Origin of the sequence: Actinoallomurus iriomotensis, from assembly GCF_030269445.1 — a bacterium.
Classification (GTDB): Bacteria; Actinomycetota; Actinomycetes; order Streptosporangiales; family Streptosporangiaceae; genus Actinoallomurus; species Actinoallomurus iriomotensis.
Genome location: NZ_BSTJ01000002.1, coordinates 1 through 57,671, shown reverse-complemented (window position 1 = coordinate 57,671; position 57,671 = coordinate 1). Strand labels below are relative to the sequence as shown.

Genomic DNA, 57,671 nt, shown 5'->3' with positions numbered 1-57,671 from the left:
GGCGGTGGGCCGGTGGGGCTGTCGACACTGGCGGTCGCGGTGGGGGAGGAGCCGGAGACGGTGGAGGTGGTCGCCGAGCCGTTCCTGGTGCGTAAGGGACTCATCGCCCGCACGCCCCGTGGCCGGATCGCGACTCCTTCGGCCTGGCGGCACCTGGGTATCACCCCGCCGCCCACGGTTGAAGGTACCCTTTTCGAAGTGACGGAGGAGTGACGAGGAACTTCCCGCCGTGCCCAGTCGTCAGCTCGTTGCCGGGGTTTCGTCAAGTCCTTTACACTCCGGAGCTTGTCGCCGTCGTCAGGCGACACGCCTTTCGCACGCGAATCGTCGGCGGCGGGCTGAACCCCATATCGGAAGGATGCCCCGGTGCAGGGCAACACTGAACTCATAGCGCTCACGCAACTCGCTGCCCAGAAGAGCAACCCTCTGGTCACGCTTCTGCCGATCATCCTCATCGGCGTCGTGTTCTATTTCCTGCTCTTCCGCCCGCAGCGCAAGCGACAGCAACAGCAACTGCAGATGCAGCGTCAAATAGAGCCGGGCCAGCGCGTCATGACGACCGCGGGCATGCTCGCCGACGTCGTCGCCATCGAGGACGACCACGTCGTGCTGGAGATCGCCCCCGGGGTCGAGGTCCGCTACGTCAAGCAGGCCATCGCCCAGGTCGTGCCCGACGAAGACCCCGAGGAGATCGAGGACGAGGCCGAGGACGAGGACGACGCCGAGGAGACCGGCGAGTCAACCCAGGCCGAAGAGTCCGAAGAGGAAGAGGCGCCCAAAGCCGGCGAGACGCTGCAGGACGAGGTCGAGGTCGAGGCCAAGACCGAGACTCTTCCCGGCGCGACCGGGAAGAAGACCGGAGACGCGCCGCTGAACGACGGCGAGGACAAGTCCGGCAAGAGGCCCTCGGCCTGACCAGAGCCTGACCGCAGACAAAGGACGAAAGACGACCGTGGCTCCGCCAAGCAGAAACGTTTCGAGACCAGGGCGCGTGCTCCTCGCGCTGTTCGTGATCGCCGCCGCCCTGGTGGGCCTGATGTTCTGGCAGGGCCAAAAGACGCCCAAGCTGGCCCTCGACCTGGCCGGCGGCACCACCGTGACGCTCACGGCGGAGCCCTCGCGGCCAGGCGCGAAGATCGGCGACTCCGAGATGACCCAGGCGATCAACATCATGCGCGAGCGCGTGAACGGCCTGGGCGTCTCTGAGGCCGAGGTGACCAAGCAGGGCAACAACGTCATCGTCGTCCAGGTCCCCGGTCAGGGACAGGAGCGGGTCGTCAAGCTCATCGGCACCACCGCCAAGCTGGAGTTCCGGCAGGTGATGGTGGCCGAGCCGGTCGGCGCCGCTCAGCAGCCGGCCCCCACGCCCACCCCGACCCCGTCGGGCAAGGCCTCCAAGTCGCCCAAGCCGTCGGGCAGCCCGTCGGCGAGCGGCAAGCCGTCCACGAGCTCCTCGCCCAAGGGGCGTGCGCTCGCCCAGGCCCTGACCACCACGCCGAAGCCGTCGGACAAGGCGTCCGCCAAGGCCACGCCGAAGCCGAGTGCCTCACAGTCGCTCACCCCCGAGCAGCTCCAGCAGTTGCAGCAGCTCCAGCAACAGCAGCAGGCGGGCGCCGAGGACTTCACCGGCGTCGATCCGGCGGTCAAGGCGCAGTTCAGCAAGCTCACCTGCACGGGCAACGACATCGGCCAGGGCCAGACGCTGAACCCGGCCAAGCAGGCCGCGATCTGCGCCCGGCCCGACCCGAAGACGCACAAGAGCGACTACAAGTTCATCCTGGCGCCGGCGCAGATCTCCGGTGAGCAGGTCACCAAGGCGCAGGCGCTGCCGCCGGACCCGCAGAACGGCCGGGTCCAGTGGACGGTCAGCCTCGACCTCAACGGTGCCGCCACCAAGACGTTCGCGGACTTCACGTCCAAGGCCGCGGCGCTGGGCGAGAACAACACGCGCAACCACTTCGCGATCGTGCTCGACGGCACCGTCTACTCCTGGCCGAGCGTCAAGGAGGCCATCACCTCCGGCAACGCCCAGATCGAGGGCCAGTTCAGCCAGGAGGACGCCACCGACCTGGCCAACGTGCTCAAGTACGGCGCGCTGCCGCTGAAGTTCGTGCCGAGCTCGATCGAGTCGGTGTCGGCCACGCTGGGCAAGGACCAGCTGAGCGCCGGCCTGATCGCGGGCGCGATCGGCCTGGGCCTGGTCGTGCTCTACTGCCTGCTCTACTACCGGGGCCTGGGCTTCGTGGCGATCTCCAGTTTGATCGTCGCGGGCGTCCTGACGTACGAGTCGGTGGTGCTGCTCGGCAAGTTCATCGACTTCCGGATGTCGCTCGCCGGCATCGCGGGCGCGATCGTCGCGATCGGCATCACGGCGGACTCGTTCGTGGTCTTCTTCGAACGATTGCGCGACGAGGTCCGCGAGGGGCGCAGCCTGCGCACGGCCGTCGAGCGCGGATGGCACCGCGCCCGGCGTACGATCATCGTGGCGGACGCGGTCTCGTTCATCGCCGCGCTGCTGCTGTACTGGTTCGCCATCGGCGGGGTCAAGGGCTTCGCGTTCACGCTGGGCCTGACCACCCTCATCGACGTGGCGGTGGTGTTCTTCTTCACCAAGCCGCTCGTCACGATGCTGGCCCGCACGAAGTTCTTCGGGCGTGGCCACCGGTGGTCCGGACTCGATCCGTCCACACTGGGTGTCACCAAGCGGCCCACGGTCCGCCCGGCCAGCACCAAGGAGGCCTGATGTCACGCCTGGGCACCATCGGCGGCCGGCTTCACCGAGGGGAGATCTCCCTCAACTTCGTGGGGCGGCAGAAGCTCTGGTACTCCATCTCCGGCCTCATCCTGGTCATCAGCGTCGTCTCGCTGCTGACCCTCGGGTTGAACTTCGGCGTCGAGTTCAAGGGCGGCACCGTCTTCCAGTTCCCGACCAAGCCGGGCACCACCACGTCGGACGCGCGTGCGGCGGTCGCGGACTCCGGGGTCGTCAAGGAGGACCCCATCGTCCAGAAGACCGGGGCCGGCTGGCGTGTCCAGACCGAGAGCCTCACCTCCGCTCAGGTGACGAAGGTGCAGGAGACGGTCCAGCACAGGTTCGGACTGCCCAAGCCCGACGACGTCAGCCCGCAGTCGGTCGGCGCGAGCTGGGGTAAGGACATCTCCCAGAAGGCGCTCCAGGGCCTGGTCATCTTCCTGGTCGCGATCATCATCTACCTGTCCATCGCCTTCGAGTGGCGCATGGCGGTCGCGGCGTTGATCGCGCTCGCGCACGACATTCTGATCACGATCGGCGTCTACTCGCTCGTGCAGTTCGAGGTGACGCCCTCCTCGGTGGTCGGCCTGCTGACCATCCTCGGTTACTCGCTGTACGACACGGTCGTGGTCTTCGACAAGGTGCGGGAGAACACCCGCCCGCTGCTCACGACGAAGTCCATGACGTACAGCCAGGCGGCCAACCTCGGCCTGAACCAGACCCTGGTCCGGTCGATCAACACCTCGGTGATCGCCCTGCTGCCCGTGGCCGGCCTGCTGTTCATCGGCGCCGGGGTCATGGGCGCGGGCACGCTCAAGGACCTGGCGCTCGTGCTGTTCGTCGGCATGCTGGCCGGTGCGTACTCCTCGATCTGCATCGCGACGCCGATCCTGGCGGACCTGCAGGAACGCCAGGCCAAGTACCGGGACCTCGCCAAGAGGGTGAAGAGCAAGGCCGGCAGCGCCAAGCGGCAGTCGCGTGCGGCGAACGCCGAGGCCACGGCCAAGCCCGCCGCCGACGGACCGGAGAGCGAGCCCCAGGACACGGTCCCGGGCGAGGAGGAGACCGACGCCGCCACCTCGGTCGGCGCGGGCATCCGGCTGGTCCAGCAGGGTCCGCGGCAGCAGCCGCGCCGCACCGGCTCCAAGGGACACCCGAGCGGCAAGAAGAAGCGCTGACCCGGCCGTAGCGACTCAGGCATTCGGCGGGCGGTATCTCCCGATAAGGGAGGTACCGCCCGCCGAAGCGTGTACGGTGTCCGATGCGTCCATGAGGAACTCCGCGCGCCGGGTTCGGCGAAGCGCGGCCAGAGGAGGCCAGAGAACGATCGTGACCAGGCGACCCGTCGACCTGACGCAGATGATCAACGATCGCATCAGGGACGTCCCCGACTATCCCAAGCCCGGCGTGATGTTCAAGGACATCACCCCGCTGCTCGCCGACCACACCGCCTTCGCCGCCGTCGTCGACGCCATCGTCGCCTACTACGGCCGGGGCACGATCGACAAGGTGGCCGGCATCGAGGCGCGCGGCTTCATCCTCGCCGCGCCCGTGGCGTACCACTTCGGCGCCGGGTTCGTGCCGATCCGTAAGCAGGGCAAGCTGCCGGCCGCCACGTACGCGGAGAATTACGACCTGGAGTACGGCAGCGAGACGATCGAGGTGCACAAGGACGCCTTCGCGCCGGGAGAGCAGGTGCTGATCGTCGACGACGTCCTGGCCACGGGCGGCACCGCCAAGGCCACCGCCGCGCTCATCGGCCGTACCGGCGCGGAGGTCGCCGGGATCTCGGTGCTGATGGAGCTGGGCTTCCTGGGCGGCCGCGACCGGCTCTCGGACCTCGACGTGCACGCCCTGGTGACCGTCTGAGAGCCCTCAGAGGGTTTCCGGTCGTCGAGCGGGAGCCGTCTGACTCGGACGACCCAGGGCGAAGGCAGGGTACGGATGGGGGTAAAGGTGCTCGTGAGAGGCGGAGTGTCGGTGGCGCGGGATCACCGTCGGAGGTGATCCGGACATCCACCGGTCACCGGTGTTCGGTCCGGAATGGTGGATCGGCACCGACTGGAATTCAGCTGCCGCTAAACTGGTGTTCCGACGCAGGCATGGGGAGGCTGGGTGCGCGGTGAGGTGGTGTCTACCGACGCGGCGTCCGATGCCGCGCTGACACCACGCATCAACCCCCACACGTTGCCGGCACCCGACAGCGAGCCCGCTTCCGCGCCCGACGAGGGCGACCGGACTCCCCCGAGGACCCCCTCAAGCCCGGCCGCGCCGTCGGCCGCCCGGGTCCGCCGGCGGCTCGCCCGGCTCGGCGCCCAGCGTGGACCCACCATGAATCCTGTACTCGAACCTCTGATCAAGACGCTCCGGAACACACATCCCAAGGCGGACGTGCGTCTCGTCGAGCGCGCCTACGACGTCGCGGCGCACCATCACCGCGACCAGAAACGCAAGAGCGGCGATCCGTACATCACGCACCCGCTCGCCGTGGCCACGATCCTGGCCGAGCTCGGCATGAACACCGAGACGCTGTGCGCCGCCCTCCTGCACGACACGGTCGAGGACACGACCTACACCCTCGACCAGCTCCGCACCGACTTCGGCGACGTGATCGCCGCCCTGGTCGACGGGGTGACCAAGCTCGACAAGGTCAAGTACGGCGAGGCGGCCGAGGCCGAGACGGTCCGCAAGATGGTCGTCGCGATGTCGCGTGACATCCGGGTCCTCGTGATCAAGCTGGCCGACCGCCTGCACAACATGCGCACCCTGCGCTACCTGCCGCGGCACAAGCAGGAGCGCAAGGCCCGCGAGACGCTGGAGATCTTCGCGCCGCTCGCGCACCGGCTCGGCATGAACACCCTCAAGTGGGAGCTGGAGGACCTCGCCTTCCAGACGCTCTACCCCAAGCGGTTCGACGAGATCGCCCGCCTGGTGTCCGAGCGGGCCCCGCGCCGCGACGTCTACCTCCAGGACGTCATCCAGCACGTCTCCCGCGACCTGCGCGAGGCCAAGCTCAAGGCGACCGTCAAGGGCCGCCCGAAGCACTACTACTCGATCTACCAGAAGATGATCGCCCGCGAGCTGAGCTTCGAGGACATCTACGACCTCGTCGGCATCCGGGTGCTCGTCGACACGGTCCGCGACTGCTACGCCGCCCTCGGCACGATCCACGCGCGATGGAACCCGGTCCCCGGCCGGTTCAAGGACTACATCGCGATGCCGAAGTTCAACATGTACCAGTCGCTGCACACCACGGTGATCGGCCCGGAGGGCAAGCCGGTCGAGCTGCAGATCCGCACGCGGGCCATGCACAACCGCGCCGAGTACGGCATCGCGGCGCACTGGAAGTACAAGGAGGAGACCGTCGGCGACGGCGGCGCCTCCACCGGCAAGGCCGGCGACATGGCCTGGCTGCGCCAGCTCCTCGACTGGCAGAAGGAGACCACCGACCCGGCCGAGTTCCTCGAGTCGCTGCGCTTCGACCTGTCGGTCTCGGAGGTCTTCGTCTTCACGCCGAAGGGGCAGGTCCTCGCGCTGCCGCAGGGCGCGACGCCGGTCGACTTCGCGTACGCCATCCACACCGAGGTCGGCCACCGTACGATCGGCGCCCGCGTCAACGGCCGCCTCGTCCCGCTGGAGTCGACCCTCGACAACGGCGACACGGTGGAGATCTTCACCTCCAAGTCGCCGGACGCCGGGCCGAGCCGCGACTGGCTCAACTTCGTCAAGAGCGCCCGCGCCCGCAACAAGATCAAGCACTGGTTCTCCAAGGAGCGCCGCGAGAGCGCCATCGAGCAGGGCAAGGAGTCCCTGGCCCGCGCGATGCGCAAGCAGAACCTCCCACTCCAGCGCATGCTGTCCGGTGAGGCGCTGCTGACGCTGGCGCACGACATGCACTACGCCGACGTGTCCGCGCTGTACGCGGCGATCGGGGAGAGCCACGTCTCGGCGCAGAACATCGTCCGCAAGCTCGTCGACGTCCTCGGCGGCGACACCGCGGAGGACCTGGCCGAGACCGCGATTCCGACCCGCAAGCGCCGCTCGCGCCCGGCCGGCGACCCGGGCGTGGTCGTGGCCGGCGACCCGGACGTGTGGGTGCGCCTGTCCCGGTGCTGCACGCCGGTGCCGGGCGATGAGATCGTCGGCTTCGTCACGCGGGGCAACGGCGTCTCGGTGCACCGCGTCGACTGCGTCAACGTGGCGAACCTCCAGACCCAGCCCGACCGCATGGTCGACGTGAAATGGTCACCGGGGGAGGACTCGGTCTTCCTGGTGGCCATCCAGGTCGAGGCGCTCGACCGGCCGCGGCTGCTGTCCGACATCACCCGCGTGCTGTCGGACCAGCACGTCAACATCCTGTCCGCCTCGGTGGCGACCAACCGCGACCGGGTGGCGGTGAGCCGGTTCAGCTTCGAGATGGGCGATCCGAAGCATCTCGGGCACGTCCTGAAGGCGGTCCGTTCGGTGGACGGCGTCTACGACGTCTACCGCGTCACGAGCTGACCACGCGTCTCTCGAGCCGCGTCCGGAAAGCGTGAGGCGGACCCCGCCCGCAGGCCCGGGTCCGCCTCGTACGAGATCAGGAGAGTTCGGACAGCGTGTGCTCTGCCTCGGCCAGCCAGGCGCGGCGAGCGGTCAGGGCCTCCTCGGCGTCCTTGACGTCCTTGTCGCGGCCGGCGTTGCGTGCCTTCTCCAGGCGCTTCTCCAGCTGCTCGATGGACGAACGCAGCTGCGCGACCGTCGCCTCGGCGCGGGCCCGCGCCTCCGGGTTGGTGCGCCGCCACTCCGACTCCTCGGCGGTGCGGACCGCTTCCTCGATCTTGCGGAGCCGTCCTTCGAGCCGCTCGCGTGAGTCGCGGGGGACCATGCCGATGCCCTCCCAGCGCTCCTGGATCGAGCGCAGGGCCTGCCGTGCGGAGCGTACGTCGCGGACGGGCAGCAGCCGCTCCGCCTCGGTGAGCAGCTTCTCCTTCGCCTCGGCGTGCTCGCGGAACTCCGCGTCACGCTCGGCGAACACCGCGGACCGGGCGGAGAAGAAGGTGTCCTGGGCGCCCTTGAACCGCGCCCACAGCTCCTCTTCGGCGTCGCGGGAGGCGCGGCCGGCCATCTTCCACTGGCGCATCAGCTCGCGGTACGCCGCGGCGGTCGGCCCCCAGTCGGTGGAGTCGACCATGGCCTCGGCGTCGAGGACCAGCCGCTCCTTCTCCGCGCGTGCGTGCTCGCGCTCCACCTCGAGGTTGGAGAAGTAGGCCTTGCGGCGCTTGGTGAACGCGTTGCGCGCTGAGGACAGCCGCTTCCACAGCGCCGTCTCCGTGGGACGGTCGACGCGCTCGGCGGCCTTCCACTCCTCCACGAGCTGGCGCAGGCGCTCGCCGCCGTTCTTCCAGTGCGTCTCCTCGACCGCGATCCGCTCCGCCTCGGCGACGATGCGTTCCTTGATCTCGCGGGCATGCACACGCGCCTGGTCACGGGCGACCTTGATCTGCTCACGACGCTCGCCGACCAGCTCCGACAGCCCGTCGAGCCGCCGGCCCAGGCCGTCGAGATCGCCGACGGCGTGGGCCTCGGTCACGGCCTCGCGGAGCCGGGCGATGCTGTGCTCGGCCTGAGCGGCCGCCAGGTCGGTGGTCTTGATCCGCTGCTCGAGCAGGTCGACCTCGGTGACGAGGGCGTCGTACTTGCGACGGAAGTAGGCCAGGGCCTCCTCGGGCGCACCGGCCTGCCACGAACCGACGGTGCGCTCCCCGGCCGCCGTGCGGACATAGACGGTGCCGTTCTCGTCGACCCGGCCCCACGGGTCAGTGGTCATCGCGGGCCTCCCCGGTGAGAGGCGTGGCCGTCGCGGACCGCCCGGTGGCCGGTACGACGTCCCCGCGCGTACGGCGAGGGATACCCAAGGATTCGGTGGCGCTGCACACCGCTGCCTCCTGTGTCAGAGCCCGGGGCGTCCCCTCACGCACCGGGCCCACCATGATGACGTCCGTGGGAGAAGCGCTCCCGCTGGCCACCCTAGCCAATCGCATTGCTACATCTTCGAGACGGTGAGGTCTTTTATTTCGATTTTCTTCTTTGGGGCGGTGTTCCCGCTCTGGTCGGCCGGCTCGGCACCCGCCTTCGCGACGGAGTCGACGACGCCCATTCCCTTGGTGATCTCGCCGAACACGGTGTAGTCGGCGGGCAGCGGAGAATCGCCGTAGACGATGAAGAACTGGCTCCCGTTGCTGTTCGGGGCGCTACTGTGCGCCATCGCGATGACGCCGCGCTTGTAGGTCGCCTGCCCGGACTTGCCGGCCTTCGGGACGTTCTCATTGCCGAAGCCGTACGCGGGACCGCCCGTTCCCGTGCCGGTCGGGTCGCCGCATTGCAACACCTTGATACCCTCGGTGACAAGGCGATGACATTTAGTGTTGTTGAAGAATTTCTTGCTCGCCAGATACGTGAACGAGTTCACCGTGCACGCGGCCTTGGCGCCGTCGAGCTTGGCGGTGATCGTGCCGAGGCTGGTGTGGATCGTCATGTCGTACGTGCCCTTGACCGGCTTCGCGGGTGGCTTGCCGACGTCCTTGGCGCTCCCGGCCGCTTCCGCGGACAGGGGCTGGTAGGCGCACTCCCCGGGCTTGACCGAGACGCTCGGCGCGGCGGTGGGCGTGGAGGCGGCGGAGGTCTTGTCCTTCTTCGCCGGGCCGTTCATGGCGAACGCGATCGCCCCGCTGCCACCCGCGACCACCACGACGGCGACCACAGTGCCGATGATCTTCATCCGCCGGGCCCTGGCCTGCCGGATCGCCCGGCGCTGCTGCTGGCGCTCGTAACGCAGCCGGGCCAGCTCCCTCTTGCGGTCTTTACCCGCCACCGGTGTCGCACCTCATCGAATCGCGTCGTGAACTGGGAAACGTGTTGCGCATCGTAGCGGTCCCGGACGGTATTTTCGGCCCCGCACCGCAGAGGCGCCCAAACCGGCCGAACGTCGGACGCGGTTCGCCCTTCCCACGCTAGAGCCTCGGTCTGCCGCTTCGACCATGCGTGTCGGGTGTTCAAGCTGCGGGTTCTGGGCGGCCGCCGTGCTGGCGGGTTCTGTCGTAGGTGCGTGCTGTAATCAGTGTGTACTGAACGTGGTGATGGTCGACCGGTGATGCCGCTGGGCCGGAGGCGGCGCCGTTATTGGGGCCCGCTTGTATTGGTGATGGGTTTTCGGTGGCGAAAGCGCCTTGTGATGCCGATGCGTTACTTACCGAGGCGCCGTGGAGGGTGGCGGCCACCGAGGACGCGCCTCGCGGTCGCGCTGCCGGACACGATGCTCGCGTCACCGCCGCGCCCTGTCCGGCCACCGCCGCGCCCCGGTCATGTCGCCGGAGGGCCTGTCAGGCCGCCACAGTGGAGGGCGACGCGGCCGCCCGCGTGCTCGCGGCACGTAAGGGCCTGCCGCACACCGTCGTGGACCCGGGCGCCGTGATCGGGCACTCCGTCACCGGCGAGACAACTACCGGTCACCGTCGGCCACCGACCCCTACCCCTGCGGACAGGAGACCGGCCGACCGCTCCGGCCCGCACGACGCACTCCCGCGCAGACCGGGATCCGCGGCGCCGGGCCGGCCAAGCGCGGCGGGAGGCCGGTCATCAGATCGTCGCGCGTGGGCGGAGACGCCGGCGGCCGGGAACCCGCGGCATCCTGGCCCTCAACGCCGGGCGGTGGCGCGACCGGCCCGGGTGCGTGCCCGGCGGATCGGGTCACGGCACCGCACACGGGCCCATCGGTCGGCCATGGCCCGTATTGGGGTTCGTCGGCCGGTCGCGACCTCTACCGGGGTTCGTCGGGCTGGCCGTGACCCGTACTGGGGTCCATCGGCGGGTCGTGACCCGTACCGGGGTTCGTCGGTCGGCCACGGCCCGTATTGGGGTTCGTCGGCCGGTCGCGACCTCTACCGAGGTTCGTCGGGTCGGCCGTGACCCCTACCGGCGTCCATCGGTCGGCCGCAGGCCGTACAGGGGCCAACGGCCGGCCGGGGCCCGCCCCACGTGGGGAGTCGCCCGGCCCGGCCCGTGAGGAACAGCCGGCCCTCGCGTCCCCGGCGAGGCGGCACGTTGACTGACACGGCACTATGTCGTTCGCGATCGCGCGCGTACCGCCGGTACGCTCGATCTCGCCGGCAGCAGTCAGAGAGGACGACCGTGCTCATCGCCAGCTTCCCCGCGGGTTCCTTCGCGACGAACTGCTACGTCGTGGCGCCCGGCGCCGGGGAGGAGTGCGTGATCATCGATCCCGGGCAGGACGCCGAGCCGATGGTCTATGACGTGCTGCGCGAGCACCGGCTCAAGCCGGTCGCCGTGGCGCTCACGCACGGCCACATCGACCACGTGTGGTCCGTAGCCCCGGTCTGCGGCGCCCGTGACGTGCCCGCCTACATCCATCCGGACGACCGTGACATGCTGTCCGACCCGGCGAAGGGCTTCCCGCCGCAGGTCGCCGGTCAGCTGCTCGGCGGCCTGACGTTCAGCGAGCCGGACGACGTGCGCGAGATCGGTGACGGTGACACCCTGACGCTCGCGGGCCTGGACTTCGTCGTCGACCACGCTCCCGGGCATACACCGGGGTCGGTGATCTTCCGGTTGGCCGCCGAGTCGGTGATGTTCTCCGGCGACCTGCTGTTCGCCGGCTCCATCGGACGTACGGACCTGCCGGGCGGCGACTACGCCGCGATCATGGACAGTCTGGCGCGGGTATGCCTGCCGCTGCCGGACGAGACCGCCGTGCTGCCCGGACACGGCGCTCAGACCACCATCGGCCGCGAGCGGGCCACCAACCCGTTTCTCAAGGAGATCGCTCCGCTCGACGGCCCGCACAGGGGACTCTAAGCAGACAGATGAGCTCGAACTTCCAGGCCCCCAAGGGGGTCAACGAGTACGTTCCGCCACGCTCGGCGATCTATCTCGCCGCGCGCGACGCGTTCGCCGCGGTGGCCACGCGCGCCGGCTACTCCTACCTGGAGCTGCCGGTGTTCGAGGACACGGCGCTGTTCTCCCGCGGCGTCGGCGAGTCGACCGACGTCGTCTCCAAGGAGATGTACACCTTCGAGGACCGCGGTGGGCGCTCGCTCACCCTGCGGCCGGAGTTCACCGTGGGGGTGCTGCGGTCGGTGCTCCAGCACAACCTGCACCGGGGAGAGCTGCCGGTGAAGGTCTGGGCGACCGGGCCGGCGTTCCGGGCCGAGCAGCCGCAGCACGGGCGCTACCGCCAGTTCTACCAGGTCGATCTGGAGGCGATCGGCTCGGAGGACCCGGCCGTCGACGTCGAGACGATCGCGCTGGCCTGGGACTGGTACCGCGAGCTCGGCCTCACCCGGCACAGCCTGCACCTCAACTCCCTCGGCTGCCGCGAGTGCCGTCCGGTGTACCGCGCGGCGCTGCAGGAGTTCCTGCGCGGGCTGGACCTCGACGAGGCCACCCGCGCCCGGATCGAGCTGAACCCGCTCCGCGTGCTGGACGACAAGCGCCCCGCGGTGCGGGCCCAGGTCGAGACCGCCCCGGTGGTCACCGACTACCTGTGCGGCGCGTGCAAGACCCACCACGACAAGGTCCGCGAGCTGCTCGCCGACCTGGAGATCTCCTGGGTCGACGATCCGCGCCTCGTCCGCGGCCTCGACTACTACACGCGCACGACGTACGAGTTCGACCACCCGCTGCTCGGTGCGCAGTCCGGCATCGGCGGTGGCGGGCGCTACGACGGGCTGTCGGAGGACATCGGCGGTCCGCCGCTGCCGGGCATCGGGTTCGGCCTGGGCCTCGACCGTACGGTGCTGGCGATGGAGGCCGAAGAGGCCGCGGCGGCGACCGTCGCGGGTGTGACCGTGTACGGCGTGCCGCTCGGCGAGGAGGCGCAGCGCAGGATCTTCGGCCTCGTCGCCGCCCTGCGCCGTGCCGGGATCGCCGCCGACATGTCCTATGACGGAAAGAAGCTGAAGGGCGCCATGCGGGGCGCCGACCGGTCCGGAGCGGCGTACGCCGTGATCCTCGGCGAGCGAGATATCGCCGCCGGGTCCGCTCAGGTGAAGGACCTGGCCAGCGGCGACCAGGTCGCCGTGCCGCTCGACGAGATCGTCACGACGTTGAAAGAGAGGCTTTCCCAACCATGATTCGCTCGCACGAGGCGGGGTCGCTCCGCCGTGAGCACGAGGGGCAGCAGGTGGTGCTCGCCGGCTGGGTCGCGCGCCGCCGCGACCACGGAGGCGTCACCTTCATCGACCTGCGTGACGCCTCCGGCATCGCGCAGGTCGTCTTCCGCGAGGAGGACACCGCCCACGACCTGCGCTCGGAGTTCTGCGTCAAGATCACCGGTGAGGTCCGCGTACGGCCCGCCGGCAACGAGAACCCCGAGCTGCCGACCGGCGAGATCGAGGTCGTCGCGTCCGACATCGAGGTGCTGAGCGAGTCGGCGCCGCTGCCGTTCCCGATCGAGGCGGACGTCAACGTCAACGAAGAGGTGCGGCTGAAGTACCGCTACCTCGACATCCGCCGCGACGCTCAGGCCCGCGCCCTGCGCGTCCGCTCCACCGCGTCGTACCTCGTCCACGACGTGCTGCGCGGCCACGGGTTCGTCAACGTCGAGACGCCGACGCTGACCCGGTCCACCCCCGAGGGCGCGCGCGACTTCCTGGTCCCCGTGCGCCTCAAGCCCGGTCACTGGTACGCCCTGCCGCAGTCGCCGCAGCTGTTCAAACAGCTGCTCATGGTCTCCGGGCTGGAGCGCTACTACCAGATCGCCCGCTGCTACCGCGACGAGGACTCCCGCGCCGACCGGCAGCCGGAGTTCACCCAGATCGACATTGAGATGTCCTTCGTGGAGCAGGAGGACGTCCTCCAGGTCGCCGAGGACCTCGTCGGGCGGCTCTGGGGCGAGATCGCCGGGTACGAGATCCCGCGTCCGATCCCGCGCATGACGTACGCGGACGCCATGAACCGGTACGGCTCGGACAAGCCGGACCTGCGGTTCGGCAACGAGCTGGTCGAGATGACGGCCTACTTCAAGGACACGCCGTTCCGGGTGTTCCAGGCCCCCTACGTCGGCGCGGTCGTGATGCCCGGCGGAGCGTCCCAGACCCGCAAGGAGCTGGACGGCTGGCAGGAGTGGGCCAAGGCGCGCGGCGCGAAGGGCCTCGCCTACGTCCTCGTGCAGGAGGACGGCACGCTCGGCGGCCCGGTCGCCAAGAACCTCTCCGAGACCGAGCGTGCGGGCCTGGCCGCCGAGGCCGGGGCGAAGCCGGGAGACGCGGTCTTCTTCGGCGCGGGCAAGCAGCACGCCACGCAGGAGCTGCTCGGCGCGGCGCGCCTGGAGATCGGCCGGCGCTGCGAGCTGATCGACGAGTCGCAGTGGGCGTTCGTGTGGGTCGTGGACGCGCCGATGTTCGAGGAGACCGACGAGGGCGGCTGGACGGCCGTGCACCACCCGTTCACCTCGCCGCGTCCGGAGTGGGCCGACTCGTTCCAGGACAAGCCGGGCGAGGCGCTGGCCAACGCGTACGACATCGTGTGCAACGGCAACGAGATCGGCGGCGGTTCGATCCGTATCCACCGCGCCGAGATGCAGCAGCGGGTCTTCGACACGCTGGGCCTGGCGCGCGAGGAGGCCGACGAGAAGTTCGGCTTCCTGCTGGAGGCCTTCAAGTACGGCCCGCCGCCGCACGGCGGCATCGCCTTCGGCTGGGACCGCATCGTGATGCTGCTCGCGGGCCGTGACACGATCCGCGACGTGATCGCCTTCCCGAAGGCGGCCTCGGGCTTCGACCCGCTGACGGCGGCCCCGACGCCGATCACGCCCGAACAGCGCAAGGAGGCCGGCGTCGACGCCCGCCCGGAAGCGCCGGCGAACCCGCCGAACGAGCCCGGCCACATCGTGCGCCCCTCCGAGGAGCGCTACTGAGCGACGACCCGGGTCCCCTGCCCCGTGAGGGGCAAGGGACCCGGGGCAGGACGGTCTGGACCCCTCGCCACCCCGGCGAGGGGTCCAGACCGTCCTGACGCTCGAAGCCGGTCCAAAGGACGAACCCCGGCGCGAGGGGCGGGATACCTGCCTCTGCCGGTCCCGGCTTCGCCGGTCGGTCGGCTGCGGCCGGGGATCGGGGATCGGCTCTGGTCCGGGGGCTGGGTGTCCGTGGTCGCGGGTTCCGGGCTTCGCCGGGCGGTTGGTGGTGGCCGGAGTCGGTTCTGGTTCCGGGGATTGGGCGCCTGTCATTGGCGGTTCCGGCCTCGCCGACCGTTCCTTGGCGGTCGGCGAGCGAGGGGATCGGCCCTGGTTCAGGGACGGGGCGCGTCTTACTGCCTGTCCTACCGGTTTTCGACCGGCCTGCGGCGGCCCGTACTGAGGGATCGGTCGCGGTCGGCTCGTCGGCCGCCCCGCCCGCGACGACCGTACGGGGCTCGGGGCCGCTGGTGGGGACGGCTGCCGGACGGAGAGGTGCTCGCCGTGCCCTCCCCGAGCGAGCGGTCTTAAGGCCCGTCTCGAAGGCGTCTGTCCCTGCTACGCGGCGGACAGGCCCTGGACCTTCACCGCTCGCGGGCACCCGCGGGTGAAAGAACTCAGAGTCATGCCCCCATGCCACCTGAGCGCCGAAAGCGGCGCAGAGGGGCTGGGTCTGCGCCGAGTCAGCCTCAGCTACCTGCGACGACGCCGCGCTTCTGGGTGCGGCCGAGGAAGGTTCGTATCAGCCCGCGCGCTTGACGAGGCCCGTGGTCAGCGCCCGGTCCACGGTGAAGCCCAGGCGGTCGTACATTCGCAGGCCGACCGCGTTGTCGGCGTAGACGCCCAGCGTCACCACGTCCCGTGCTTCGGCGAAGAAACGGCGCATCGCCCAGGCCGTGATCGACGGGCCCAGCCCCCGGCCGCGCGCCTCGGTGTGGACGGCGATCGCCGAGACGTGGCCGACGCCGTCGGCGGCGCTGGTGTCGGCCAGGCACGCCAGCAGCCGCCCGTTTCGCCGGATGCCGGCCCAGCGGCGCACCTTCGGGTCGCCCGGCCATGCCGACGTGCCGGGGCTGACCAGCGTCAGCAGATCCCTGACCGCGTCCTCGTCGTCGCACCAGGCGACCGCCGCCTCGGCCGGCTGCGGCGGCGGAGCGCCGAAGGCGGCGCGGAAGTTCCAGTCGCTCGGCTGGGTCAGCTCCAGCGGTGTGCCGCGCGGCACGATCACCCGGACGTCCTCGGGCAGTTCGCCGTGCACCGCGCTGACCAGCTCCGCCGTCTCGTCCCGTGGGCCGAGCCCGACCAGGGAACGGACGCGACCCTCCGCGTCATAGCCCGTGAAGGCGACGGCCCGGCCGTCGCCGCTACGCCAGGCGGGCCCACGGCCGGCGCCGCGCGTGCCGCGTACGAGGGGATCGTGGTCGGTGAGCTCAAGGACCTCGGGCATCGAACAGGGGGACCAGGAGGGCATGCACCCAAGCGTAAGGAGCGTCCCGGCCCTACGCTCCGACGCGCCGCCCTGAGCCAGGCCCGGATCGGGCCGTCCGGCGCGTGCCCGCGATGTCCCCGCGGGCGGATAGTGTCGGCACCGTGGCACGCAGGGACGATGAGCAGGCCGACAGTCTTTTCGACACACAGGCGGAGGAGGCCGAGCAGGCCAACGCGCCGCTGGCGGTCCGGATGCGGCCACGGGGCCTCGACGAGGTGGTCGGTCAGGCGCACCTGCTCGGTCCGGGCACGCCGCTGCGTCAGCTGGTCGAGCGTGACGTCGCCATGTCGCTGGTCCTGTGGGGGCCACCCGGCACCGGCAAGACGACGCTCGCCTACGTCGTCAGCCAGGCCACCGAGCGGCGCTTCGTGGAGATCTCCGCGGTCTCCGACGGCGTCAAGCAGGTACGGGCCGCCATCGACCAGGCCAAGCGCGAGCTCGGCATGAGCGGCCGGCAGACCGTGCTGTTCGTCGACGAGGTCCACCGGTTCAACAAGGCCCAGCAGGACGCCCTGCTCCCCGCCGTGGAGAACCGCTGGGTCTCCTTCATCGGCGCCACCACCGAGAACCCCTTCTTCTCGGTGATCAGCCCGCTGCTGTCGCGTTCGCTGCTGCTGACGCTGGAGCCGCTGGGCGACGACCAGCTCCGCGAGGTGATCCGCCGCGCCCTGACCGACGACCGCGGCCTGGCCGGCGTGACGAGCCTGACCGAGCCCGCCGAGGACCACCTCGTACGCCTGGCGGGCGGCGACGCCCGCCGGGCGCTGACCTACCTCGAGGCGGCCTCCTACGTCGCCGGCCGCGAGCCGATCGACGTCGACGTGCTGGAGAAGGCCGTCGACCGCGCGGCGGTCCGCTACGACCGTGAGGGCGACCAGCACTACGACGTCATCAGCGCGTTCATCAAGAGCATCCGCGGGTCCGACGTCGACGCCGCCCTGCACTACCTGGCCCGCATGATCGAGGCGGGGGAGGACCCGCGGTTCATCGCGCGGCGCCTCATCGTGCACGCAAGCGAGGACGTCGGCATGGCCGACCCGAGCGCGCTGCAGACCGCGATCGCCGCCGCGCACGCGGTGGAGTTCGTCGGCCTGCCCGAGGCCCGCATCAACCTCGCCCAGGCCGTCATCCACCTGTCCATGGCACCCAAGTCCAACGCCGTCATACGCGCCATCAACGAGGCGAGCGCGGACGTCCGGCGCGGCCTGGTCGGGCCGGTCCCCGCCCATCTGCGCGACGCGCACTACAAGGGCGCGAGCAAGATCGAGCACGGCAAGGGCTACCAGTACGCCCACGACTTCCCCGGCGGCGTGGTCGAGCAGCGCTACGCCCCGGACGCCGTCGCGGGCCGCGACTACTACCACCCGACCAAGCACGGCATGGAGTCCCGCTTCTCCGACGTCGTCGAACGCCTTCGGGCCGTCCTGCGCGGCGGCCGCCAGGGCTGACCGCGAAGGCGGCCTGTGTCACCCTGATGTCCGTGTTCGATCACCCTCGCCCGGGTCTGTTGGCGGTGGCCGCGCCGTCGCGGCCGTCGCCGCGTGCGCGGTGGCGGGCTGCTGGTACGTGGGGCTGTTCACGTCCGAGGGCCGGTTCGGCGAACTCGACGCCTGCACGCTTCTGCCCCCGCCGGACGCGCTCGCGCCGCTGGTGGCGCACGGCGCGAGGGAGCCGGGGAGCTCACGGCCGAAGACGCTGCTGGGGTGGGGCGGCGACGCCTCGTCGGAGTGCAAGTGGAGCAGCGTTCCCCGCGGCCGGGACCAGCCGTTCGTACGGCGCGGATCCACGCCGAGACGGCGGTCCGCGACGGCCGTACCTCCGCCGAGACACAGGCGGAGCGGGTACTGGCCTCCTGGCGCCGGAAGAGCCACGCGGCGCCGGTACGCCCGGTCGGCGTCGGGGAGGCGGGTTACGCCACCACGGACGAGATGACCGTGCAGATCCTGACCGCCCGCATCATGATCTACGACGTGCACGTCGAGTTCCGGATCTCCAACGCGGTGGTGGACGTGTCGGCGCGGACGCACAGCAGGCCGGACGCCAGGGCCGCGGCGCTCGTGCGGGGACTGGCCGAGAACGTCGCCGAACGGCTCTCCCGCACCGGCTGAACCCGGCCCCCCACGTCCTATCCGCGCGGCCGGGAGACGCCGCTACGCTGCCGCCCGTGGGATCGACACGGGAGTGGGCGGCCGCCGGCATCGCCCGGATCGAACGCGACGTGGCCGCGACGCCGCTGCGGACCGTGCCGACGCCTCCGGAGTGGGGCATCGGCCTGTCGCTGAAGGACGAGTCCGCCCAGCCGACCGGCAGCGTCAAGCACCGGCTGCTGGCGGCGGCGTACGTCCACGCGCTGGCGGCCGGGCAGATCACCGAGGGCACCACCGTGGTGGTGGCCACCGCGGGGCCCGCCGCCGTGGCCGGGGCCCACTTCGCCCGGATGCTCGGCCTGGACTTCGTCGCGGTCGTGCCGCGCCGGACGCGCGAGGACCGGATCGGTGCGGTCGAGGCCGCGGGCGGGCGCGTCCACCCGCACGACCCGCCGGCCGCGATCTACGACGAGGCGCGGCGGCTGGCCGCGAGCGTCGGCGGCTTCCACCTCGACCACTTCGCCGTCGCCGCACAGGTGATCGACTGGCGTGGCGACAACATCGCGGTCGAGATCCTCGCCGATCTCGGCCGTCCGCCGCGATGGATCGTGACCGGCGCGGGCACCGGTGCGACGTCCGCGACGATCGGCCGCTTCCTGCGCCATCACGGCCACGACACGAGGCTCGCGGTCGCCGACCCGGAGAACTCCGCGTACTTTCCCGGCTGGGCGAGCGGCGCGGATGACTACGCGACCGGCATGCCGTCCCGCGTCGAGGGCATCGGCCGGCCGCGCATGGAGCCCGGCTTCCTGCCGTCCGCGGTCGACCTGGTGCTTCCCGTCCCGGACGCCGCGGGCGCCGGCGCGCTGGCCTGGCTGCGCGAACACGCGGGAATCGCCGTCGGCGGCTCGACCGGCACCTGCCTGTGGGCCGCCTGGCGGCTGATCGCCGAGATGCGCGCCGAGGGCCGCCGCGGCGAGGTCGTGGTGATCCAGGGGGACGCCGGGCGGCCGCCCGAGCTCGACGGGTCCGCCTACGCCGCCGCCATCGAGCGGTTCCTCGCCACCGGCGAGCTCGACGTGCCGGCCTGACGCCCGCGCCGTGCCGCGTGACAGGGGCCGCGGTACGCCCTGACCTCGGCTCCGGCATGATCGGAACGCGCCGCGCCGCGCCCGGCGCGGGCCGGTGATCGGACGCGCTCCCGCCGCCGGAACGGCGCTTCCGGGCGCCATGCGGGCGGACACGTCGGTTCGCGTGGCCTCCGCCGAGGTGAGGGGGACGGTATGGTCTGTCCGACCAGGTTCTCCGACGACAGAAGGAGAGGGAGCCGATGCTGAGTGGCGGACAGGTCGCCGGCCTGATCGTGGCCGTTTTCTGGGCGATTCTCGTTGCCTTCCTCGCCTTCGTCCTGCTGAGGCTGGCCAGACTGCTCAAGGAGGCGACCAAGATGGTCGCCGAACTCGGCGAGCAGACCGGGCCGTTGCTGGACGACATGACCAGCACGGTCACGCGGGCAGGCGAGCAACTGGACCGGGTCGACCTGATAACCAAGAACGTCGGCAGCGTCACGCAGAACGCCGCGGCGGTCACGACCACGGTCACCTCGGTGGTCGGCGGTCCGCTCGTGAAAGCGGCCGCCTTCTCCTATGGTGTCCGTAAGGCCATCGGTGCGCGCAACCAGGACGGCAAGCGATGATCCGCCGGCTGTTCTGGCTTTTCCTGGGGGGCAGCCTGGGTGCCTGGGCCGCCTTCCGGCTCAAGCGCCTCATCCGTGCCATGACACCCCAGGCCCTCGTTCACCAGGCCTCCGGAGTCGGCCAGACCGTACGCGACTTCACCGACAACGTTCGCACCGCCATGCACGCACGCGAGGACGAGTTGCGTGACGCGCTCGGGCTCGACGCGCCAACCGAGACAGACAAGGACCACCACTGAGATGGAGTCGGCAGAGATCGCCCGCCGTTTCCTCCGCTTCTTCGAGGAGCGCGGGCACAAAGTGGTGCCCTCGGCCAGCCTGATCGCCGAGGACCCCACCCTGCTGCTGGTCAACGCGGGCATGGTGCCCTTCAAGCCCTACTTCCTGGGGCAGCGCAAACCGCCCGGCCCACGGGCCACGAGCGTGCAGAAGTGCATCCGGACGCCCGACATCGACGAGGTCGGCAAGACCACCCGGCACGCCACGTTCTTCCAGATGCTCGGGAACTTCTCCTTCGGGGACTACTTCAAGGAGCTGGCGATCCCCTTCGCCTGGGAGCTGCTCACCTCCTCCGAGGCCGACGGCGGCTTCGGCTTTCCCGAGGGCCGGCTCTGGGCGACCGTCTACCACGACGACGACGAGGCGTTCCGGATCTGGCGGGACAAGGTCGGCCTGCCCGAAGACCGCATCCAGCGGCGGGGCCTCGCGGACAACTACTGGAACATGGGTGTGCCGGGCCCCGGTGGGCCCTGCTCGGAGATCTACTACGACCGCGGCCCGGAGTACGGCAAGGAGGGCGGTCCGGTCGCTGACGAGGACCGCTACCTGGAGGTCTGGAACCTCGTCTTCATGCAGTACCAGCTCAGCACGGTCCGCAGCAAGGTCGACTTCGACGTGCAGGGCGAGCTGCCCGCCAAGAACATCGACACCGGCATGGGCCTGGAGCGCATGGCGGCGATCCTCCAGGGCGTCGACAACATCTACGAGGTCGACACCATGTGGCGGATCCTCGACCTGGCCGCCGACCTGACCAAGACCAAGTACGGCCGTGACGCTCGTAACGACGTCTCCCTGCGGGTCGTCGCCGACCACATGCGCAGCGGCACGATGATGGTGGGCGACGGCATCGTCCCGTCCAACGAGGGGCGCGGCTACGTCCTGCGCCGGATCCTGCGCCGCAGCATCCGCCACCTTCGTCTGCTCGGCGCGGGGGACGAGCGCTACCTGCACGAACTCACCGACGCGGCGATCGAGGGGATGGGCGAGACCTTCCCCGGCCTGCGGGCCGACGCCGCGCACATCCACACGGTGATCGACGCGGAGGAGCAGTCCTTCCTCGCCACCCTCCGCACCGGCACGGCGATCTTCGACGCCTCGGTCGAGGAGGCCAAGCGCCGCAAGGACACGGTCGTGTCCGGGGCCCAGGCGTTCACGCTCCACGACACCTACGGCTTCCCCATCGACCTGACCCTGGAGATGGCGGCCGAGCAGGGCCTGTCCGTCGACGAGTCGGAGTTCCGCCGGCTGATGGACGAGCAGCGCCAGCGCGCCAAGGCGGACGCCGCGGCGAAGAAGACCGGCAACCTCGACGTGTCGGTCCTCGGCGAGATGCTCGAACGCGCCGGCACGATCACCTTCACCGGCTACGACTCGGTCGAGGCGGAGGCCCGCGTCGTCGGGCTGCTCGTGGGCGGGGCGAACGTCCCGTCGGCTGGAGAGGGCAGCGAGGTCGAGGTCGTGCTCGACCGCACCCCGTTCTACGCCGAGGGCGGCGGCCAGCTCGCCGACCAGGGCACCATCAGGCTCTCCGGCGGCGCCGAGATCGAGATCCTCGACGTCCAGACGCCGCTGGCCGGCCTCATCGTGCACCGCGGCCGGGTGCGCCGCGGCGAGGCCCAGGCCGGCGACACCGCGTTCGCCCAGATCGACGTGGAGCGGCGCCGGGCGATCTCCCGCTCGCACACCGCGACCCACATGGTGCACCGCGGCTTCCGCAACGCGCTCGGCGAGTCGGCGGCGCAGGCCGGTTCGGAGAACGCCCCGGGCCGGTTCCGGTTCGACTTCACCGCCGCCGGGGCCGTCCCGCCGAGCGTCCTGCGCGACGTCGAGGCGGAGGTCAACGCCACCCTCATCGACGACCTGGGCGTGCACGCCTCGGTGCACTCCATCGACGAGGCCCGCAAGATGGGCGCGCTGGCCCTGTTCGGGGAGAAGTACGGCTCCGAGGTCCGCGTCGTGGAGATCGGCGACTACTCCCGCGAACTGTGCGGCGGCACCCACGTCGCCCGCTCGGGCCAGCTCGGCCTGATCAAGGTCCTGGGCGAGCAGTCGATCGGCGCGGGCGTACGCCGCGTCGAGGCGCTCGTCGGCATGGACGCGTTCAAGTTCCTGGCGCGCGAGAACGTCCTGGTCGCCCAGCTCGCCGAGCAGCTCAAGACCCGCCGTGAGGACCTGCCCGAGCGCGTCTCCGGGCTCGTCACGCGGCTTCGCGAGGCGGAGAAGGAACTCGAGCGGATCCGCTCGCGCCAGGTCCTGGAGATCGCCGGTGAGCTCGCCGGCGGCGCCCAGGACGTCGGCGGGGTCGCCTTCGTCTCCCACCGGGCGCCCGGCGGCGTCGGCGCGGACGACCTGCGGCGACTCGCCGTGGACGTGCGCGGCCGTCTCACCGGCCGGCCGAGCGTCGTGGTCGTGGCCGGTGTGCCCAAGGACCGCCCGGTCGTGGTCGTGGCGGTCAGCGACGAGGGCCGCGCCCGCGGCCTGCGCGCCGGAGCCCTGGTCGGCGTCGCCGCCAAGGCCCTCGGCGGCGGGGGCGGCGGCAAGGACGACCTCGCCCAGGGCGGAGGAGTCAACCCCGAGGCGATCGGGGAGGCTCTGGCCGCCGTCCGCCGAGCTGTGGGGAGCGCGTGAGCGAGCGGAGCGAGCGAACCAATAGGCACGGGCGTCTGGTCTGTCCTCCGACGAAGGAGGGCTCGTGACTGAGCGGAGCGAGCGAACCGATAGGCACGGGCGCCTGGTCTCTCCTCCGACCAAGGAGGGCTCGTGACTGAGCGGAGCGGCCGGCACCGAGACCGGTTCGCGGGGCCGACGGAGGAGACTCCGTGAACGACCCGGGGCAGGAGCCGCGTGTGAGACGCGGTGTCCGGCTCGGAGTCGACGCGGGAAGCGTCCGCATCGGCGTCGCCCGGAGCGATCCGGGCGGCATCCTCGCCTCCCCCCTGGAGACCGTACGCAACGGCAAGGGCGACATCGACCGCATCGTCGCCCTCGCCGCCGAGAACGAGGCCGTCGAGGTGATCGTCGGCCTGCCGACCTCGCTGTCGGGCCGCGAGGGCCCGGCCGCGGGGGAGGCACGGCGGTTCGCCGCCCGCATCGCCCGGCGCCTGCCTCCGGGGTCCGTACGCCTGTTCGACGAGCGGCTCACGACGGTCACCGCCGAGAGCGGCCTGCGCGAGCGCGGCGTGCACGGGCAGGCGCGCCGCAAGGTCGTCGACCAGACCGCCGCGGCCGTGCTCTTGCAGGCCGCACTTGACGCCGAACGCTTGACGGGCCGTCCACCTGGGGAGATTGTCCGGGGGGACACATGAGCGACGCTGACCTTGACTTTCTCCGGCAACTCGCCGAACGCCAGCGTTCGGCCCGTGCCGAACCGGGCGGGCACAGGGGCGGCCGTGGCGGCCATCGCGGCCGCCGCCGCAAGAAGACCCGCCGTGGCCGCAGACTCGCGCCCATCGTGGCGATCCTCTTCCTCGCCGTGGTCGTGGGCGGCGGCGGATACGTCGGCTTCACGACGCTGAGCGGCTTCCTGAACCCGCCGGACTACAAGGGCGGGGGCACCGGCTCGGTCACCGTCCAGATCCAGGACGGCGACTCCGTGAAGCAGATGGGCGACCGCCTGGAGCAGGCCGCGGTCGTCAAGTCCAGCAGCGCCTTCTACAAGATCGCCAAGGACGACCCCAAGGCCACGAGCATCCAGCCGGGCTACTACCGGCTGAAACTCCACATGTCCGCCCAATCGGCCCTCGCGCTGCTGCTCAGCCCCGCGTCGCGGACCGGACGGGTGACCTTCCCCGAGGGCAAGCGCGCCGCTGAGGTGCTGGCCACTCTGGCCAAGCGCACCAACATCCCGCTCAAGAACTTCCAGCGCGCCGCCCAGAACACCAAGGCGCTCGGCCTCCCGTCGTACGCCCACGGGCAGATCGAGGGCTACCTCTACCCCTTCACATACGATCCGCCGCCGAAGGCCACCGCGACCCAGGTGCTGCGCGCGATGGTGGACCAGTTCAAGAAGGCCGCCGACGACCTCGACCTGGAGAGCGAGGCCAAGCGCGTCCACATGTCGCCGCACGACGTCGTGGTGGCCGCGAGCCTGGTGCAGGCCGAGAGCGGCACGGCCGAGGACATGCCGAAGGTCGCCCGGGTGATCGAGAACCGCCTCAACAGCTCGCAGCCGTGGATGCACAAGCTCCAGCTCGACAGCACGGTCATGTACGGCCTGGGCAAGTACGGCATCGTCGCCAGCGGCAACGACCTGAAGTCGACCAGCCCGTACAACACCTACGCGCGTGCCGGCCTGCCGCCCGGTGCGATCTGCAACCCCGGCGAGGAGGCCATGCGGGCCGTGCTCAAACCCGCGAAGGGCCCGTGGATGTACTTCGTGACGACCGACCCGGCACATCACATCACCAAGTTCACCGACAACTATGCGGAGTTCGGCCGGTTCCGTCAGGAGCTCCAGCAGAATCTGAGTCACGGATGACCCGCGCCGCCGTCCTCGGTTCGCCGATCGCGCACTCGCTGTCACCGGCGCTGCACCGTACCGCGTACGCCGCGCTCGGCCTCGGCTGGACCTATGAGGCGATCGAGTGTCGTGAGGACGGCCTGCCCGAGGTGCTCGGCGGGCCGTGGGCCGGCCTGTCGCTGACCATGCCGCTGAAGCGTGCCGTCCTGCCGCTCCTGGACGAGGTGTCCGACCTCGCCCGCGCGGTCGGCGGTGCGAACACCGTGGTGTTCGAGGCGGGTCGGCGGCGGGGTTTCAACACCGACGTGTACGGCATCGTGACGGCGCTGGCCGAGGCCGGGGTGCCCGGTCCGGGCTCGGCGGTGGTGCTCGGCGCCGGTGCGACCGCCGGCTCGGCCCTCGCCGCCCTGCGCGAACTGGGCGTGCACAAGGCCGTGCTGGTCGCCCGCGACCCCGCCCGGGCGGGCGAGGCGGTGGCCGCCGCGTCCCGGCTCGGCGTCGGCGTGAGCGTACGGACGTTCGCCGAGCCGCTGCCCGACGCCGACCTGGTGATCTCCACGCTGCCCGCGGGAGCCGCCGACCCGTACGCCGAGACGATCGCCCGGTCCGCCGGTGCGCTGTTCGACGTGGTCTACGCGCCGTGGCCGACCCGGGCGGCCCAGGCCGTGCGCGAGGCGGGAGGCCTGACCGCCGACGGCTTCACCATGCTCCTGCACCAGGCGGTACGCCAGGTCGCGCTGATGACCGGGGTCACGGACGTGCCGGTCGAGGCGATGCGCGCCGCGGGCCTGGCCGAGATCGCCCGCCGCTCCAGCGCGTAGCGGATGCTCACCGACGTCGTCCCCTTCCTGCGCTGCCCCGTATGCGGCGCCGGTCTGACGCTCGAACCGCGGGCGCTGCGCTGCGCGGCCGGGCACGCCTTCGACATCGCCCGGCAGGGGTACGCGGGGCTGCTGACCGGCAACGTCCGCACCGGAACCGCCGACACGGCGGCCATGGTCGCCGCCCGCGCGGAGTTCCTCGACGGCGGCCACTACGCGCCGCTCGCCGGGCTGATCGCCGAGCGGGCCGCGGAGCGCGCCCCGGCCGACGGCTGCGTCCTGGACGCCGGGGCGGGCACCGGCCACTACCTGCGGGCCGTGCTCGACCGGCTGCCGGAACGGCCGGGCCTCGCGCTGGACCTGTCCAAGCACGCGCTGCGGCGCGCCGCGCGCGCTCATCCGCGCATCGGCGCCCTGACCTGGGACGTCTGGCGCCCGCTCCCCGTGCGCACCGGTACGGTGGGGGTGTTGCTGGACGTCTTCGCTCCGCGCAACGCCGCGGAGTTCCACCGGGTGCTCCGGCCGGACGGGGTGCTCATCGTCGTCACCCCGGCCGCGCGTCACCTGGAGGAGCTGATCGGCCCGCTCGACCTGCTCACCGTCGACCCGCGCAAGGCCGAACGGGTCGCGGACACGCTCGGCGGGCGGTTCCGCCCGGCCGGCACGTGGCCGCTGGAGCTTTCGATGCGGCTGACGCGTTCCGAGGTCGCCGCGCTCGTGGCGATGGGCCCCAGCGCCTGGCACGCCGACCCGGAGGCCGTGCGGAAGCGCGTCGAGGCGCTCGACGAGCCGATCGCGGTGACCGCGGCGTTCGAGGTGCGCGTTTTCGACGTGGCGCCCAAAAGCTGATATCTTTAAGCGTTGACTGGCCCGGCGCGCAGGCGTCGGGCGCGCAAGCGGAGGTCACTCCCACCTGATCGGCCGCGCTCCTCGCGGAGCGAAAGGCCGATGGGTCCCGGTCAGGCACACTTGACGTGTGCCCTCCTCGTCGGCTTCGGCCGCCGAGGTGTCCGGTAGTGGCCCCGCAATGCGAGTCATGCGGGGCTTTTCGCATGAAGGGCCCGGGGTATGGCCGGTCAGAGACAGCGAAGTACCCCAAGGAGGTCCCATCAGCGCCGAACCGCGTATCAACGAGCGCATTCGCGTGCCTGAGGTCCGGCTCGTCGGTCCGAACGGCGAACAGGTCGGCATCGTTCCCATCGCCAAGGCTCTTGACCTTGCCCGGGAGTCCGATCTCGACCTGGTGGAGGTCGCCCCGACCGCGCGACCGCCCGTGGCCAAGCTCATGGACTACGGAAAGTTCAAGTACGAGTCCGCGATGAAGGCCCGCGATGCGCGACGTAACCAGGCGCACACCGTCATCAAGGAGATCAAACTCCGGCCGAAGATCGACCCGCATGACTACGGCACCAAGAAGGGCCATGTCGAGCGGTTCCTCAAGGCAGGTGACAAGGTCAAGGTCACGATCATGTTCCGTGGCCGCGAGCAGTCCCGCCCGGAGCTCGGGTTCCGGCTGCTGCAGCGGCTGGCGGAGGACGTCGAAGAACTCGGCTTCGTCGAGTCCAGGCCCAAGCAGGACGGCCGCAACATGATCATGGTGCTCGGGCCGCACCGAAAGAAGAGCGAGGCCAAGGCCGAAACACAGCGCGCCGCGACCGGCAGTCGCGCGCGTCGGCAGGTGGAGGACGAGGCCCCGGCCTGATCCGGGGCAGTCCCGCCCACGACCCTGCTCACGTAGCGGGGTCGTCTCGCGATGAAGCATGCACATCGCGCCTTGTCCGGCGCCCGGTGTCCCCCTCGGGGACGCCGCGCGTCCGTGCCGAGGCGCTCGGACTAGGGAGACGTCGGCGACCATGCCGAAGATGAAGACGCACAGTGGGGCCAAGAAGCGATTCAAGGTCACCGGCTCCGGCAAGATCATGCGCCGCCGCGCCAACCGTAACCACCTGCTCGAGCACAAGCCGACCAAGCGCACGCGCCGGCTCGACGGGCCCGTGGTCCTGTCCAAGAACGACGAGACGAAGATCAAGAAGCTGCTCGGCAAGTAAGCCCGGCACCGAAATGATCGCCGGGCTCCCGGTGCCCGTACGGCACCGGTGGTCCCGTAAGTCCTACGACCGGCCGGCGCCCACGAGGCACCGGCCCCCACGAGGGAGTTCGAAACGTGGCACGCGTGAAGCGGGCGGTCAACGCCGCCAAGAAGCGCCGGGTCGTCCTGGAGCGGGCGAGTGGCTATCGCGGCCAGCGGTCCAGGCTGTACCGCAAGGCCAAGGAGCAGCAGCTCCACTCGATGACGTACGCCTTCCGTGACCGGAAGGACCGCAAGGGTCAGTTCCGTCGGCTGTGGATCCAGCGGATCAACGCGGCGGCCCGCGCCAACGGGATGACCTACAACCGATTCATCCAGGGCCTGCGTGAGGCCGGCGTCGAGGTCGACCGCCGGATGCTCGCCGAGCTCGCGGTCAACGACGCCCCCGCGTTCGCGGTGCTCGTCGAGACCGCCAAGAAGGCGCTGCCCGCCGGCACCGCCGCGGCCTGATCCGCATCAGGACATCCGCGCAGATGGCGGGCCGGGAGCTGAGTTCCACCCGATCACCGAGGGTGAAGGCGGCTCGCCGGCTCGCCAAACGCGCGTTCCGGCGCCGTGAGCACCGGTTCCTCGCCGAGGGCCCGCAGGCCGTCCGTGAGGCGCTGGCGTTGAACGGCGTGCTGGCCGAGCTGTTCGCCACCGCCGAGGCCGAGAACCGCCACCAGGACCTGATCGCCCAGGCGGAGAAGGCCGGCGTGCCGATCTTCCGGGTGAGCGGTGAGGTCATGGCCGAGCTGGCCCAGACCGTCACCCCGCAGGGCCTGCTGGCGGTCTGCGAGTTCGTCGACGTCGCGCTGGACAAGGCACTGTCACCCGCGCCGCGCCTGGTGACGGTGCTGGCACACGTCCGCGACCCGGGCAACGCCGGCACGGTCCTGCGGACCGCGGACGCGGCGGGGTCCGACTCGGTGATCTTCACCGACGCCTCGGTGGACCCCTACAACGGCAAGTGCGTCCGCGCCTCCGCCGGCAGCCTGTTCCACCTGCCGGTCGTCACCGGCCCGCGGTTCGACGCCCTGATCCCGGTGCTGAAGGGCGCGGGCCTGACCGTGGTCGCCGCCGACGGCGCGGGGGAGGCCTCGCTCGACACCGCCCTGGACGCGGGCACGCTCGACGGGCCCACCGCGTGGGTGTTCGGCAATGAGGCCTGGGGACTGCCGGAGGAGATCCTGAACGCCGTCGACGAGGTGGTCCGGGTGCCCATCTACGGCGGCGCGGAGAGCCTCAACCTGGCGACCGCCGCCGCGGTCTGTCTCTACACCTCGGCGCGCGCCCAGCGGGCCTCCCGGACCCCCTGACGGCGGCGCAGGGACCGTTCCAAGCTCAGGACGGCTCAGCGCAGCCCGAGGGCCAGGGCCACGCCCAGGCCGAACGTCACGATCACCCCGCGCAGGATCTCCGGCGACAGCCGCCGCGCCACGCGCGCGCCCGCGAACCCGCCGGTGAGGCTCGCCACGGCCATCACCGCCACGGCGTACCACCGCACCGGGCCGAAGAACGCGAACGCCGCGAACGCCACCGTGTTGATCACCAGGGACAGGACCGAGCGCACGGCGTTGACCCGTTGCAGGTGATCGTGGACGAACACGCCGAGGATGCCCAGCAGCATGACGCCCAGGCCGGCGCCGAAGTAGGCGCCGTAGATCCCCCCGAGCAGCAGGCCGGCGTGCAGGAGCGTGCGATGGTGCCGCCGGCTCAGCCGCTCCGACGCGCTCAGCCGCCTCTTCAGCCACGGCTGGACCGCCAGCAGCAGGCTCGCCATCGCGATCAGGATCGGCGTCAGTGAGTGGAAGACGCCCTCCGGGGTGACCAGGAGCAGCAGACAGCCGACCACCGCCCCGATGACGCTCGTCACGCTGAACGCGATCGCCCGCCGCCGCTGCCCGGACAGCTCCGCCCGGTAGCCCAGCGCGCCCCCGATGTACCCCGGCCACAGCGCCACCGTGTTGGTCACGTTCGCCGACACCGCCGGGTAGCCCACCGCGAGGAGGGCGGGAAAGGAGATCAGGGATCCGCCGCCGGCGACGGCGTTGACGACTCCCGCCGCCACGCCGGCCGCGGCCAGCAGTCCGGTCTCCGCCAGATTCATCCGTCACCGTCCGACCGCGTAGCCCTGGGCGCCCCGCGGGTTGGCCGCCGCGCGCAGGAAACCGGGCTCGCCGGAGTCGCGGGTCACCGCGCTCAGCCGGCCGAGCGTCCACGGCCCCTGAACGTCGACGTCGTGGCCGCGGCGCCGCAGCTCCGCCACGACCTCCGGGTCGAGCCGCTCCTCGACCACCAGGCCGCCCGGCCGCGCGCCGCGCGGATAGAACGAGCTGGGGAAGTGCACCGAGTGGAACATCGGCGCGTCGATCGCCTCCTGGAGGTTCAGGCCGCCGTGCACGACGGACAGGAAGAAGTTCAGGCTCCACTGGTCCTGCTGGTCACCGCCCGGCGTTCCGAACGCCATCCACGGCCGGCCGTCGCGCAGCGCCAGCGACGGCGACAGAGTCGTACGGGGCCTGCTGCGGGGCCGCAGCGAGGCGGGCAGACCCGGCTCCAGCCAGAACATCTGCGCGCGTGTGCCCAGGCAGAATCCCAGCTCGGGGATGACCGGCGAGCTCTGCAGCCAGCCGCCGCTCGGGGTCGCCGACACCAGGTTGCCGTACCGGTCGGCGACGTCGAGATGACAGGTGTCGCCGTCCACCCGCCCGTCGCCGCGTACGGTCGGCTCGCCCACGCCGTCGCCGATCGGGGCGTCCGGGCCGGGGGCGGTCGCGGGAAGCACGGGCTCGCGTCCCTGCGGAGCGCCGGGCCGCAGCTCGAAGCTCGCCTCCGCGCCGACCAGGCCGCGCCGCTCGTCGTTGTAGCCGGGGAGCAGGAGCGCCTCCATCGGCACCTTGGTGTGCGCGGGATCGCCGTACCAGGCCTCCCGGTCGGCGAAGGCGAGCTTGGCGACCTCGGTCACGGTGTGGACGTAGTCCGCCGACAGGTGGCCCGCCGCGTCCAGGTCGAAGCCCTCCAGCAGCGCGAGCTGCTGGAGGAAGACCGGACCCTGTCCCCACGGGCCGGTCTTCAGGACGCGGTACCCGTGGTAGTCGTACCCGAGCGGCTCTTCGGCGGTGGCCTGCCAGCCGTCCAGGTCGTCGCCGGTCAGCAGGCCGGCGTGCCGGCGCCCGGAGGTGTCGCGCCAGGCCGTCTCGGCGCAGAACCGCGCGATCGCCTCGGCGACGAAGCCGCGGTACCAGGCGTCGCGCGCGGCGGCGATCCGCGTCTCGCGGGTGCCCGAGGCGGCGCGCGAGGCCGCCGCGATCCGGCGGTAGGTCGCCGCCAGCGCGGGATTGCGCAGCCGCGACCCGGGCGCCGGCACCCGCCCGTCCGGCATCCAGACCTCGGCGGAGGTCGGCCAGTCCTCGGCGAACATCCGCTCGACGGCGCCGATCGTGGTCGAGATCCGCTCCAGCGCCGGGAAGCCGTTCTCGGCGTAGGAGATGGCCGGCTCCAGCACGTCCTCCACCGCCCAGGTGCCCCAGCGCTCCAGCATCAGCAGCCAGGCGCCGAACGCCCCGGGCACGGTCGCGGCCAGCAGCCCGGTGCCGGGCACCAGGCCCAGGCCGAGACCGGTGTAGTGCTCGATGGTGGCCGCGGCCGGGGCGGTGCCCTGGCCGCAGATCGCGGTCGCCCGCTCGTCGGCCGCGCTCCACACCAGGAGCGGCAGGTCGCCGCCCGGCCCGTTGAGATGCGGCTCGACGACCTGGAGCACGAAACCTGCGGTGACGGCCGCGTCGAAGGCGTTGCCGCCGCGTTCGAGCACGCTCATCCCGGCGGCGGAGGCGAGCCAGTGGGTGCTCGCCACCATGCCGAAGTCGCCGGTCAGCTCGGGGCGGGTTGTGAACACGCTAGTTCCCTTCAGTGAGGTCGGGCACCGCGGAGGGCGTCACGAGGTGGCAGGCGACGGGCCGGTCCGCCTCCCGGACGCCGGTCAGCCGCGGTTCGTCCGTACGGCAAGTGTCGACGGCGATGGGGCATCGGGTGTGGAAACGGCATCCCGTCGGCGGGTCGAGCGGGCTGGGCACCTCGCCGCCGAGCACCACCCGTCTGCGTTCGCGTTGCCGCACCGGGTCGGGCTCGGGCGCGGCGGACAGCAGCGCCTGCGTGTAGGGGTGCTGCGGCTCGGCGAAGATCTTCTCCGTCGGCCCGGTCTCCACGATCCGCCCGAGGTACATGACCGCGATCCGGTCGGCGAGGAACTCCACCACCGACAGGTCGTGCGTGATGAACAGGCACGAGAAGCCCATGTCGCGCTGCAGGTCGGCGATCAGGTTGAGCACCGAGGCCTGCACCGACACGTCCAGCGCGGACACCGGCTCGTCGGCGACGACGAGTTTGGGCTCCAGGACCAGCGCGCGGGCGAGACCGACCCGCTGGCGCTGTCCGCCGGACAGCTCGTGCGGGCGACGGGTGCGCATGTCCGCGCTCAGCCCGACGCGTTCGAGCATCTCGCGGACGCGCGTCTCGGCCTCGGCACCGCGGGCCACACCGTGCCTCCGCAGTGGCTCCGCCACGATCTGCCCGACGGTGAACCGCGGGTTGAGGGAGGAGTAGGGGTCCTGGAACACCATGTGCACGTCGCGCCGGAGCGGCCGCAGCGCCCGCCGCGACAGGTGAGTGACGTCGCGACCGCCGAGAGACACCGAACCGGCGGTGGGTTCGGTCAGCCGCAGCACGCACCGGCCGATCGTGGACTTGCCGCTGCCGGACTCGCCGACGAGGCCCAGCACCTCGCCCGGCCCGACCGACAGCGACACCCCGTCGACCGCGCGCACGGACCGGCCGCCCCGCCGGATGGGGTAGTGCTTCACGAGGTCCTTCACTTCGAGTACGGGCGCGTTCACGCGTCACCTCCCGCGGCCGTGGACAAAGGATGGAAGCACGCCGCCCGGTGCCCCGTGCCGAAGGCCTCAAGCGCGGGCCGCGTCGCCGTGCAGTCCTCCCGGGCGCGGGGACAGCGCGGATGGAACGCGCACTCGTCCGGGTCCTCGAACGGCGGGGGCACCAGACCGGGAATCTCGGTGAGCCGCCGCCGGCCGTCCTCGCCGGTGACCGCCGCCGAGGGCAGTGCCCTCATGAGCCCCGCCGTGTACGGATGGCGCGGCCGGGCGTACAACTCGGTCACCGATGCCTCCTCCACGGCCCGTCCCGCGTACATGACGACGGCCCGGTCGGCGACGTCGGCCACGACGCCCAGGTCGTGGGTGATCAGGATGATCGCGGTGCCGAGCCGGTCGCGCAGGTCGCGGAAGACGTCGAGCACGCCCGCCTGGATGGTCACGTCGAGGGCGGTCGTGGGCTCGTCGGCGATCAGCACCCGGGGTGAGCACGCCACCGCGATGGCGATCATCACCCGCTGCCGCATGCCCCCGGAGAGCTGGTGGGGGTACTCCCTGACCCGGCGTGCGGGCGCCGGGATCCCCACCAGTTCGAGCAGCTCCACCGCGCGGGAGCGCGCCGCCGTACGGGACATCCCCTCGTGCCTGCGCAGCACCTCGGCGATCTGGAACCCGACCGTGAACGAGGGGTTCAGCGAGGTCATCGGCTCCTGGAACACCATGGAGACGTCCTTGCCGCGGATCGCGCGCAGTGCGCTCTCGGGCAGGTCGGTCAGCTCCCGGCCGTCGAGCCGGATCGAGCCGGACAGCCGGGTGGTCTCCGGCGGCAGCAGGCGCGGGATCGACATCGCGGTCACCGACTTGCCGCACCCGGACTCCCCGCACAGCGCGAGGATCTCGCCGCGTTCGAGCCGCAGCGAGACGTCGCGTACGGCCTGGACCCGGCCCTCCTCGGTGTCGAAGCCGACCCGAAGGCCGGTGATCTCCAGCAGGCTGTGTTCGCTCATCAGACGTTCACTCATCGGACGCTCCGTGGGTCCAGGGCGTCGCGCAGACCGTCGCCGAGCAGGTTGAACCCGAGCGTGGACAGCGCGATCATCACGCCGGGCCAGATCGCCAGCCAGGGCGCCTGGTCGAGGAACTGCTGGGCGTCGGTGAGCACCACGCCCCACGACGGCGTCGGCGGCTGCACGCCGAGACCGAGGAAGGACAGCGTCGCCTCGCCGATGATCGCCGTCGGGATGCCGACCGTGGCCTGCACGATCAGCGTGCTGGTCGCGCCGGGCAGGACGTACCGGAACATGATCCGCCCGTCGCCGGCGCCGTCGGCGACCGCCGCCGCCACGTAGTCCAGCTCGCGCAGCGTGAGCACCTCGCCGCGCGTCACGCGGATGATCCCCGGGAGCTGGGAGACGCCGAGCGCGATGATGACGTTGCGCAACGACGGCCCGAGGATCGCCGCCATGCCCACCGCGAAGATCAGGAACGGGAAGGCGAGCACGACGTCGACCAGGCGCATCACGACCGGGTCGAGGAACCGGCGGTAATAGCCGGCCACGAGTCCGATCGGGACGCCGACCACCATCGCCAGCAGCACGGACAGCACGCCGGCCTCCAGCGAGACCCGCGCGCCGTACGCGATGCGGGCGAGCAGGTCACGGCCGAGGTCGTCGGTGCCCAGCAGATGCCCGCCCGAGGGCGGGGCCAGCGGCGCGCTGTAGTCCTGCGCCGCCGGGTCGGCGGTGACGAGCGGCCCGATGACCGCCAGAGCCAGGAACCCGGCGACGAGCGCCAGCCCGGCCACCGCGGCGGGCCGGCGCCGGAACCGCCGCCAGACCTGCCGTGCGCGTCCGGGCGTCGCGCCGGCGAGGGCCGGCAGGGGAGCGGAGAGCGTCTGGTCAGCCATCGGCCACCCCCGTCAGCCGCACCCGCGGGTTCAGCACGCCGTACGCGAGGTCGACCAGCAGGTTGACGGCGATGTAGCCCGCCACCGTGACGAGCACCACCGCCTGGATGACCGGGTAGTTCCGGGTCACCACGGCGTCGACGGTCAGCTTGCCGAAGCCGGGGATGACGAAGATCTGCTCGGTCACCACCGCGCCGCTGATCAGAGCACCGAGCTGGAGACCGAGGACGGTCACCACCGTCGTCAGGCTGTTGCGCAGCGCGTGCACGCCCACCACCGAGCGCTCCGGCAGGCCCTTGGCGCGCGCGGTGCGGACGTAGTCGGCCGACAGCGACTCGAGCATCGCCGACCGCGTCTGTCGCATCAGGACCGCCGCGAAGCCGGTGCCGAGCACCAGCGCGGGCAGCAGCATGCGCTCCAGGTTGCCGCCCGGATCGCCGGTGAAGGGCACGTAGCCGGAGGCGGGCAGCCAGTGCAGCCGTACGGAGAACAGCAGGATGCCGAGGATGCCCAGCCAGAAGTGCGGAACCGACAGCCCGACCAGACCGAAGCCGGTCGCGACGTGATCGGCGAACCGGCCGCGGCGGGTCGCCGCCACGACGCCGGCGGTGACGCCGATCCCGATAGCGACGATCATCGCGAGCACGGACAGCTCGATGGTGACGGGCAGCCGCTGGGTGAGGATGTGGGCGACCGGCAGCCGGTCCTGGGTGGACCGGCCGAAGTCGCCGGTGAGAGCCTTCCCGACCCACTGCGCGTACTGCACGGGCAGCGGCCGGTCGAGCCCGTAGTCGTGCCGGATCGCGGCGATGGCCTCCGGCGAGGCCTCCTGCCCGGCGAGCACGCGTGCCGGGTCCCCGGGCAGCGCCCGCACGCCCAGGAAGACCAGGACGCTGCCCAGGAACAGCACGATCACGGCGGCGCCGAGCCGTCGCAGAATGAACAGGGCCATGGCTACCGCGCGGCGAACCCGGCGGTGCCGAGGCGCGGCAGGCCGTCGGCGTAGTACCGGATGCCGGCGACGTCCTTGCGCATGCCCAGGTAGTAGAGCTGGTGGTACAGGTAGATCATTCCGCGCACCTGGGCCTGCCGCTGGATCGCCTGGGAGTACAGCCGGGTGCGCTGGGCGGCGTCCTGTGTGGCCGCGGCCTGCTGGATCGGGTCGTCGATGCCGTGGTCCGACATGCCCGCGTAGTTGTTCTGCCCGCCGGTGGTGATCTGGCCGGTCAGGTCGCCGTCGGGATCGATGCGCCCGGACCACCCGACCTGCATGGCGTCGAATTTGCCGGCCGCGCCCTGCTCCAGCCCGGTCGCGAAGTCGATCGGCTGCACGGAGACGTTGAAGCCGGCCTCCTTGGTCATCTGCTGGATGACCTGGCCGAGCCGCTCGTTGGTGGCGTCGTTGGGAACCTGGAGCTTGACCGGGATCGGCGGCTTGAACCCCGACTTGGCGACGAGCTGTTTGGCCTGCGCGATGTCCCGGTTGGAACAGGTCAGGCTCTTGTCGCGGAAGGAGCTGTTCAGCGGCAGCGGGCTGCAGTCGGGCTGGTTCAGCCCGTTGTACACCGTCTTGTTGATCGCGGCGCGGTCCAGAGACAGCTCGAAGGCCTGGCGCAGCTCCGGGCTCTTGCCCAGCGGCGTGTTGATCGGGCCGGGCTTCTCGGTGGAGCCGTGGGCGTTGCCGACGTTGATCTGGACGCCGTAGTAGCCCAGGCCGCCCCCGGACACGACCCGCAGGTTCGGGTCGGCCTGCACGCCCGCGACGGTGGTGTTGGCGAGCTCCTCGGCGGCCTGCACGTCGCCGGACTTGAGGTTGGCGGCCCGGACGTTCGGATCAACGATGATCTTGTAGACGACGCGGTCGAGCTTGACCTTCGCCGCGTCGTAGTAGTCCGGGGACCGGTCGACGACGATCTGGTTGCCCGAGGTCCGGCTCGCGAACTTGAACGGGCCGACGCAGACCGGGTGCGCGCCGAAGTCGTCGCCCTCGGCGTCGAGGGCCTTGGGCGACATGATCATTCCGGCCCGGTCGGCGAGCTGGGCGGCCAGCGGTGAGTACGGGCGTGACAGCGTGAGCCGTACGGTGCCGGGGTCCACCACGTCCACCTTCTTCACCGCGGCGAGGTCGGCGGTGCGGGCCGACTTCTTCCAGGTGCGGTGGCGGTCGAGCGACTTCTTCACGGCCGCCGCGTCGAAGGCGGTGCCGTCGTTGAACTTCACTCCGCTGCGGAGCTTGACGGTCACCGTCCTGCCGTTCCCGGAGACGTCGGGAAGGGCGGACGCGAGCTGCGGGACGATCTGGGCGTTCGCGTCGATGTCGTACAGCTTCTCGCAGATCGAGGTGAACACCTCGCGGCCCAGCAGGGTGACCGAGGTGCTGGGGTCCAGCGCGTCCGGGTCCGCCGACAGCGCCATCGTGAGGGTGCCGCCGTTCTTCACTGCTCGGTTGTCCGCGGTGGCGGCGGAGACGGACGGTTTGGCGGTGCCGCCGCCGCCGGAACACGCGGCGGCGAGGGCGAGTGGCAGCGTCGCGAGCGTGACGACGAGCCGACGAGGGAGGTGCATGGACGGTCGCTCCTTCTCCGATGGGGGGTCGGGACGGGACAGGAGACGTCGGGTGGGGGACTCGAGACCGGTTTCGGACGGGACCACGCCCGCATTGAGGCCTGGTCGATCGCATGACCGTATACAAAATCCTGTTTCCGGTGGGTTTCGTCCGCCAAAAAACCGCGGTTCGTTACCAAGCTGGGGCAAACAGCCTGAGGTGGCTCGTGGGTCGCCCGAGCGTCACCGTTGGGCCGGTGGCGGACGTCGGCGAGTGCGGTCCGGCGGTCTCCGTGGGCCGTGCGTCGCGGCCGCCGCACGGCATGCGCCGGGGCGTCAGTCCTCGGACAGGGCTGCCAGATAGGAGCGCCGGGCCGCCTCGACGTGGGCGATGGCCCGGTCCTCGGCGGCACGCTCGTCGCCCGCGGCGATGGCCTCGTAGAGGCTGAGGTGTTCGGTCCAGGAGTGCGGTGCGCGATGCTTGGCGGTCTGCTGGAACAGCCACTGGGCGCGCCGGAGCATCGGGCCCACCATCAGGCTCAGGTACGCGTTGCCGGCCAGATCGGCCACGGCGGCGTGGAAGGCGGTGTTGAGGTCGGCTACGTCTCCGAGCCGGCCCTCGTCCACGGCCAGGCGCGCGGAGTCCAGGACGGCGCGGAGCCGGTCGGCGGTCTCGGGCGTCACCTTGCGGGCCGACAGGCGCGCGCTGAGACCCTCCAGGGCCACGCGCACGTCGAAGAGCTCCTCGGCCTCGTCCGGAGACAGCCGTGCCACGGCGGCGCCTCGCCGCGGCGTCACCTCGACGAACCCTTCCGCGGCGAGCACCCGGATCGCCTCGCGCACCGGGTTGCGTGAGACGCCGAGCCGCGCGGCCAGCCGGTCCTCGACCAGCCGTTCGCCGGGCATGAGCTCGCCCTGGAGGATCAGACGGCGCAGCTCCGCCGTCACCACGTCGCGGAGTGGGCGGTGGGTGGAGCCCAGGGTGTTGTCGGCCATCGGCGACCAACCCTAAGTCACGCGGGGGCGCCGTGCCCCGGCCGCATCGGGTCCGTGGGTCCCCAGGGCACATCCCCGGCGAATCCGCTGATCATGCCCCTGGAGTGGGCCGCCCGAATATCATCTACTCCCTAAACTGGCAGTAATGCTCATGATTCGCGCATTTCGGTAAAACAAGACATGATCGATGGGGAGCTCCATCGCAGGGAGGAGACTGAACCAACCTATGGTGGGATCCGTGCGTCCTATGAGTTGCCTATGGTGTCTATGGGTCATTCGATGAACGGGGCGAAACCGTGAACACGAACGTGAGTGGCATTCCGACGCCGCGCCGCCGCAGGTCGGCGGGCTGCGAGGTGGCCACCGCAGGGGCGCGTGGCGCACGCGGGGCCGTGCGGCGGTGCCCCGGAGGCACGCGGCGGGACATGACCGCCCGGGTCGTGCGCCGCGACGACGCGTCGGCCGTGGTGGAGATCGTCGGCGAGATCGACGTGCACACCTCGGGCGAGCTGCGCGTCATCCTGCTCGCCCTGGCCGACGAGGGCCGCACCCACATCGTGGCCGACTTCACCGGCGTGCGCTTCTGCGACGCCGCGGGCCTCGGCGCCCTCGTGGGCGTCAACAACCGCCTCGCGCGCGACGGCGGCTCCCTCCGTCTGACCGGCGTGCGCCCGGCACAGCGCCGCATCCTGCGGATCACCCGGCTCGACCAGCTCTTCCGCCCGTACGACGACGTCGACGACGCCCTCACCACCTGATCGACCGCTGAAATCGGGTCATGCTGCCGTTTTCCGGCCTTCGACGTGCATTTCACGTCCGCTTCCGTACGAACGCGCGGCCGGGTGCGGTGTGCGTTAGCGCGCCGGGCGCGATACCGTCCGCCGTCGAGACCGGACACCGCGGACGGGATCGACACACGCTGGGGACCTGTCATTAACGCGCTTGCGTGGCGGTGTTTCCTCGTGCGCATTAGAGTCATGCCGTTCGCGCCATCATGGACACTGGGAGGTGGAGGCGGTCGTGGGCGGATCGGGCCCCCACCCGAGCGATTCCGCCGCCGGACTCTGCCCGGACACGCTGCCCGACGGGCTGCTCGTGGCCGACGCCGAGCGCCGCGTGGTCGTGTTCAACCGCGCGGCCGAACGCCTGACCGGCATCGGGCGGGCCGACGCGCTCGGCCGTGACTTCGCCGAGGTGCTGCCGCTGTTCGACGCCGACGGCCGCGACTGGTGGCGCTGCCTCGACCCGTACGCCGGCCTGTCCACGCGCACCCGGCACCCCGAGCGTCCGCTGCACCTGGCCGACGGCCCCGAGCTGCTCGTCACCGCGTCCTACACCCGCGCCGGGGACGGCAGCGTCACCGCGTTCACCGTGGCCTTCCGCGACGCCGTCCAGCGCGCCCGCCAGGAGCGCAACCGCGCCGACCTCGTCTCGACCGTCGCCCACGAGCTGCGCTCGCCGCTGACCAGCGTCAAGGGCTTCACCGCGACGCTGCTGGCCAAGTGGCACCGGTTCAACGACGACCAGAAGCGCGTCATGCTCGAGACGGTCAACGCCGACGCCGACCGGGTGACCCGGCTGATCACCGAGCTGCTCGACGTGTCCCGCATCGAGGCCGGCCGGCTGGAGATGCGCCGCCAGGTCGTCGACGTGATCGAAGAGGTGCACAAGGTGGTCAAGGGGCGCGTGGTGGCGGGGGAGCCGGCCTCGCGCTTCAAGGTCGAGGTGCTCGGCGAGCTGCCCGAGATGTGGCTCGACCCCGACAAGATCGACCAGATCCTCGGCAACCTCGTGGAGAACGCCCTCAGGCACGGTGCTGGTACTGTCACCATTGTGGTGGAGCCGGACTCACGCAAGCAGGGAGCCGTCGTGTCCGTGCGCGACGAGGGCGAGGGTATCCCGCCCGAAGCCGTGCCCCGCGTCTTCCGGCAGTTCTGGCGCGGTCACGGCCAGCCACGCGGTGGCACCGGCCTCGGCCTCTACATCGTGAAGGGCCTCGTCGAGGCGCACGGTGGCGGCATCACCGTACGACGCGCGCCCGGCGGAGGCGCCGAGTTCCGATTTAGCCTGCCCGCCGGGGCTCCAGACTTCGCCTGAGAGCGCCCGCGCGGGCTTCCTGACGCTCCCCCCGAGTCGCCACGAGCGGCCGGGGCGCGCTCGTTTTGCCAGATGACTCGAATCGCCGTTGGCTGGAGTTGCTCGAACCGATGTCCGCACCCAACAAGTCCTACGACCCGGTCGAGGTCACCGCGCTGCATCCGGACGAGGTGGCCCGCGTGCGCGCGGACGCGCTCGCCGCGATCGACGCCGCCTCGAGCCTGGAGGAGCTGAAGCAGGTACGCCTGGCCCACGCCGGCGACCGCTCGCCTCTCGCCCTCGCCAACCGGGAGATCGGCGCCCTGCCGCCGCACGCCAAGGCCGACGCCGGCAAGCGCGTCGGCGGTGCGCGCCGTGACGTCTCCGAGGCGCTCAAGCGCCGCCAGGCCGAGCTGGAGGACGAACGCGACCAGCGGGTCCTCGTCGAGGAGGCCGTCGACGTCACCCTGCCGTGGGACCGCGCCACGCGCGGCGCCCGGCACCCGCTGACCACGATCGCCGAGCGCATGACCGACGTCTTCGTCTCCATGGGCTTCGAGATCGTCGAGGGGCCCGAGGTCGAGGCGGAGTGGTTCAACTTCGACGCGCTGAACTTCCCGCCCGCGCACCCGGCGCGGGAGATGCAGGACACCTTCTTCGTCGAGTCGGAGGAGTCCGGCCTGGTCCTGCGGACGCACACCTCGCCGGTGCAGATCCGCGCGCTGCTCGGCCGCGAGCTGCCGGTGTACGTCGTCTGCGCCGGCAAGACGTTCCGCACCGACGAGCTCGACGCGACGCACAGCCCGGTCTTCCACCAGATGGAGGGCCTCGTCGTCGACGAGGGCATCACGATGGCGGACCTGCGCGGCGCCATCGGCGCGTTCGTCACCGGCATGTTCGGCGAGGGCCTGCGGACCCGGTTCCGCCCCTACTACTTCCCCTTCACCGAGCCGTCGGCCGAGGTGGACATGGAGTGCTTCGTCTGCCGCGGCGCGTCGGCCGAGCCGGGCGGTGAGCCCTGCCGCACCTGCCGGTCCGAGGGCTGGATCGAGCTCGGCGGCTGCGGCATGGTCAACCCGCGCGTGCTGGTCGCCTGCGGTGTCGACCCGGAGCGCTACAGCGGCTGGGCGTTCGGGCTCGGCGTGGAGCGCACGCTGATGTTCCGCCACGGCGTGGAGGACATGCACGACATGGTCGAGGGTGACGTCCGCTTCACCCGCGCCTTCGGAATGGAGATCTGATGCGCGTCCCGATTTCGTGGCTTCGGGAGTACGTCGAGCTGCCTCCGGAGGTCACCGCCCGCGACGTCGCGCGCGAGCTGATCGCGGCCGGCCTCGAGGTGGAGACCATCGACGAGCTCGGCGCCGACCTCACCGGCCCGATCGTCGTCGGCCGTGTACTGGCGATCGAGGAGCTGACCGGCTTCAAGAAGCCGATCCGCCACTGCCAGGTCGACGTCGGCAACCCCGAGCCGCAGAGCATCGTCTGCGGCGCGACCAACTTCGCCGAGGGCGACCTGGTCGTCGTCATCCTGCCGGGCGGCGAGCTGCCCGGCGGCTTCAAGATCGGCGCGCGCAAGACGTACGGGCGGATGTCGGAGGGCATGATCTGCTCCGAGCGCGAGCTCGGCCTGGGCGACGGGCACGAGGGCATCCTCGTGCTGCCGCCGGCGTACGGCGCCGAGCCCGGCCAGGACGCCGTCGAGCTGCTCCAGATGCGCGACGACGTGCTCGACATCGCCATCACCCCGGACCGCGGCTACACCGCCTCGATCCGCGGGGTCGCCCGCGAGACGGCGACGGCGTTCTCCGTGCCGTTCCGCGACCCGGCGGCCGAGCCGCCGCCGGTGCAGGCCGAGGACTCCTACCCGGCGTCCGTCGCGGACCCGGCGGCGTGCGCGCGCTACGTCCTGCGCGAGGTCCAGGGCCTCGACCCGGCGGCGGCGAGCCCGATCTGGATGACGCGGCGCCTGCAGAAGTGCGGCGTGCGCTCGATCTCGCTGGCCGTCGACGTCACCAACTACCTGATGCTGGAGCTGGGCCAGCCGCTGCACGCCTGGGACCGCGGCAAGCTCCAGGGCCCGATCGTCGTGCGCCGCGCGGAGAGCGGCGAGCGGATGGAGACCCTCGACCACGTCGAGCGTTCCCTGGACCCCGAGGACATCCTCATCACCGACGAGTCCGGTCCGGTCAACATCGCCGGCGTCATGGGCGGCCTGACCACCGAGGTGGACGAGAAGTCCACCGACATCGTCATCGAGGCGGCGCACTTCTCCGCGGAGTCGATCGCCCGTACGGCGCGCCGGCACAAGCTGCACAGCGACTCCTCCTACCGCTTCGAGCGGGGCGTCGACCCCGAGCTTCAGCGCAAGGCGGCGGACGCGGCCGTGCGGCTGCTCGCCGAGCTCGGCGGCGCGCGGATCCTGCCGGGGGAGACGAACCTTCGGGCGCCGGTCGAGCCGGTGACGATCACGATCCGCGCCGACCACCCCGACAAGGTCGCCGGCATGACCTACGGACGGGACACCGTGGTCCGCCGTCTGCGCGATGTGGGCTGCGAGGTCTCCGGCGACGACGTGCTGACGGTCACGCCGCCGTCGTGGCGGCCCGACCTGCGCGACCCGAACGACCTCGCGGAAGAGGTCATCCGCCTCGAGGGGTATGAGAACATCCCGGCCCGCGCGCCGCGCTCGGTGGCCGGACGCGGTCTCACCCCCGGCCAGCGGCTGCGGCGGCGCGCGGGGCGCGCCCTGGCCGCGGCCGGCTACGCCGAGGTGCTCGCCTATCCGTTCGTCTCCGAGAGCGACGGTGACGCGCTGCAGCTGCCCGCCGACGACCCGCGGCGGCGTGCGCTGCGACTGGCCAACCCGCTCACCGGCGACGAGCCGCTGCTGCGCACGACCCTGCTGCCGGGGCTGTTCCGCGCGCTGGCCCGCAACGTCGGGCGCGGCTTCGGCGACGTGGCTCTGTTCGAGATCGGCCTGGTGTACCGGCCGAAGTTCACGTCCTCGGGCGAGGCCGTGCCACCGCCGCCCCGGCTCCCGGTCGACCGCGGGCCGACGGCGGAGGAGCTCGCCGCGATCGAGGCCGCCCTGCCCGACCAGCCCGTACGCGTCGGCGCGGTCCTGGCCGGCGAGCACGACCTGCCCGGCTGGTGGGGCGCCGGTCGCCCGGCGAACTGGGCGGACGCCATCGAGGCCGCCCGGATCGTCGCGGGGGAGGCCGGCGTCGAGCTGGAGGTCGCCGCGGACCAGCACGCGCCGTGGCATCCCGGCCGTTGCGCCGCTCTGCGGGTCGGCGACGTCCTGATCGGTCACGCCGGCGAGCTGCACCCGCGGGTCATCAAGGCCTTCGACCTGCCGCCCCGTACGTGCGCGGTGGAGCTCGAGCTGACCCGTCTCGAGCCGTGGGCGGCCAGGGTGGTGCCCGCACCGGCGATCACGACGTACCCGGTGGCCACGCAGGACGTCGCGCTCATCGTGCCGGAGAGCGTGCCCGCGGCCGAGGTCGAGGCCGCGCTCCGCGCCGGGGTCGACCGGCACGGCGCCGCCGACCTGCTGGAGTCCATCCGGCTGTTCGACCTGTACACCGGTGAGCAGGCGGGGGAGGGCAACAAGTCGCTCGCGTACACGCTGCGCTTCCGCGCCGCCGACCGCACGCTGACCGTGGAGGAGACGACCGGCGCCCGCGACGCGGCGGTGGCCGAGGCCGCCGACCGGGTCGGCGCGGTCCTGCGCGGCGGCTGACGGGCGTTTCCGCCGTGGCCTCGCGGATCGGCGCGAGGCCACGGCGGGTGGCACCCGGACGTCCTTCCGGCGGTCCGACGTCCGGGGAGCGAGGGAGCGGATGACCGAACGCGTGGTGGCCGGCCGCTATCGGCTGATGGGCGTTCTCGGCCGTGGCGGCATGGGTGTCGTGTGGCGGGCGCGGGACGAGACACTGCACCGCGACGTCGCGGTCAAGGAGGTCCTGCTTCCCGGCGACCTGCCCGAGGCCGAGCGCACCGGCCTGCACCGCCGGGCGGTCCGGGAGGCGCGCGCGGCGGCGTTGCTCGACCATCCCGGCATCGTGACCGTGCACGACGTGATCATCGAGGACGACCGCCCGTGGATCGTCATGGAGCCGGTCGCCGGTCGCTCGCTCGCCCACGCGGCCCCGCTGCCGCCGCCGGCGGTCGCCGCGATCGGGCTGCGGGTGCTGGAGGCGCTCCGCGCCGCGCACGCGCGCGGCATCCTGCACCGCGACGTGAAGCCGACCAACATCCTGCTCGCCGACGACGGCCGGGTGATCCTCACCGATTTCGGCATCGCGAGCCTGGAGGGCGACCCGGCGCTCACGCGCACCGGCGACTTCGTCGGCTCACCCGGGTTCGCCGCGCCCGAACGCCTGCGCGAGCGGCCGGTCGGCCCCGCGTCGGACCTGTGGTCGCTGGGCGCGACGCTGTACGCGGCCGTGGAGGGCCGCGCGCCGTTCGAGCGGCCCACGCCGGTGGCGTCCCTCGGCGCGGTCCTCACCGACGACCCGCCCCCGCCCGTACGCGCGGGCCCGCTCGCGCCGGTCATCGCGCGTCTGCTGGACAAGGACCCGGACACCCGGATCTCCGCCGGCGAGGCGGCCCGCGCGCTGGGGCCGGTGGCCTCGGGCCTCCCGTCCGGACTGGCCGAACCGCCGCATGCGGCGCCGGCTCGTCCGCGGCGGGCCGCGGTGCCGCTGGCCGCGGCGGCCGCCGTCCTGCTCGTCGCGGTGCTCGCGACCGTCGCCTTCCGGGTACGGGGAACGGACCGTCCGCACGTCCGTCCCTCCACCACGCGGTCCACGGCGCCCGGCGCAGCCCCGGCGAGCCCGGCCACCGCCGGCCGCTACGTCCGGCCGTTCGACTTCTGCGCCCTGTTCACCCCGGCCCAGGTCGCCCGGCTGGTCCCGCGCGCGTCGAAGACGCCCGACGCCCACTCGTGCGCCTGGACCGCGGCGGCACGGCACCAGGCCGTCTCCGTTTCGGCGGAGTCCGTCTACGACCCCAGAACCGCGACGGCGGCCGAGGACCCGTGGACCACCACGCCCGACGCGGCCCGTGCCTCCTACGACCGGCAGTACGCCGCCGACCGCGAGGCGCGGTCCGGCATCGCCTGGGGCTGGGACGAGATCGGCGTACGGCGCACCGGCGCGCGGCGGAGCGCGGCGCGTCGCGTCACGGGAGTCGGAGAGGCCGCCTACCTGACCGAGACCTCGAAGAACGGGACGGTGGAGCGGGCCGACGTGACGTTCCGGGACAGCAACCTGTTCGTCTCGGTCTGGTTCGTCGCCGCGGACGGTTCCGGCGACGCCACCCGGATCCGCGGAGACGCCCTGGACGCCGCCCGATGGGTCTCCCAGGCTCTGCGGCGGATGCCGTGACGCGCGTACTGGCCGGGCGTTACCGGCTGTCGGAGCAGCTGGGCCGTGGCGGCATGGGCGCCGTCTGGCGCGCCGACGACGGCGTGCTGGGGCGCACGGTCGCGGTCAAGGAGCTCTCACTGCCCCGGGGGATCACCGCCGAACGCCGCGCCGTCCTGTGCGAACGCGCGATCCGCGAGGCGCGGGTGTCGTCCCGGCTGAGACACGGTTCGATCATCCGGGTGCACGACGTGATCGCCGAGGACGACCGGCCCTGGATCGTGATGGAGCTGCTGGCCGGCCGTGCCCTCGACGATGCCGGGGCGCTGCCCCCGCGTCGGGTGGCCGAGATCGGGCTGGCCGTGCTGGACGCCCTCGGCGTGGCCCACGCGGCGGGCGTGCTCCATCGCGACGTCAAGCCGGGCAACGTCTTCCTGTGCGACGACGGCCGGGTGGTCCTCACCGACTTCGGCATCGCCACGCTCGCCGGCGACGTGTCGCTGACCGCCTCCGGGGGCCTGGTCGGGTCGCCGGGCTACATGGCGCCCGAACGGCTTCGCGGTGACACCGCCGGGCCGTCCTCGGACCTGTGGTCGCTCGGGGCCACGCTGTACACCGCGGCGGAGGGCCGGTCGCCGTTCACCCGGCGGACCGTGGCCGGCACGTTGAGCGCCGTGCTGACCGAGGAGCCCGTCCCGCCGCACCGGGCCGGGCCGCTGGGCCCCCTCCTCATGGCCCTGCTCGACAGGGACCCGGCACGCCGGCCGCCGCCGGAGGAGATACGCGCGTTCCTGCGTCGCGTGGCCGGGGGAGAGGCGCCCGCTCTCTGGCCGGGCGCCGACACGGCCGGCCGGGTGATGGCGGTCGTACCGACGGCCCCGGTGCGCCCGGCCCCGTGGCATCGGCGGCGCGGCCCGCTCGTGGTCATCCTCGCGGCGGCGCTGACCTGCGCGGTCGCCGTACCGGCCGGGATCGCGCTTGCCGGCAAGGACGACGCGTCGGACGCCCCGCCGGCGGCCGCCGACCCGCGGCGAGGGCGGTTCGCGACCATGCCCCAGCCCTGCTCGCTGCTCACGTCCACGGAGGCGTCAGGTCTCGGTGCCGGCCGGACGGCCACCGCCGAGACGCAGGGCTGTCACTGGGGCGACGGCCTCGGTGAGGGCTCGCTCGAGCTGTGGGTCCAGCACTTCACCCCACGGGACGCGCTGACGGCGCCGGGCCTGGCCGAGGCGTACTTCGCGGACAAGAGACGGCAGTCCCAGGTCTCCGCGCACACCACCGACAAGATCAACAGCAGCCGGTCGGGCGTCACCGACCTCCCGGGCGTCGCCGACGCCGCGTTCGCCTTCGACGCGATCGACGGCGTCGACTCCGGACGCTCGTCCACGGTCTGGCTGCGGTCGAGCAACCTCGTCGTCAAGGTCGTCTACGCGGACCTCGCCGGCTCCGCCGACGCCGCTCGGCTCCACCGGGTCGCGGTCGCCGCCGCGCGTGCGGTCGCCGCGCACCTCGCCCGCCTCTGATGTCACCGCGCGTGGTCCGGGCCCCGGCCGGGGTGGCCGTGTTCGGCCGTACCCTCCGCGTGCCCGCAGGTCATCGGCTTGCGAGCCGTTCCGGGTGGTCACCGTCCGCGAAGATCAGTCTTGCATGATGATGCATCTCAATGCATACTTTCACCATTGCCTCGAGAGTGGAGACGTGACGTATGGGTGCGCGTGCGGCGGTCGCCGGAGCGAGCGGATACGCGGGCGGCGAGCTGCTGCGCGTCCTGGCCGGCCATCCCGGCTTCGCGATCGGCACACTGACCGCCGGGTCCAGCGCGGGCACGCGCCTCGGGGCGCACCACCCGCACCTGCATCCGCTCGCCGACCGGGTGCTCGAGGAGACGACCGCCGAGACCCTCGCCGGGCACGACGTCGTCTTCCTCGCCCTGCCGCACGGCCAGTCCGGAGCGATCGCCGCCACGCTCGGCGACGACGTGCTCGTGGTCGACTGCGGCGCCGACTTCCGCCTCGATGACGCGGGCGAGTGGGAGCACTTCTACGGCACGCCGCACGCCGGCACCTGGCCCTACGGCCTGCCCGAGCTGCCCGGCGCCCGCGAGCGGCTCCGCTCCACGCGACGCATCGCGGTGCCCGGCTGCTACCCGACCGTGTCGCTGCTCGCGCTCTTCCCGGCGTACGCCGCGGGCGCCGCCGAGCCCGACGCCGTCGTCGTCGCCGCCTCCGGCACCTCCGGCGCGGGCCGCGCGGCCAAGCCGCACCTGCTCGGCAGCGAGGTCATGGGCGCGATGAGCGCGTACGCCGTGGGCGGCGTCCACCGGCACACCCCCGAGATCGCCCAGCAGCTGTCCGCCGTGGCCGGAGCCCCGGTGACGGTGTCCTTCACCCCGACCCTCGCGCCGATGAGCCGCGGCATCCTCGCCACCTGCACGGCCAAGGCCGCGCCGGGCCTGACCGCGGCCGGGCTGCGCGAGGCGTACGACCGTGCCTACGCCGACGAGCCCTTCGTCCGGCTGCTGCCCGAGGGCCAGTGGCCCTCCACCGCCATGACGCTCGGCGCCAACGTCGCCGCGGTGCAGGTCACCCTCGACGAGCGGGCGGGACGCATCGTCGCGGTGGCCGCCATCGACAACCTGACCAAGGGCACCGCCGGCGGTGCCGTCCAGAGCGCGAACCTCGCCCTCGGCCTACCCGAGGATCTCGGCCTCACCACGATCGGAGTCGCCCCATGAGCGTTACCGCTCCATTCGGCTTCCGCGCCGCCGGCGTCGCCGCCGGCCTCAAGGACGGCGGCCAGCGCGACCTCGCGCTGATCGTCAACGACGGGCCGTCCCGCGCGGCGGCCGGAGTGTTCACCCGCAACCGGGTCAAGGCCGCGCCGGTGCTGTGGTCCGAGCAGGTCCTGCGCGCCGGACGCGTGCACGCGGTCGTGCTCAACTCCGGCGGTGCCAACGCCTGTACCGGCTCCGACGGCTTCCAGGACACCCACCAGACCGCCGAGAAGGCCGCCGACGTCCTCGGCGACTCCGCCGCCGAGATCGCGGTCTGCTCCACCGGCCTGATCGGCGAGCGGCTTCCGATGGACCGGCTGCTGCCGGGCGTGGCCGCCGCGGCCGGGGAGCTGTCCCGCGACGGCGGGCTCGCCGCGGCCGACGCGATCCGCACCACCGACACCGTCGCCAAGATCGCCTTCCGGCGGGCCGCCGGCGGCTACACGGTCGGCGGCATGGCCAAGGGCGCGGGCATGCTCGCCCCGGCGCTCGCCACGATGCTCTGCGTCATCACCACCGACGCCGAGGCCGAGCCCGAGACCCTCGACCGGGTCCTGCGGCACGCCACCGGGCTGACCTTCGACCGGCTCGACACCGACGGCTGCATGTCCACCAACGACACGGTGCTCCTGCTCGCCAGCGGCGCCACCGGTGTCCGCGCCGACGAGGCCGAGCTGACCGCGGCGGTCACCGACGTGTGCGCCGACCTCGCCCGTCAGCTCCTGATCGACGCCGAGGGCGCCACGAAGGCGATCGCCATCGAGGTCGTCGGGGCGGCGAACGACCACGACGCGGTGGTGGCCGGCCGCGCGGTCGCCCGCAGCAACCTGCTCAAGTGCGCCATCCACGGCGAGGACCCCAACTGGGGTCGCGTGCTGTCCGCGGTCGGCACGACCGAGGCGGTCTTCGAGCCCGACCGGCTCAACGTCGCGATCAACGGGGTCTGGGTGTGCCGCAACGGTTCGTTCGGCGACGACCGCTCCAAGGTGGACATGCGACCCCGCGACGTCACGATCACCGTCGACCTCAGCGCCGGCACTCACAGCGCGACGATCCACACCACGGACCTGACCGCCGACTACGTCCACGAGAACTCCGCGTACTCCTCATGACCGCCCTCCCCCCGACCCGCGACGCCGTCGAGGCACTGCGCAAGGCGACGACGCTCATCGAGGCGCTGCCGTGGCTGCAGGAGTTCCACGGCAAGACCGTCGTGATCAAGTACGGCGGCCACGCCATGACCGACGAGGAGCTCCGGCCGGCCTTCGCCCAGGACGTCGCCTTCCTTCGTTACGCCGGGCTGCGCCCGGTCGTCGTGCACGGCGGCGGCCCGCAGATCAACGCCCAGCTCGACCGCCTCGGCATCGAGTCCAGCTTCAAGGCGGGCCTGCGCGTCACCACCCCCGAGACCATGGACGTCGTCCGCATGGTGCTGGTCGGCCAGGTCAGCCGCGACGTCGTCGGAATGCTCAACCGGCACGGCGCCTTCGGCGTCGGCATGTCGGGCGAGGACGCGCGCCTGTTCACCGCCGAGCGCAAGCCCGCGATCGTCGACGGCGAGTCGGTCGACATCGGCCAGGTCGGTGAGATCGTCCAGGTCGACGCCGGCGCCGTGCGCAGCCTGCTCGACGACGGCCGCATCCCCGTCATCTCCAGCATCGCGCGCGGTGACGACGGCGAGGTCTACAACGTCAACGCCGACACCGCGGCCGGCGCGCTGGCCGTGGCGCTGCAGGCGACCAAGCTCATCGTGCTCACCGACGTCGACGGCCTGTACGCCGACTGGCCGCCCTCCGGCGACCCGGGCGACGTGATCGCCCGACTGACCGCCGCGGAGCTGGAGACGATGCTGCCCGAACTGTCGGCCGGCATGGTGCCCAAGATGGAGGCGTGCCTGCGCGCCGTACGCGGCGGCGTGCCCCAGGCCCACGTCCTCGACGGCCGCATCGAGCACTCGCTGCTACTGGAGATCTTCACCGACGAAGGGATCGGGACGATGGTGGTGCCGGAATGAGCGAACGAAGTGAGCGAATCGGCGAGCACAGCGCATCTGGTCTCTCCTCCGACGAAGGAGGGCTCGTGGCCGAGCTACGGAGCCGTTTCGAGGCGGCGATGATGCCCAACTACGGAGTGCCGCCGCTCGCACTGGCCCGCGGCGAGGGTTGCCGCGTCTGGGACGCCGACGGCAACACCTACCTCGACCTCATCGCCGGCATCGCCGTCTCCGCGCTCGGGCACGCGCATCCGGCCCTGGTCGAGGCCGTCTCGGCGCAGGCCGGCACGCTCGCGCACACCTCGAACCTCTTCGTCCACGAGCCCGGCGTCCGCCTCGCCGAACGCCTCCTCGGGCTGCTCGGCGGCGACGGACGGGTCTTCTTCACCAACTCCGGCGCCGAGGCCAACGAGGCCGCCTACAAGCTGGTCCGCCGGCACGCCGGCCCCGACCGGACGTACGTCGTCGCCGCCGACGGCGGGTTCCACGGCCGTACGATGGGCGCGCTCGCGCTGACCGGCAAGGCGTCGATCCGAGAGCCGTTCGGGCCGTTCGGGGCGGATGTTCGCTTCGTGACCTACGGCTCCGTCGACGAGCTGCGCGAGGCCGTGACCGGCGAGTGCGCCGCGGTGTTCCTCGAGCCGACCCAGGGCGAGGGCGGCGTCGTACCGGCCCCGCAGGGCTACCTCGCCGCCGCGCGGCAGATCTGCGACGAGACCGGCGCGGCCCTGGTCATCGACGAGATCCAGAGCGGCATCGGCCGTACCGGCGTGTGGTTCCAGCACCAGCGCGAGGGCATCCGCCCCGACGTGATCACCCTCGCGAAGGGTCTGGGCGGCGGCCTGCCGATCGGCGCGTGCGTCGGTTTCGGCGACTACGGCACCGCGTTCGGCAAGGGCGACCACGGCTCGACGTTCGGCGGCAACCCGGTCGCCTGCGCCGCGGCCCTCGCCGTCCTCGACACGATCGACAAGGAATGCCTGCTCGACCACGTCACCGCCGTCGGCGAGCAGCTCGCCGACGGCATCGCGGCGGCCGGCCACCCGCTGCTGGCCCGCGTCCGCGGCGCCGGTCTGTGGCGCGCCCTCGTGCTGTCCGAGCCGAAGTCGGCCGACGTCGAGGCGGCCGCCCGCGACGCCGGCTTCCTCGTCAACGCGGTCAAGCCCGACGTCATCCGCGTCGCACCGCCTTTGATCATCACATCCGGCGAAGTCGCCTCCTTCACCGGGGCGTTGCCGGATATCTTGAGGAAGACATGATCGAGCGAAGCGAGCGAAGCGGCGGGCCCGGCGCCTCCGCCGCGGCTCCCGGGCTCCGCCGCGCACGCGGAGCCCGTGGAGCGTTCTCACGGGGTGGGACGCGGGACTCATGACCACGCCCCTGACCAAGACCGCGCGGCAGTCGCGCATCGTCGAGCTGCTGGGCCGCAACGCCGTGCACTCCCAGAGCGAGCTGGCCAAGCTGCTCGCCGACGAGGGAGTCGACGTGACCCAGGCGACGCTCTCCCGCGACCTCGTGGACATCGGCGTGGTCAAGCTGCGGGCCGCGGACGGCTCGCTGATCTACACCGTGCCCGGGGAGGGCGGCGAACGCATCCGCCGGGCCCGGCCGCGCGGCGCCGAGACCTTCACCGGCCGGCTGGCCCGGCTCGCGCAGGAGCTCCTCGTGTCCGCGGAGTCCTCCGCCAACCTCGTGATCGTGCGTACGCCTCCGGGCGCCGCGCAGCTGCTCGCCTCGGCCATCGACCACGCCGACTGGTCGTCCGTGCTCGGCACGGTCGCCGGCGACGACACGGTCCTGGTCATCTCGCGCGATCCGTCCGGCGGCGCCGACCTCGCGTCGTCGCTGCTGGCGCTGACCGAGCGCCGCGCCGAGCCGCCGCGCGACACCGACTCCGGCCACCCGGCTCCGCCGTCGTGGCATCCGGCGGACGACCTGCGGCATGTGCCCGCCGGCGCGCGCCCGGCTCCGGAGAGTGCGGAACGAGGAGCCTAGGGGTACGTCCAGGACCCCGTTCGTTCGTGAGCGCCGTGACCGCGAGGCGTGACCGCCAGGTCCGTCGCACGCGTCCAGCCGTGATATTGCAGTGGGTAACGGAGAACACTCCATGTCGTCGTCGATTCGTGAGAGAAGAACCAGCGTGACGGATGAGCAACACCGCAGGACGCCGACCAGGCTGTGGGGCGGACGGTTCGAGGGCGGGCCGTCGGAGGCCCTCGCCCGGCTGTCGGTGAGCGTGCAGTTCGACTGGCGCCTCGCGCCGTACGATCTGCTCGGGTCGCGAGCCCACGCGCGGGTGCTGCACCGTGCGGGCCTGCTCACCGACGACGAGCTGTCCCGCATGCTGGACGCGCTCGACGACCTGGAGGCGGCCTGCCGCTCCGGTGAGTTCCGGCCCGCCGTGGCCGACGAGGACGTGCACACCGCCCTCGAGCGCGGCCTCCTGGAGCGCCTGGGCACTCTCGGCGGAAAGCTGCGCGCCGGCCGTAGCCGCAACGACCAGGTCGCCACCGACATGCGGCTCTACCTGCGCGACCACGTACGCCAGATCGTGTCGCGGCTCGTCGAGCTGGAGACCGCGCTCATCGCGCAGGCCGAGCAGAACATGGGCGTGGCCGCGCCCGGCATGACGCATCTGCAGCACGCGCAGCCGGTGCTGTTCTCCCACCAGCTGCTGGCCCACGTCCAGGGGTTCGCCCGCGACGTCGACCGGCTGCGCGACTGGGACAAGCGCGCCGCCGTCAGCCCGCTCGGATCCGGCGCGCTCGCCGGGTCCTCACTGCCGCTCGACCCCGAGACGGTCGCCGACGAGCTCGGGTTCGACGCGGCCGCGCCCAACTCCATGGACGCGGTCAGCGACCGTGACTTCGCCGTGGAGTTCCTGGCCGCCGCCGCGCTGATCGGCGTGCACCTGTCGCGGCTCGGCGAGGAGGTGGTGCTGTGGGCGTCGCAGGAGTTCCGGTGGATCGAGATGGACGACACCTACGCCACCGGCTCCTCGATCATGCCGCAGAAGAAGAACCCGGACGTCGCGGAGCTCGCGCGCGGCAAGAGCGGCCGTCTCATCGGCCACCTCACCGCCCTGCTCACGACGCTCAAGGGCCTGCCGCTGACCTACAACCGTGACCTGCAGGAGGACAAAGAGGGCGTCTTCGACGCCGTCGAGACCCTGCTCCTGGTCCTGCCGGCCGTGTCCGGGCTCATCGCCACGATGCGCGTCAACACCGCCCGGCTGGAGTCGCTGGCGCCCCAGGGCTTCGCCCTCGCCACCGACCTGGCCGAGCTGCTGGTTCGCAAGGGCGTGCCGTTCCGCGACGCGCACGAGGTCGTCGGTCACCTCGTGGTCTGGTGCCAGGTCAACGACAAGGACTTCGGCGACCTCACCGACGAGGAGCTGGCCAAGGTGTCGCCGCACCTGACCCCCGACGTACGCGACGTGTTCTCGGTGCAGGGGGCCCTCGCCGCCCGCAAGGCGTACGGCGGCACCTCACCCGATCGGGTCGCCCAGCAGCTGACCGCATTGCGGTCGCTCGCCGACTCCCACGCGTCCTGGGCGGCCGGCGGCTCCTGATGGCCGACGTGCTGCCGCGTTCGTTCTTCGATCGCCTGGCCGAGGAGGTCGCGCCGGACCTCCTCGGCTGCGTGCTCACCCGCACCACGGCCGAGGGCGTCGTCTCGGTGCGGCTGACCGAGGTCGAGGCGTACGCCGGCCCGCGCGACCCGGCCTCGCACGCCTACCGGGGCCCGACGAAACGCAACGCGGTGATGTTCGGCCCGCCCGGCCACGCGTACGTCTACTTCACCTACGGCATGCACTTCTGCGTCAATCTGGTCTGCCTGGGTGAGGGCACGGCGGCGGCGGTGCTGCTGCGGGCCGGCGAGATCGTCGAGGGCCGTGAGCTGGCCGCGGCCCGCCGGCCCCGCTCGGCCACCCGCGATCTCGCGCGCGGACCGGCGCGGCTGTGCGAGGCCCTGGCCATCGACCGCGAACTGTCCGGCACCGACGTCTGCGACCCGGACAGCCCGCTGCGCGTCTCGTCCGGATCACCCGCGCCGTCCTTCCGCACGGGCCCGCGCACGGGAGTCAGCAGCGCCAAGGACGTGCCGTGGCGGTTCTGGATCGACGGCGACCCGAGCGTGTCCCCGTACCGGCTGCACACGCCACGACGCCGTACGGTGATAGACCAGGGCTGAAAACCACTATTTTTATCCTCGGCCCACCGGCATGCTCGTTGCCGGACGCTCGACGAGACGAGGGAGAACGTGACCGACATTCTGGATGACCTCGCGTGGCGCGGCTTGATCGCGCAGTCCACTGACCTGGACGAACTGCGAGCCATGCTCGCCGCGGGGCCGGTCACGCTCTATTGCGGGTTCGACCCGACCGCGCCGTCGCTGCACCTCGGCAACCTGGTCCAGCTCCTGACGCTGCGGCGTTTCCAGCTCGCCGGGCACCGCACGATCGGCCTGGTCGGCGGCGCGACGGGCCTGATCGGCGATCCGTCGGGCAAGAGCGCCGAGCGGACGCTGAACTCCGAAGACGTCGTGGCGGGCTGGCTCGAGCGGATCCGGGAACAGGTCTCGCGGTTCCTGTCGCTCAGCGACGACGAGGGCCTGATCGTCAGCAACCTCGACTGGACCGGCCCGATGTCGGCCATCGAGTTCCTGCGCGACGTCGGCAAGCACTTCCCGGTGAACCGCATGCTGGCCCGCGACATGGTCCGCAACCGCCTGGAGACCACCGGGCTGAGCTACACCGAGTTCAGCTACATGCTGCTGCAGTCGCTGGACTACCTGGAGCTCTACCGCCGCTACGGCTGCCGGCTCCAGACCGGCGGCAGCGACCAGTGGGGCAACCTCGCCTCCGGCGTCGACCTCATCCGCCGGGCGGAGGGCGGCACGGCCCACGCGCTGACGACGCCGCTGGTGACCCGGGCGGACGGCACGAAGTTCGGCAAGACGGCGGGCGGGGAGACGTACTGGCTGGATCCGTCGCTGACGACGCCGTACGCCTTCTACCAGTTCTGGCTCAACGCCGATGACCGCGACGTCGTACGGTTCCTGAAGTTCTTCAGCTTCCGCGGCCGGGAGGAGATCGAGGAACTGGAGAAGGCGACCAGCGACCGTCCCGCCGCCCGGCTGGCCCAGCGTGCCCTCGCGGAGGAGCTGACGACCCTCGTCCACGGCGAGGACGAGACGGGCAAGGTGATCGCCGCGTCCCGGGCGCTGTTCGGCCAGGGGGACCTGGGGGAGCTGGACGAACGGACGCTGGAGAGCGCCCTGGCGTCGGTCCCGTCGGCCGAGGTGTCGGCTCCGCTGCCGTCGGTGGTGGACCTGCTGACGGAGACGAAGCTGGTGGGCAGCAAGTCGGAGGCTCGCCGCACGATCGCCCAGGGCGGCGCGTACGTCAACAACGTCAAGGTGACCGACGAGGCGGCCATGCCGTCGTCGTCGGACCTGCTCCACGGCCGCTTCCTGGTCCTGCGCCGCGGGAAGCGCAACGTCGGCGGTGTGACGGTCTCCTAGCCGTGTCTCCAGGCCGTGCCCGGCGGCCTGGAGAACCGGGGGAGCGGGCCGGCCCATCTCGGACCGTGGCGGGGAACCGGTGCGCCGGCCGCGCACGGCAAGGACAGCAGGACCGTCAGGGCGAACGGCGCGACGACGTGGGTGGCGATGGGTCGGCCCTGAGCCATGGGTTCGCCGTGTCGGCTGGGTTGGTCGGTGGATACCTGGCCGTGGGGGCGAGGGGTGTGGCGACGTGGGCGGCGATGGTCGGCTCGATCCTTTCGGTGGTCGGCCCTGAGACATGAGTTCGTCATGTCGGCTGAGTTGGTCGGTGGCTACCTGGCCGTGGGGGCGAGGGGTGTGGCGACGTGGGCGGCGGCGGTCGGCTCGATCTCTTCGGTGGTCGCCCCCCGAGACATGGGTTCGCCGTGTCGGTCGGGTCGGTCGGCCTACACCCGGCCGTGAGGGCGAGCGGCGTGACGACGTGGGCGGCGGTCGGCTCGGTCCCTTCGGTGGTCGGCCCTGAGACGCGGGTTCGCCGTGTTGGCCGGGTCGGTCGGCGGGCATCCGGCCGATACTCGTGTCCTCCTCACCGAGACCGACCCCTGTGCGGCCTGCGTGTGGAGGACGCGGTCACCGCGCCCGCCGAGGCCCTGCACCTCACACCGCTGACGGTCTCGCCACCTGTTTCGATGATCTACAACGTAAAGGCGGCGGCCTTCGTCTCCATGGCAGATCAGGTCGGTCCGCTCCTCGCGGCGTTCGTCGTTGCAGCGCAGGGTCGGCGTCGTGTTGCTCATTACGGCGACCATGTCGCGGTGCGGTGCATATGGTGACCGGTCGGTCGGCTGGAGTCCGGCGCCTCGTTCTTGCTCCAGCTGGCCTCCGCGGCGAGCTCACGACCGCTGTCCGGCACGGCGTCGCCCTATTGGGGTTGCGTGGCCGCCTCAACCTGACTCTGTGTGAGCGGGCCGGGACGGCGGCAGGAGTTGTGGTCGGTTCGGCTCCGGTGAAGCTGCTGGCCTGTGGTGACCTGACTGGTCGGTGTTTCCAAGGAGACTCACGCTTATGCACCGGCCTCTTCCGTGCCAGGCCGGCCGTGGTGCCCATTCGAACGATTCGATGGCAGCCGCTCGCTCGGCTCGAAGCCGCTCATTGTTTCTCCGTGAGGGCTGCTCGGGGGACTGGTGTGACTGCGCCTACCGATGCGCTCAGGTGGCCGAAAGGGGTGATCACGGTCTGGTCACGACCGGCGTCCCTGAGCTGGGGATTAGCGCGAAACCCGTCTCTGAGCTGGGGTGTCGGCGCAAGTTACCGCAATTTGACGGGTTGGAGCCGGGCACGTAACGTTCTTCTTGCCCGCGAGGGAACGGAACGCCGCAAGGCGGCCCGGCCTCAGGGCAAGCAGACTCTTACAGAGCTTCTTGGTCCGGACCACGGTTTGGACGAGGTAGACTGGGAGAGTTGCCCCGACGAACGGGATGCAGGACGCCTGCTAGGTGGCCGGCCCGGGTGGGGTCCCTTCGATGAGTGATCATCCTGGTGGATGTTGTCTGTCTGCTGGGTGGTCGTGTCGCGGGGTCCATCTTCTGCTGGTGGGTTGATCTTTAAGATCTTCGGATCTGGGGGTTGACAAACTAGCCGAGGGTGGTAAGTTAGAAGGGTTGCCCCGGAGAGAGCCCGGAAGGGTTCACGAAGGTGGTGTCCGTTTCTTGAGAACTCAACAGTGTGCTAAAAGCCAGTGCCTTTTGGTCCTCGACCAGGCTGGTTGGCCCATCGTCTGATGGGTTGGTCGGTTTGGTTTTGGATTCCTTTGGCAAGAATGATTCTTGCCGGGATTGTTTTTCTCTTCAGGTTTGGCAGTCGCCTTCGGGTGGTTGTCGTTTTGACCTTAACGGAGAGTTTGATCCTGGCTCAGGACGAACGCTGGCGGCGTGCTTAACACATGCAAGTCGAGCGGAAAGGCCCTTCGGGGTACTCGAGCGGCGAACGGGTGAGTAACACGTGAGTAAC

At 71.6% G+C, this 57,671-nt stretch carries 48 protein-coding genes, 1 rRNA gene and 1 pseudogene (1 of these 50 running past the window's edge); 39 read left to right on the top strand and 11 right to left on the bottom strand.

From position 1 onward, the window contains the following. The 6 genes from ruvB to QSK37_RS09065 form a co-directional block, all read left to right on the top strand. Positions 1 to 213, top strand: partial view of a Holliday junction branch migration DNA helicase RuvB gene (gene ruvB / locus QSK37_RS09090; RefSeq protein WP_285618975.1) — the 3' portion only. Its footprint begins 843 nt before the window's first position; only the last 213 of its 1,056 coding nucleotides appear in the window; its start codon lies off the left edge, out of view; its stop codon occupies positions 211 to 213. Between the two features lie 153 nt (positions 214 to 366). After that, positions 367 to 915, top strand: a complete 549-nt coding sequence (gene yajC, locus QSK37_RS09085; RefSeq protein ID WP_285618974.1) for a preprotein translocase subunit YajC — start codon at positions 367 to 369, stop codon at positions 913 to 915. Positions 916 to 991: 76 nt separating this feature from the next. After that, a complete protein-coding gene (gene secD / locus QSK37_RS09080) occupies positions 992 to 2,743 on the top strand; it encodes a protein translocase subunit SecD (protein ID WP_285618972.1) in 1,752 nt (583 codons plus the stop codon). After that, a complete protein-coding gene (gene secF, locus QSK37_RS09075; protein ID WP_285618971.1) occupies positions 2,743 to 3,930 on the top strand; it encodes a protein translocase subunit SecF in 1,188 nt (395 codons plus the stop codon). Before secD ends, secF begins: the two co-directional genes overlap by 1 nt. 181 nt (positions 3,931 to 4,111) lie before the next feature. After that, positions 4,112 to 4,621: an adenine phosphoribosyltransferase gene (locus QSK37_RS09070; RefSeq protein ID WP_285581476.1), complete on the top strand. Its 510-nt coding sequence runs from the start codon at positions 4,112 to 4,114 to the stop codon at positions 4,619 to 4,621. Positions 4,622 to 5,083: 462 nt separating this feature from the next. Continuing rightward, a complete protein-coding gene (locus QSK37_RS09065) occupies positions 5,084 to 7,255 on the top strand; it encodes a RelA/SpoT family protein (RefSeq protein WP_285581416.1) in 2,172 nt (723 codons plus the stop codon). Between the two features lie 76 nt (positions 7,256 to 7,331). On the opposite strand, the gene QSK37_RS09060 is transcribed toward QSK37_RS09065, so the two are convergent. Both QSK37_RS09060 and QSK37_RS09055 read right to left on the bottom strand, forming a co-directional pair. Continuing rightward, entirely contained in the window at positions 7,332 to 8,561 is a 1,230-nt protein-coding gene (locus QSK37_RS09060; RefSeq protein ID WP_285618969.1) for a DUF349 domain-containing protein, read from the bottom strand. Positions 8,562 to 8,777: 216 nt separating this feature from the next. After that, the gene (locus tag QSK37_RS09055) at positions 8,778 to 9,512 is read right to left on the bottom strand and encodes a peptidylprolyl isomerase (RefSeq protein ID WP_285618967.1); all 735 of its coding nucleotides are present in this window, start codon (positions 9,510 to 9,512) and stop codon (positions 8,778 to 8,780) included. 1,409 nt (positions 9,513 to 10,921) lie between these two features. Here QSK37_RS09055 and QSK37_RS09050 point away from each other — a divergent pair. The 3 genes from QSK37_RS09050 to aspS are packed head-to-tail and all read left to right on the top strand — an operon-like array spanning position 10,922 to position 14,666. After that, the gene (locus QSK37_RS09050; protein WP_285581420.1) at positions 10,922 to 11,605 is read left to right on the top strand and encodes an MBL fold metallo-hydrolase; all 684 of its coding nucleotides are present in this window, start codon (positions 10,922 to 10,924) and stop codon (positions 11,603 to 11,605) included. A gap of 8 nt (positions 11,606 to 11,613) precedes the next feature. Further along, entirely contained in the window at positions 11,614 to 12,882 is a 1,269-nt protein-coding gene (gene hisS / locus QSK37_RS09045) for a histidine--tRNA ligase (RefSeq protein ID WP_285618966.1), read from the top strand. Further along, the gene (aspS, locus tag QSK37_RS09040) at positions 12,879 to 14,666 is read left to right on the top strand and encodes an aspartate--tRNA ligase (RefSeq protein WP_285581422.1); all 1,788 of its coding nucleotides are present in this window, start codon (positions 12,879 to 12,881) and stop codon (positions 14,664 to 14,666) included. Before hisS ends, aspS begins: the two co-directional genes overlap by 4 nt. 781 nt (positions 14,667 to 15,447) lie before the next feature. Here aspS and QSK37_RS09035 read toward each other — a convergent pair. After that, positions 15,448 to 16,176 carry a GNAT family N-acetyltransferase gene (locus QSK37_RS09035; RefSeq protein ID WP_285618964.1) on the bottom strand — a complete coding sequence of 243 codons (729 nt, stop codon included), beginning with the start codon at positions 16,174 to 16,176 and terminating at the stop codon, positions 15,448 to 15,450. A 119-nt stretch (positions 16,177 to 16,295) separates the two neighbouring features. Here QSK37_RS09035 and QSK37_RS09030 point away from each other — a divergent pair, with 119 nt between their 5' ends. The 14 genes from QSK37_RS09030 (at position 16,296) to QSK37_RS08965 (ending at position 28,923) form a co-directional block, all read left to right on the top strand. Further along, positions 16,296 to 17,642 (top strand): replication-associated recombination protein A, encoded by a 1,347-nt coding sequence (locus QSK37_RS09030; protein ID WP_432705547.1) that lies wholly within the window; start codon positions 16,296 to 16,298, stop codon positions 17,640 to 17,642. 285 nt (positions 17,643 to 17,927) lie between these two features. Then, positions 17,928 to 18,302 carry a hypothetical protein gene (locus QSK37_RS09025; protein WP_285618962.1) on the top strand — a complete coding sequence of 125 codons (375 nt, stop codon included), beginning with the start codon at positions 17,928 to 17,930 and terminating at the stop codon, positions 18,300 to 18,302. A gap of 56 nt (positions 18,303 to 18,358) precedes the next feature. Next, the gene (locus QSK37_RS09020; protein WP_285618961.1) at positions 18,359 to 19,372 is read left to right on the top strand and encodes a PLP-dependent cysteine synthase family protein; all 1,014 of its coding nucleotides are present in this window, start codon (positions 18,359 to 18,361) and stop codon (positions 19,370 to 19,372) included. A gap of 239 nt (positions 19,373 to 19,611) precedes the next feature. Beyond that, positions 19,612 to 19,977, top strand: a complete 366-nt coding sequence (locus tag QSK37_RS09015) for a DUF948 domain-containing protein (RefSeq protein WP_285618959.1) — start codon at positions 19,612 to 19,614, stop codon at positions 19,975 to 19,977. After that, positions 19,974 to 20,216 (top strand): hypothetical protein, encoded by a 243-nt coding sequence (locus tag QSK37_RS09010; RefSeq protein WP_285581430.1) that lies wholly within the window; start codon positions 19,974 to 19,976, stop codon positions 20,214 to 20,216. Before QSK37_RS09015 ends, QSK37_RS09010 begins: the two co-directional genes overlap by 4 nt. Position 20,217: 1 nt before the next feature. Next, a complete protein-coding gene (alaS, locus tag QSK37_RS09005; RefSeq protein ID WP_285618958.1) occupies positions 20,218 to 22,884 on the top strand; it encodes an alanine--tRNA ligase in 2,667 nt (888 codons plus the stop codon). Positions 22,885 to 23,102: 218 nt separating this feature from the next. Beyond that, positions 23,103 to 23,561, top strand: coding sequence for a Holliday junction resolvase RuvX (gene ruvX / locus QSK37_RS09000; RefSeq protein WP_285581433.1), 459 nt, complete (start codon positions 23,103 to 23,105; stop codon positions 23,559 to 23,561). Next, positions 23,558 to 24,733, top strand: a complete 1,176-nt coding sequence (gene mltG, locus QSK37_RS08995) for an endolytic transglycosylase MltG (protein ID WP_285618956.1) — start codon at positions 23,558 to 23,560, stop codon at positions 24,731 to 24,733. The genes ruvX and mltG overlap by 4 nt, the downstream gene beginning before the upstream one ends. Next, positions 24,730 to 25,536 carry a shikimate dehydrogenase gene (locus QSK37_RS08990; protein WP_285618954.1) on the top strand — a complete coding sequence of 269 codons (807 nt, stop codon included), beginning with the start codon at positions 24,730 to 24,732 and terminating at the stop codon, positions 25,534 to 25,536. The genes mltG and QSK37_RS08990 overlap by 4 nt, the downstream gene beginning before the upstream one ends. A 3-nt stretch (positions 25,537 to 25,539) precedes the next feature. Further along, the gene (locus tag QSK37_RS08985) at positions 25,540 to 26,385 is read left to right on the top strand and encodes a putative RNA methyltransferase (RefSeq protein ID WP_285618953.1); all 846 of its coding nucleotides are present in this window, start codon (positions 25,540 to 25,542) and stop codon (positions 26,383 to 26,385) included. A 259-nt stretch (positions 26,386 to 26,644) separates the two neighbouring features. Beyond that, on the top strand, positions 26,645 to 27,238 hold the full coding sequence (gene infC, locus QSK37_RS08980; RefSeq protein WP_285620078.1) for a translation initiation factor IF-3: 594 nt from the start codon (positions 26,645 to 26,647) through the stop codon (positions 27,236 to 27,238). 151 nt (positions 27,239 to 27,389) lie between these two features. Continuing rightward, positions 27,390 to 27,584: a 50S ribosomal protein L35 gene (gene rpmI / locus QSK37_RS08975; RefSeq protein WP_285581439.1), complete on the top strand. Its 195-nt coding sequence runs from the start codon at positions 27,390 to 27,392 to the stop codon at positions 27,582 to 27,584. Between the two features lie 116 nt (positions 27,585 to 27,700). After that, positions 27,701 to 28,075: a 50S ribosomal protein L20 gene (gene rplT, locus QSK37_RS08970; RefSeq protein ID WP_285618952.1), complete on the top strand. Its 375-nt coding sequence runs from the start codon at positions 27,701 to 27,703 to the stop codon at positions 28,073 to 28,075. A 23-nt stretch (positions 28,076 to 28,098) separates the two neighbouring features. Then, the gene (locus tag QSK37_RS08965) at positions 28,099 to 28,923 is read left to right on the top strand and encodes a TrmH family RNA methyltransferase (protein ID WP_285618951.1); all 825 of its coding nucleotides are present in this window, start codon (positions 28,099 to 28,101) and stop codon (positions 28,921 to 28,923) included. Positions 28,924 to 28,958: 35 nt separating this feature from the next. Here QSK37_RS08965 and QSK37_RS08960 read toward each other — a convergent pair whose 3' ends face one another. From QSK37_RS08960 to QSK37_RS08925, 8 genes are all read right to left on the bottom strand, one after another. Continuing rightward, the gene (locus tag QSK37_RS08960) at positions 28,959 to 29,714 is read right to left on the bottom strand and encodes a sulfite exporter TauE/SafE family protein (RefSeq protein ID WP_285618949.1); all 756 of its coding nucleotides are present in this window, start codon (positions 29,712 to 29,714) and stop codon (positions 28,959 to 28,961) included. Between the two features lie 3 nt (positions 29,715 to 29,717). Further along, on the bottom strand, positions 29,718 to 31,463 hold the full coding sequence (locus QSK37_RS08955; protein ID WP_285620077.1) for a gamma-glutamyltransferase family protein: 1,746 nt from the start codon (positions 31,461 to 31,463) through the stop codon (positions 29,718 to 29,720). 40 nt (positions 31,464 to 31,503) lie between these two features. Continuing rightward, a complete protein-coding gene (locus QSK37_RS08950) occupies positions 31,504 to 32,499 on the bottom strand; it encodes an ABC transporter ATP-binding protein (protein WP_285618947.1) in 996 nt (331 codons plus the stop codon). Further along, positions 32,496 to 33,515 (bottom strand): ABC transporter ATP-binding protein, encoded by a 1,020-nt coding sequence (locus QSK37_RS08945; RefSeq protein WP_285618946.1) that lies wholly within the window; start codon positions 33,513 to 33,515, stop codon positions 32,496 to 32,498. Before QSK37_RS08945 ends, QSK37_RS08950 begins: the two co-directional genes overlap by 4 nt. Next, positions 33,512 to 34,399 (bottom strand): ABC transporter permease, encoded by an 888-nt coding sequence (locus QSK37_RS08940; RefSeq protein WP_285618944.1) that lies wholly within the window; start codon positions 34,397 to 34,399, stop codon positions 33,512 to 33,514. Before QSK37_RS08940 ends, QSK37_RS08945 begins: the two co-directional genes overlap by 4 nt. Continuing rightward, positions 34,392 to 35,351: an ABC transporter permease gene (locus QSK37_RS08935; protein WP_285581451.1), complete on the bottom strand. Its 960-nt coding sequence runs from the start codon at positions 35,349 to 35,351 to the stop codon at positions 34,392 to 34,394. The genes QSK37_RS08940 and QSK37_RS08935 overlap by 8 nt, the downstream gene beginning before the upstream one ends. A gap of 2 nt (positions 35,352 to 35,353) precedes the next feature. After that, entirely contained in the window at positions 35,354 to 36,964 is a 1,611-nt protein-coding gene (locus QSK37_RS08930) for an ABC transporter substrate-binding protein (RefSeq protein WP_285618942.1), read from the bottom strand. A gap of 315 nt (positions 36,965 to 37,279) precedes the next feature. After that, positions 37,280 to 37,939: a GntR family transcriptional regulator gene (locus tag QSK37_RS08925; protein WP_285618940.1), complete on the bottom strand. Its 660-nt coding sequence runs from the start codon at positions 37,937 to 37,939 to the stop codon at positions 37,280 to 37,282. Between the two features lie 425 nt (positions 37,940 to 38,364). Here QSK37_RS08925 and QSK37_RS08920 point away from each other — a divergent pair, with 425 nt between their 5' ends. From QSK37_RS08920 to QSK37_RS08845, 16 genes and pseudogenes are all read left to right on the top strand, one after another. After that, entirely contained in the window at positions 38,365 to 38,697 is a 333-nt protein-coding gene (locus tag QSK37_RS08920; RefSeq protein WP_285581455.1) for an STAS domain-containing protein, read from the top strand. A 262-nt stretch (positions 38,698 to 38,959) separates the two neighbouring features. Beyond that, on the top strand, positions 38,960 to 40,036 hold the full coding sequence (locus tag QSK37_RS08915) for a sensor histidine kinase (RefSeq protein WP_285618938.1): 1,077 nt from the start codon (positions 38,960 to 38,962) through the stop codon (positions 40,034 to 40,036). A 110-nt stretch (positions 40,037 to 40,146) separates the two neighbouring features. Further along, a complete protein-coding gene (gene pheS, locus QSK37_RS08910) occupies positions 40,147 to 41,256 on the top strand; it encodes a phenylalanine--tRNA ligase subunit alpha (RefSeq protein ID WP_285581458.1) in 1,110 nt (369 codons plus the stop codon). Beyond that, entirely contained in the window at positions 41,256 to 43,760 is a 2,505-nt protein-coding gene (gene pheT / locus QSK37_RS08905) for a phenylalanine--tRNA ligase subunit beta (protein WP_285618935.1), read from the top strand. Before pheS ends, pheT begins: the two co-directional genes overlap by 1 nt. 100 nt (positions 43,761 to 43,860) lie before the next feature. Then, complete coding sequence (locus tag QSK37_RS08900) at positions 43,861 to 45,408, top strand: serine/threonine-protein kinase (protein ID WP_285618933.1); 1,548 nt, start codon at positions 43,861 to 43,863, stop codon at positions 45,406 to 45,408. Continuing rightward, on the top strand, positions 45,405 to 46,910 hold the full coding sequence (locus QSK37_RS08895; RefSeq protein ID WP_285618932.1) for a serine/threonine-protein kinase: 1,506 nt from the start codon (positions 45,405 to 45,407) through the stop codon (positions 46,908 to 46,910). The genes QSK37_RS08900 and QSK37_RS08895 overlap by 4 nt, the downstream gene beginning before the upstream one ends. Before the next feature lie 182 nt (positions 46,911 to 47,092). After that, positions 47,093 to 48,121: an N-acetyl-gamma-glutamyl-phosphate reductase gene (gene argC / locus QSK37_RS08890; protein ID WP_285618930.1), complete on the top strand. Its 1,029-nt coding sequence runs from the start codon at positions 47,093 to 47,095 to the stop codon at positions 48,119 to 48,121. Then, complete coding sequence (argJ, locus tag QSK37_RS08885; protein ID WP_285618929.1) at positions 48,118 to 49,272, top strand: bifunctional glutamate N-acetyltransferase/amino-acid acetyltransferase ArgJ; 1,155 nt, start codon at positions 48,118 to 48,120, stop codon at positions 49,270 to 49,272. The genes argC and argJ overlap by 4 nt, the downstream gene beginning before the upstream one ends. Next, the gene (gene argB, locus QSK37_RS08880; protein WP_285618927.1) at positions 49,269 to 50,174 is read left to right on the top strand and encodes an acetylglutamate kinase; all 906 of its coding nucleotides are present in this window, start codon (positions 49,269 to 49,271) and stop codon (positions 50,172 to 50,174) included. The genes argJ and argB overlap by 4 nt, the downstream gene beginning before the upstream one ends. Positions 50,175 to 50,239: 65 nt before the next feature. Further along, complete coding sequence (locus tag QSK37_RS08875) at positions 50,240 to 51,412, top strand: acetylornithine transaminase (RefSeq protein ID WP_285618925.1); 1,173 nt, start codon at positions 50,240 to 50,242, stop codon at positions 51,410 to 51,412. A gap of 109 nt (positions 51,413 to 51,521) precedes the next feature. Then, positions 51,522 to 52,022 (top strand): annotated as a pseudogene (locus QSK37_RS08870) (arginine repressor); the annotation flags it as partial. 271 nt (positions 52,023 to 52,293) lie between these two features. Further along, the gene (argH, locus tag QSK37_RS08865) at positions 52,294 to 53,724 is read left to right on the top strand and encodes an argininosuccinate lyase (RefSeq protein WP_285618923.1); all 1,431 of its coding nucleotides are present in this window, start codon (positions 52,294 to 52,296) and stop codon (positions 53,722 to 53,724) included. Next, positions 53,724 to 54,347, top strand: coding sequence for a DNA-3-methyladenine glycosylase (locus QSK37_RS08860; protein ID WP_285618922.1), 624 nt, complete (start codon positions 53,724 to 53,726; stop codon positions 54,345 to 54,347). The genes argH and QSK37_RS08860 overlap by 1 nt, the downstream gene beginning before the upstream one ends. Before the next feature lie 69 nt (positions 54,348 to 54,416). After that, a complete protein-coding gene (gene tyrS, locus QSK37_RS08855) occupies positions 54,417 to 55,679 on the top strand; it encodes a tyrosine--tRNA ligase (protein ID WP_285581471.1) in 1,263 nt (420 codons plus the stop codon). A 599-nt stretch (positions 55,680 to 56,278) separates the two neighbouring features. Continuing rightward, a complete protein-coding gene (locus tag QSK37_RS08850; protein WP_285618921.1) occupies positions 56,279 to 56,494 on the top strand; it encodes a hypothetical protein in 216 nt (71 codons plus the stop codon). A 1,055-nt stretch (positions 56,495 to 57,549) separates the two neighbouring features. Continuing rightward, a 16S ribosomal RNA gene (locus QSK37_RS08845) occupies positions 57,550 to 57,671 on the top strand; the annotation flags it as partial.

Excerpts from the sequence above, each read along its gene's own strand:
- secF (WP_285618971.1), top strand. The coding sequence starts at position 2,743 with ATGTCACGCCTGGGCACCATCGGCGGCCGGCTTCACCGAGGGGAGATC.
- QSK37_RS09070 (WP_285581476.1), top strand. The coding sequence starts at position 4,112 with ATGATCAACGATCGCATCAGGGACGTCCCCGACTATCCCAAGCCCGGC.
- QSK37_RS09065 (WP_285581416.1), top strand. The coding sequence starts at position 5,084 with ATGAATCCTGTACTCGAACCTCTGATCAAGACGCTCCGGAACACACAT.
- QSK37_RS09060 (WP_285618969.1), bottom strand. The coding sequence starts at position 8,561 with ATGACCACTGACCCGTGGGGCCGGGTCGACGAGAACGGCACCGTCTAT.
- QSK37_RS09055 (WP_285618967.1), bottom strand. The coding sequence starts at position 9,512 with ATGAAGATCATCGGCACTGTGGTCGCCGTCGTGGTGGTCGCGGGTGGC.
- hisS (WP_285618966.1), top strand. The coding sequence starts at position 11,614 with ATGAGCTCGAACTTCCAGGCCCCCAAGGGGGTCAACGAGTACGTTCCG.
- aspS (WP_285581422.1), top strand. The coding sequence starts at position 12,879 with ATGATTCGCTCGCACGAGGCGGGGTCGCTCCGCCGTGAGCACGAGGGG.
- QSK37_RS09035 (WP_285618964.1), bottom strand. The coding sequence starts at position 16,176 with ATGCCCTCCTGGTCCCCCTGTTCGATGCCCGAGGTCCTTGAGCTCACC.
- QSK37_RS09015 (WP_285618959.1), top strand. The coding sequence starts at position 19,612 with ATGCTGAGTGGCGGACAGGTCGCCGGCCTGATCGTGGCCGTTTTCTGG.
- QSK37_RS09010 (WP_285581430.1), top strand. The coding sequence starts at position 19,974 with ATGATCCGCCGGCTGTTCTGGCTTTTCCTGGGGGGCAGCCTGGGTGCC.
- alaS (WP_285618958.1), top strand. The coding sequence starts at position 20,218 with ATGGAGTCGGCAGAGATCGCCCGCCGTTTCCTCCGCTTCTTCGAGGAG.
- mltG (WP_285618956.1), top strand. The coding sequence starts at position 23,558 with ATGAGCGACGCTGACCTTGACTTTCTCCGGCAACTCGCCGAACGCCAG.
- QSK37_RS08990 (WP_285618954.1), top strand. The coding sequence starts at position 24,730 with ATGACCCGCGCCGCCGTCCTCGGTTCGCCGATCGCGCACTCGCTGTCA.
- QSK37_RS08985 (WP_285618953.1), top strand. The coding sequence starts at position 25,540 with ATGCTCACCGACGTCGTCCCCTTCCTGCGCTGCCCCGTATGCGGCGCC.
- rpmI (WP_285581439.1), top strand. The coding sequence starts at position 27,390 with ATGCCGAAGATGAAGACGCACAGTGGGGCCAAGAAGCGATTCAAGGTC.
- QSK37_RS08965 (WP_285618951.1), top strand. The coding sequence starts at position 28,099 with ATGGCGGGCCGGGAGCTGAGTTCCACCCGATCACCGAGGGTGAAGGCG.
- QSK37_RS08960 (WP_285618949.1), bottom strand. The coding sequence starts at position 29,714 with ATGAATCTGGCGGAGACCGGACTGCTGGCCGCGGCCGGCGTGGCGGCG.
- QSK37_RS08955 (WP_285620077.1), bottom strand. The coding sequence starts at position 31,463 with ATGGTGGCGAGCACCCACTGGCTCGCCTCCGCCGCCGGGATGAGCGTG.
- QSK37_RS08945 (WP_285618946.1), bottom strand. The coding sequence starts at position 33,515 with ATGAGTGAACGTCTGATGAGCGAACACAGCCTGCTGGAGATCACCGGC.
- QSK37_RS08940 (WP_285618944.1), bottom strand. The coding sequence starts at position 34,399 with ATGGCTGACCAGACGCTCTCCGCTCCCCTGCCGGCCCTCGCCGGCGCG.
- QSK37_RS08935 (WP_285581451.1), bottom strand. The coding sequence starts at position 35,351 with ATGGCCCTGTTCATTCTGCGACGGCTCGGCGCCGCCGTGATCGTGCTG.
- QSK37_RS08930 (WP_285618942.1), bottom strand. The coding sequence starts at position 36,964 with ATGCACCTCCCTCGTCGGCTCGTCGTCACGCTCGCGACGCTGCCACTC.
- QSK37_RS08925 (WP_285618940.1), bottom strand. The coding sequence starts at position 37,939 with ATGGCCGACAACACCCTGGGCTCCACCCACCGCCCACTCCGCGACGTG.
- QSK37_RS08920 (WP_285581455.1), top strand. The coding sequence starts at position 38,365 with ATGACCGCCCGGGTCGTGCGCCGCGACGACGCGTCGGCCGTGGTGGAG.
- pheS (WP_285581458.1), top strand. The coding sequence starts at position 40,147 with ATGTCCGCACCCAACAAGTCCTACGACCCGGTCGAGGTCACCGCGCTG.
- pheT (WP_285618935.1), top strand. The coding sequence starts at position 41,256 with ATGCGCGTCCCGATTTCGTGGCTTCGGGAGTACGTCGAGCTGCCTCCG.
- QSK37_RS08900 (WP_285618933.1), top strand. The coding sequence starts at position 43,861 with ATGACCGAACGCGTGGTGGCCGGCCGCTATCGGCTGATGGGCGTTCTC.
- argC (WP_285618930.1), top strand. The coding sequence starts at position 47,093 with ATGGGTGCGCGTGCGGCGGTCGCCGGAGCGAGCGGATACGCGGGCGGC.
- argJ (WP_285618929.1), top strand. The coding sequence starts at position 48,118 with ATGAGCGTTACCGCTCCATTCGGCTTCCGCGCCGCCGGCGTCGCCGCC.
- argB (WP_285618927.1), top strand. The coding sequence starts at position 49,269 with ATGACCGCCCTCCCCCCGACCCGCGACGCCGTCGAGGCACTGCGCAAG.
- QSK37_RS08860 (WP_285618922.1), top strand. The coding sequence starts at position 53,724 with ATGGCCGACGTGCTGCCGCGTTCGTTCTTCGATCGCCTGGCCGAGGAG.